The organism is Stenotrophomonas acidaminiphila (assembly GCA_002951995.1).
Lineage (GTDB): Bacteria > Pseudomonadota > Gammaproteobacteria > Xanthomonadales > Xanthomonadaceae > Stenotrophomonas > Stenotrophomonas acidaminiphila_A.
Window position 1 is genome coordinate 3,238,631 of record CP019797.1, and the last position, 57,671, is coordinate 3,296,301.

A 57,671-nucleotide genomic window follows, 5' to 3' on the forward strand; every position below is an offset into this window, starting at 1 on the left:
GTCGTCGAGCCGGCAGCCATGCGCGCGGGCGCGCTCCAGGTACAGCGCGCCCAGCGCCGCCACCAGCGCGCGGTGGCGGTCGCCGCGGCCATCGCAGGCGCGGGCGATGGCGGTCATCGCGTCGATCTGCGCGTGCAGGTCGGCGGCCAGCCGCGCGGCGTCCTGCACGCGGCCATAGTGGGTCAGGTACACCGCCTGCGGGGCCCGCGCCATCAGCCGCTCGATCGAGGCGTGCAGCGCATCGGGCTCGAACTGCACCGGCGAGGTGGTGGGGATGATGAACGCGCCGCGGGCGCTGTCCAGTTCGCGGTAGGACAGACCGAACGTGTCGCCGGTGAACCAGCTGCGGCTGGCCGCATCCCACACGCACAGGTGGTGGCGGGCATGGCCGGGGGTGTCGATGCACAGCAGTTCACGTCCTTCCAGCGACAGGCGATGGCCGTCTTCGGCCACCACCACGCGCTCGGCCGCCACCGGCACGATCTGCCCGTAGCTGCGCGCCATCTCCGCCTCGCCGTAGACCGCGGTGGCGCCGGCCACCAGCCGCGCCGGGTCGATCATGTGCGGCGCGCCGCGCGGGTGCACCAGCAGGCGTGCGTTGGGCAGCTGCCGCATCAGCGCACCGGCACCGCCGGCGTGGTCCAGGTGGACGTGGGTCAGGATCACCCAGTCGATGGCGTCCACGCCGAGCCCGGCGTCGGCGATGGCCGCCAGCAGGCGCGGCAGCGCATGGCTGGTACCGCAGTCGATGAAGGCGCCGCGGCCGTTGTTCACCAGCAGATAGGCGGCATCGAAGTGGTCGCGCTGGAAGGCGGTGTCGATGAGGTGGATGGCGTGCGCGGCATGCATGTGTCGGCTCCCGTGAGGCACGCCGATGCTGGCACCGGCATGGCGGGCACCGCAATACGGCTTTCGTCGCGCGGGCGCCGGCGGCCACGGCTGTCGTCGCGCCCGTGGCCACCCCAGGTCAGGCGTGGCGCAGCACCCGCGGCCGCAGCAGCAGCGCCAGCACCATCACCGCAAGGAAGCCGCCATAGGCATAGAGCACCGCCAGGATCTGCCGCCACAGGCTGTCGGCATCCATCTCGGCCGCGCCGATGCGGTAGCCCCAGTGCATCAGGCCGATGCTGACCAGCAGTGCCAGCACCAGCATGGCGGTGTCGTACACGGTGCGCGCGCGGTGCCGCGGTTGCCGCGGGAACCACCAGTACAGCGCGGCCATCACCGCGAACCAGGGCAGGAACAGCAACAACGACAACCAGGCCATCGTCAGCTCCATGTGCGGCGCACGCCGGACGGGCGCGCGCCATGGCGGGTGGTGGGCGGCGCGGGCGCCGTGTCCGTGTCAGTCCGCTTCGCGCAGATGGCGCAATGCCGCCAGTACCGGCTCGACGCCGGCCTCCAGGCGGAACAGCTCGCTCTGCAGCGCATCGCCCTGCTCGGCCTGCTTGAGCACGGCGATCAGCTGGCCGGCGTCGCGCGGCGAATCGAAGCCTTCGCTCTGCACCAGCAGCTGGCCCTCGCCGTCGAGCAGCTTGAAGTAGAACCGGCCGTCCTTCTCCCGGTACTGCTTGAACAGCGGCAGCGCGGCCTTGGCCGCGGCCACGGCCACGGCCTTCGGCGCGTCGCCGGCGCTGGACAGGTCGCGCAGCCCCACCGCGTGGCGCAGTTCCTTCAGCAGCGGGATGGCGAACTGCTCGCGCAGCTGCTGGCCGCGGCGGCGCAGGATCGCCTCGATCTTCTCCGGCTCGGCCATCAGCGCGTTGTAGCGCTCGCGCAGCGGCGACAGTTCGCCGTCGATGCGCTCGAACAGCTGCTGCTTGGCATCGCCCCAGCCGATGCCGGCGGCGAAGGCCTGCGCGAACGCGGCGGTCTGTTCCGGGGTGGCGAAGGCCTGGTACATCTGGAACAGCGCCGAGCCCTCGGTGTCCTTGGGTTCGCCGGGCGCGCGCGAATCGGTGACGATCGAGAACACCAGCTTCCGCAGCTCCTCGCGCGGGACGAACAGCGGGATGGTGTTGTGGTAGCTCTTGCTCATCTTGCGGCCGTCCAGGCCCGCCAGGGTCGCCACCTGCTCGTCGATGATCACTTCCGGCAGGGTGAAATACTCCTTGCCGTAGATGTGGTTGAAGCGCTGGGCGAAATCGCGCGCCATCTCGATGTGCTGGATCTGGTCGCGGCCGACCGGCACCTTGTCGGCATTGAAGATCAGGATGTCGGCGGCCATCAGCACCGGGTACATGAACAGCCCGGCGGTGATGCCGGCATCGTCGTCCAGCTGCTCCTCGCGGTTCTTGTCCACGGCCGCCTTGTAGGCGTGGGCGCGGTTGAGGATACCCTTGCCGGCGACCACGGTCAGGAACCACATCAGCTCGGTGGTTTCCGGGATGTCGCTCTGCCGGTAGAACCACACCGAGTCCGGGTCCAGGCCGCAGGCCAGCCAGCTGGCGGCGATCTCCAGGGTCGAGCGCTGGGTGCGCTCGGGCTCCTGCGACTTGATCAGGCTGTGCAGGTCGGCCAGGAAGAAGAAGCTTTCGATCCCCGGCGCGCGGCTGGCGGCGATGGCCGGGCGGATGGCGCCGACGTAGTTGCCCAGGTGGGGAGTGCCGGAGGGGGTGATGCCGGTAAGGACGCGGGTAGTCATGAACGCAGACGTGACGGACGGATTAACCGGCCCAGTGTAACCGCCGCGCGCCAACCCCGCCGCCCGCACCCATCCGTTCATGGCCGCGTCCCCGCCAACGGAGCCCGCCATGTACCGCTTCCCCGTCTGCCTGCTTGCCATCCTCGCCCTGTGCGGCTTCCGCCCGGCGCCACCGCTGCCTCCGCCGATGCCGGTGGCGCTGTCGCTGGTCGACCGCGACAGCGGCGATGAAGCCACGCCGTACCTGCATCGCGGCCAGCAGTGGGTCGCCGGCACCCCGGGGCACCGCTATGCGGTGCGCCTGCGCAACCTCAGCGGCGAGCGCGTGCTGGTGGTGCTGTCGGTGGACGGGGTCAACGCCATCAGCGGCCAGACCGCGGCGCCGGACCAGGCCGGCTACGTGCTCGAGCCCTGGCAGGACAGCGAAATCACCGGCTGGCGCAAGTCGTCGGCGGAGGTGGCGCAGTTCGTGTTCACCGACCGCGGCGACAGCTACGCCAGCCGCACCGGCCGACCGGCCGATGTCGGTGTGGTCGGCATTGCGGTGTTCGCCGAAGCGCGGCCGCTGCCCATCGCCGCGGCGCCGGCGCCGGCGCCACGGCCTGCGCCGCTGCGCGCGCAGGATGCGCGGGCCGGGCGCGCGATGGACGCACCGGCATCGGCGGCCGCTGCCGCCGGCCGCGAACGCCAGCAACTGGGCACCGGCCATGGCGGGCGCGAGGCATCGGCCAGCCACGCCACCGTCTTCGAGCGCGCCAGCCAAGCGCCCATCCAGGTCACCCAGGTCCGCTACGACACGCGGGCGCGCCTGGCACGGATGGGCATCGTGCCGGGCCAGCGCCGGGATCCCATGCCGCGCGCGTTCCCCGGTGGCTTCGTGCCCGACCCGCCGCCGCGCTGGCGCTGATCGCACAGACGCAGGACGGGCCGCGTGATGCGGCCCGTCCGGATGCTGCGGGGGAGGTGGCGCGCTGGTTCAGCGCCAGTCCGGATGATCCCGGTGCAGCGTGTCCTGGAAGTCGCGCACTTCCTTCTCGGCGCGGTCCTTGGCCCAGCCGTAGCGCTCCTGCAGGCGCCCTGCGAGGTACTCGGCGTTGCCCTCGGCCACCTTGAAATCGTCGTCGGTCAGATCGCCCCACTTGGCCTGCGCCTTGCCCTTGAGCTGGCTCCACTTGCCGGAAATGATGTCTTTGTTCATGCGTGTCTCCTTGCTTTTCTTCGGGGAATGGCGGCAACTCCGCCGCACGGACAGCATGCAGGCGCGAATGTTGGCAGGGCATCGACGATTTGTGTGCAAGCGCTGATGTTCTTGAACGGCGCTTCAGCTTGCGCCGGATCCGGCAACGAAAAAGGCCGGCAGGATGCCGGCCTTCTCCACGTACACCAATCGCCGTGGGTCAGCGCTTGGCTGCGTCCTCCACCTTCTCGCCGGCCTTCTGCACGTCCTTGCCGGCACCGGCAACGGTATTGCAGCCGGACAGCACCGCGATCGAGAACAGCGACAGCATCATCAGGGCAACCATGCGCTTCATGTCTATCTCCTGGGTGGCTCTTGGATGGCGCGGCCCGCAGGGACCGCGGCGGGGATCAACACTTGCCGTCGCTGCAGTCGTGGGCCTTGTCCTCGACCTTCTCACCGGCCTTCTGCATGTCCTTGCCGGCGCCGGCGACGGTGTTGCAGGCGCTGAGCGTTCCCGCCGAAAACATGGCCAGCAGGGCCAGCATCAGTACTCGCTTCATCAGGTTTCTCCTCTGCTCGACTGGCGGCCGCCGGGTGGCGACGCCGCGTGTGGAGAGGAATCTGGCGGCATTCACGTGCAGCGGGCGTGAACGCCGCCGGTGCGGGTTCAGCGACGTCGTGCCGCCCTCAATCGCGCATCAGGGTCGATTTCCCGAACAGGCTCTCGACCAGGTCGACCGCGAGCTTGGCGGTACGGTTGCGGCGGTCCAGCAACGGGTTGAGCTCGACGATGTCCAGCGAGCCCATCAATCCGGTGTCGGCGATCATCTCCATCACCAGCTGCGCCTCGCGGTAGTTGACCCCGCCCGGCACCGTGGTGCCGACGCCCGGGGCGATGCTCGGGTCGAGGAAATCCACGTCGAAGCTGACGTGCAGGTGGGTATTGGCGTCGACGCCCTCGAGCGCGGCCTCCATCGCCCGCTTCATGCCGCTCTCGTCGATGTAGCGCATATCGTATACGTCCACCTGGTGCTGTTTGATCAGGCGCTTCTCGTCCTGGTCCACCGAGCGGATGCCGATCTGCCGCACCTGCTGCGGCGAGATCGCCGGTGCGTCGCCGCCGAGCCTGGTCAGCGCCTCCGGGCCGAGCCCGCACAGGCACGCCACCGGCATGCCGTGGATGTTGCCCGACGGGGTGACTTCGGAGGTGTTGAAATCCGAATGCGCGTCCAGCCACAGCACGCGCAGCTGCTTGCCCTGCTCGCGGCACCAGCGCGCCACCGCGGTGATCGAACCGATGCCCAGGCAGTGGTCGCCGCCGAGCATGATCGGCAGGCGCCCGTCGCGCAGTTCGACCAGGGTCGCCTCCATCAGCGCGTGGTTCCACGCCACCACCTCGTCCAGGTGACGGTACCCGCCCACCGGTTCGGTCCATGGGTTGCGCGGCCCCTGCAGGTTGCCGACGTCACGCACGGCCACGCCCCGCGCGGCCAGCGCCTCGGGCAGCCCGGCGATGCGCAGTGCCTCCGGTCCCAGGCGCGCGCCGCGGTGGCCGGCACCGACGTCGGTGGGCACACCGATCAGCGAAACGGGACGATGAGTGGCCATGGTTCCTCCGGTTGCAAATGAAAGCAGTTTACCGGGCGCATGTGACCGTCGCCTGCGGCAACGCAGCAGCCTGCACGCGGGGGCCGGCGCGCCCGCCGTGCGGGCCGGGGTGAACCGGCGCCCTCCGTGGCCATGTGCGCCAGGGGCCCGGCGCGGCGCGGTTGACGCACGTCAAGGACAAGCCGCCGGTGCCTGCCTAGGCTGCCGCAATGGACACTCCGTCTCCCCTGTTCGACCCCGAACTGCTGCGGCGCTACGACGCACCGGGACCACGTTACACCTCCTATCCGACCGCCCCGCAGTTCACCCCGGGGTTCCAGGAAATCGACCTGCTGGAGATGGCGGCGACCAGCAACGGCGACCCGATCCCGCGCCCGCTGTCGCTGTACCTGCACATCCCGTTCTGCGCCAGCCCCTGCTTCTACTGCGGCTGCAACCGCATCATCACCCGCGACACCGCGCGCGGCGCTGCCTACCTGACCCGGCTGTACCGCGAGATGGCGATGATGTCCGCGCTGTTCGACCGCGACCGCGACGTCGAGCAGGTCCACTTCGGCGGCGGCACCCCCAACTTCCTCGCCCCGGCGCAGATCGCCGAGGCCATGGACGTGCTGCGCCGGCATTTCTCCTTCGCCCCGGCCGCGCGCCTGGACTGCTCGATCGAACTGGACCCGCGCTTCATCAGCCCCGGACAGATCGGCGAACTGGCCGCGGCCGGCTTCAACCGCGCCAGCCTCGGGGTGCAGGACTTCGACCCCGAGGTGCAGCGCGCGGTCAACCGCATCCAGAGCGTGGAACAGACCCTGGCGGTCATCGACGCCTGCCGCCGGCATGGGCTGCGCTCGGTCAACGTGGACCTGATCTACGGCTTACCGCGGCAGACCCTGGAAGGCTTCTCGCGCACCCTGGACATCACCCTGCAGGCGCGCCCGGAGCGGCTGGCGATCTACGGTTATGCGCACCTGCCGTCGATGTTCCGCCCGCAGCAACGCATCGACGCCAGCGCGCTGCCCGCGCCCGAGGCCAGGCTCGCGCTGCTGCAGTGCGCGATCGACAGGCTCGGCCAGGCCGGCTACGTCTACATCGGCATGGACCACTTCGCCCTGCCCGAGGACGGCCTGGCCGTGGCCCAGCGCAATGGCAGCCTGCACCGCAACTTCATGGGCTACACCACCCATGCCGAAAGCGACCTGATCGGCCTGGGGGTAAGCGCCATCAGCCACATCGGCCCCAGCTTCAGCCAGAACCCGCGCGACCTCGGCAGCTGGGAACAGGCCATCGACCGCGGCCACCTGCCGGTCTGGCGCGGCCTGCGCCTGGAAGAAGACGACCTGATCCGCGCCGATGTGATCCAGCAGCTGATGTGCCACGGCACCCTGGACTTCGGCGACATCGAGCGGCGGCATGTGATCGAGTTCCCGAACTATTTCGCAACGGCGCTGCAGCGGCTGCAGGCGCTGCAGCAGGACGGGCTGGTGGAGCTGTCCGCCAACGGCCTGGCGGCGACCTCGCGGGGGCGCCTGCTGTTGCGTATCATCGCCATGTGCTTCGACCGCCACCTGCCCACCGCCGCCGCAGCGACGCCGTGCTTCTCGCGTACGGTGTAACCCCGACGGGAGTGCCCGAATGAGTTCGCCGCTGGTCTTTCCGCGTACCGACGCGCGCATCGTCGCCGACGACGGCGACGCCCTGACGTTCTGTTCCACCTGCGCGTTCTCGCAGGCGTGCCTGTCCGAGGGCATGGACAAGGGCGCGCTGGCCGACCTGCACGTGCTGGTCGAGCATGTCGGCCCGCTGCGCGCCGGCGAGCACGTATTCCGCGAGGGCGACCCGTTCGGCGCGATCGCCGCGGTCCGCGCCGGCACGGTCAAGACCTACCAGACCGACCGCAACGGCCACGAGCAGGTGCTGGGCTTCCACCTGCCGGGCGAGGTGATCGGCCTGAACGCGATCCACGGCGACCGCTATCCCTGCAATGCGGTGGCGCTGGACACGGTGATGCTGTGCCGTTTCTCGTTCCCGCGCATCGCGCTGCTGGCCACGCGCCTGCCCAACCTGCAGCAACACCTGTTCAAACTGATGAGCCGCGACATCGGCGTGGCCTCGCTGTTCGCGCGCGACAACAGCGCCGATGAGCGCATGGCGGCATTCCTGATCGGCCTGTCGCGACGCCTGGCCGCGCGCGGCTTCTCGCCGCGCCGGTTCCAGCTGACGATGGCCCGCACCGATATCGCCAACTACCTGCGCCAGGCGCCGGAAACGGTAAGCCGGGTGCTGCGCCGGTTCGAGCAGGACGGGCTGCTGCACATCAAGCAGCGCGACGTGGAGATCCTCGACCTGCCGCGGCTGGAGGCGATGGCGCTGGCGGTCCTGCGCGACTGAGCCTGCCTGGCGTTACGCTTACCGCGCATCCCGAAGCCCCCCCCAGGAGCCCGCCCCGTGCGGGCTCCTGTCATTGCAGCCGTTGCCGTTGATTCTGCCTTTGCCTTTGCCTTTGCCTTTGCCTTTGCCTTTGCCTCTGCCTTTGCCTCTGCGTTTGCCTCTGCCTTGGCTTCTGCCTTGGCTTCTGACTTCCGGATCCCCTTCCGCAGCGACGGAGCCGACGGACAAGACCCCGCAGGGGCGACGTGCATGGGTTCGGGGAAACAGGCGAAGCACTGCTTCGCCCCGCCGGACGGGCGGGCGCCGCACGGCGCCAGCCCCGGACTCGGCAGCGAAGCGGGCGAGCACGTCGTTTTTCGACGAGACAGGGGCGAACCGGAAACAGGCGAAGCACTGCTTCGCCCCGGTGAGCGGGCTGGCGCCGTGAGGCGACTGCCCCGGCCCCAGCTGCATCGCAGCTGGGTCTCGTCGAAAAATCCCGCTGGCGGAGTGGACCCGGCGCGCGTAGCGCGTCGGGCGCGTAGGCAGGGCGTGTTGACCAGCCATCCGGCTGTTGAAAAGCGCCTCTTTGGGCCACGTTTCTTTGCACGAGCAAAGAAGAGCTCTTCAACAGCCGAATGGCAGGTCAAGGTGGCTCGCTCCTGCGGAGCAGGAGTGAAAGCTCTGCTTTCAGGCTCCCGCTTTGGCTCTGCGCCTTGGCTGTTGTCGTGTAGTTCTGGAAAGCTGAAGCAACAGCAAGAGCAGAATCAAGAGCTTTCGCTCCCCTTCGGGGCGCGAGTTACTTCTCTTTGCTCGTGCAAAGAGAAGTAACCAAGAGAAACACGGGCCGGGACGCGATCCGTCGGGCTGCGCCCGCCGGTTCCCTGTGCTCCTCACGGATCAGGGGGACGGCGCACAACTCGCTTCGCTCAGACACGTGCGCCTCTTCGCCCCCGGCCCCGCTGCGGTGCTCGGCTCGCTCTACGGCCGTGAAAAGTCAAAAGCCAAGAGCAGAGCAAGATCACGGCAACTGCAACGGCAACGGCAACGGCAACGGCAACGGCATGAAGCTCTCGCCAGGGTGTCCGGACCGCAATCACCGCCATGCTTGACCTGCGTCATGGAGCCCCTTGGCGGCCACGCCGATGATGCGCCGGTATCCTCAGGAGAGCCGCATCATGAATTCGACACGCAAGCTATGGGTGGGGCTGGCGGCCCTGCTCATCGCCTCGTTCGCCGTCCTGCTATGGGTCGGCAGCGAGGTCCATCGCCAGGCCCCGCCCTTGCCCGAGAAGGTCGTGACCGAGGACGGCCAGGTCATCTTCACCCGCAAGGACATCGAGACCGGCCGCCAGGTCTGGCAGTCGATCGGCGGCCAGCAGCTGGGCTCGATCTGGGGTCATGGCGGCTACGTCGCGCCGGACTGGGGCGCGGACTGGCTGCATCGCGAAGCCGAAGCGGTAATGGACCTGTGGGCCCGGCGCGAGGCCGGCGCGGAGAGCTACAAGCAACTCGACGCAGCCACCCAGGCCGCCTACGCCAAGCGCGTGCAGACCCTGCTGCGGCCCAATACCTACGACGCCGTGGACGGCGCGATCATCGTCGACAACGACCGCGCCGCGGCGATCGCCACGGTCGCCGCGCATTACCAGAGCCTGTTCTCGGCCGACCCGGCCACTGCCGGACTGCGCGAGGCCTACGCCATGCGCAACGATACCGTGCCCGATGCCGGACACCGCCGCCAGCTCACCGCGTTCTACTGGTGGGCGGCCTGGGCCTCGGTGACCGAGCGCCCCGGCTCGGACATCACCTACACGGCCAACTGGCCGGCCGACAGCCTGGTCGGCAACACCGCGCCGCCGAGCACCTTCATCTGGACGGTGTTCAGCGTGCTGTTCCTGATCGCCGGCGTCGCCCTGCTCGGCTGGCATTACGCGGTCAACCACGGCGACGAAATGGCCCCGGTGCTGCCGAAGACCGATCCGCTGGCCGCGATCAAGGTGACCCCGTCGATGCGCGCCACCGCCAAGTACTTCTGGGTGGTGATCGCACTGTTCCTCACCCAGATCCTGCTCGGTGCCATCACCGCGCATTACCAGGTGGAAGGCCAACAGGCCTACGGCTTCGCCATCGCCGACGTGCTGCCGTACTCGCTCACCCGCACCTGGCACACGCAGCTGGCGGTGCTGTGGATCGCCACCGCCTGGCTGGGCATGGGCCTGTATATCGCGCCGGCGATCTCCGGCCATGAGCCGAAGTTCCAGCGGCTGGGGGTCAACTTCCTCTGGATCTGCCTGATCGTGATCGTGGTCGGCGCGTTCGCCGGGCAATGGTTCGCGGTGATGCAGAAGCTGGGGCTGGAGCGCAACTTCTGGTTCGGCCACCAGGGCTGGGAATACGTGGACCTGGGCCGCTTCTGGCAATGGTTCCTGTTCATCGGCCTGGTGCTGTGGCTGACCCTGGTGGGCCGGGCGCTGTGGCCGGCGATCAGGAACGGCGGCGAGTCCAAGTCGATCGTCAGCCTGCTGTTCCTGTCGGTGGTCGCCATCGGCCTGTTCTACGCCGCCGGCCTGATGTGGGGCGAGCATACCCACCTGTCGATGGTCGAGTACTGGCGCTGGTGGGTGGTGCACCTGTGGGTGGAAGGCTTCTTCGAAGTGTTCGCGGTGGCGGTCATCGCCTTCCTGTTCACCCGCCTGGGCATGCTGCAGGTGAAGTCGGCCACCGTGGCCGTGCTGTTCGCCACCATCGTGTTCATGGCCGGCGGCGTGCTCGGCACCCTGCACCACCTGTACTTCACCGGCACCCCGACCGCGGTCATCGCGCTGGGCGCCAGCTTCAGCGCGCTGGAAGTGGTGCCGCTGGCCTACGTGGGCTTCGAGGCGTACCACAACTACCGCATGGGCAAGGCCACGCCGTGGATGGCGAAGTACAAGTGGCCGATCCTGTTCTTCATCGCGGTCTCGTTCTGGAACCTGGTCGGCGCCGGCCTGTTCGGCTTCCTGATCAACCCGCCGCTGTCGCTGTACTACATGCAGGGCCTGAACCTGACCCCGACCCACGGCCACACCGCGCTGTTCGGCGTGTACGGCATGCTCGGCATCGGCCTGATGCTGTTCTGCCTGCGCGGGCTCAAGCCGGACGTGGTGTGGAACGAAAAGCTGCTCAAGGCCAGTTTCTGGGCGCTGAACCTGGGCCTGGCCGGCATGGCCGCGTTCACCCTGCTGCCGCTGGGCATCCTGCAGCTCAGCGCCGCGCTCAAGCACGGCTACTGGTATGCGCGCTCGGCCGAGTTCATGCAGCAGCCGATCGTGGACATGCTGGTGTGGATGCGGGTGCCGGCCGACACGTTGTTCAGCGTCGGCGCGCTGGCGCTGGCGTGGTTCGTGTTCCGCCTGTGGGTGGCGCCGAAGAAGGCAGCGCTGCCGGTGGGCGAGGCCGATCAGGCCTGATCGGATACATCGCACGATGCAACGGGAAGGGCCGCGCAAGCGGCTCTTCTTCTTTGGGCACTTCAGCCGGACGCCTGTTGTTGTTGGCGTTGCCGTGATTTTGTTTTTGCCTTTGCATTTGACTTCCGGGTCCCCTTCCGCAGCGACGGAGCCGACGGACAAGACACCGCAGGGGCGACGTGCATGGGTTCGGCGGAAATAGGCGAAGCACTGCTTCGCCCCGGTGAGCGGGCTGGCGCCGTGAGGCGACTGCCCCGGCCCCAGCTGCATCGCAGCTGGGTCTCGTCGAAAAATCCCGGCGGCGGAGTGGACCCGGAGTGCCGCTGGTACGGAAAGCGCTGAGGCAGAGGCGTGTTGACCAGCCATTCGGCTGTTGAAAAGCGCCTCCTTCTGGCCACGTTTCTTTGCACGAGCAAAGAAGGTGGCTCGCGCCCCGAAGGGGAGCGAAAGCCCCTGATTCCGCTTCCGCCATTGCTTGGGCTCCCCAAGGCCGGCCAGAGCGTCGACCAAGAGAACCGTGCCCGGCCGATAGCCGGGAAATCCAAAGGCAAAGCATGAAAGCAGGTGCTTGAAAGCAGAGCTTTCACTCCTGCTTCGCAGGAGCGAGTTACTTCTCTTTGCTCGTGCAAAGAGAAGTAACCAAGAGAAAGCACGGGCCGGGACGCGATCCGTCGGGCTGCGCCCGCCGGTCCCCTGCGCTCCTCGCGGGCCGAGGGGACGGCGCACAACTCGCTTCGCTCAGACACGTGCGCCTCTTCGCCCCTCGTCCCGCTGCGGTGCTCGGCTCGCTCTACGGCCGGGGAAGTCAAATGCCAAGGGCAACGGCAAGATCAACAGCGACAGCGACAGCAACCGCAAGGGCAAGAGCAAGAGCTGCGAGCCGCCGGCCCGCGACCGGCCCCAGACCTGACCCACGTCAAGGCACCGCCCACCGCCCGGTAGCAAGCTGCACCCCATGAAAACCGAAGCCACGCCGCCGCCCCGCCTCTCGCCCGCGTGGCTTGCCCACGCCCCGCACCGGCTGATGTTCTTCGTCGGTGCGGGCAACGTGCTGCTGGCGATGCTGTGGTGGGCGCTGTGGCTGGCAGCGGCGCGCTGGGGCGGCTGGACGATGCCGGCGCTGGCGATCCCCGCCGGCTGGCTGCATGCCTTCGTGATGCAGTACCTGGTGCTGCCCAGCTTCATCTTCGGCTTCCTGCTGACCGTGTTCCCGCGCTGGATGGGCCTGCCCGAGCTGGAACGCTGGCGCTATGTGCCGGTGGGCCTGGGCCTGATGGGCGGGCAGCTGGCCATCCTGCTCGGCGCCGCGGGATGGCAGGCCGGGCTGACCGTGGGCCTGTGGATGGCGCTGGCCGGCTGGACCTCGGCGCTGTTCACCCTGGGCCGCCTGCTGGCCGACGAGAAGGGCCGCACCTGGCATGCGCGCTCATGCTTCGCCGGGCTGCTGCTGGGCTGGCTGGGGTTGGCGATGTTCATCGCCTTCGTGCTCGGCGCCTCGCCCGCCTGGGCCTTCGCCAGCATCAAGATCGGCGGCATGGGCCTGCTGCTGCCGGTGTACGTGACCGTGGCGCACCGCATGTTCCCGTTCTTCGCCAGCAACATCGTGCCGGGCTACCAGCCGTGGCGACCGCTGCCGTGGCTGGGCGCGGTCTGGGTGCTGCTGCTGGTGCACCTTGGACTGGAACTGGTGCACGGCTATGCCTGGCTGTGGTTGGCCGATGCACCGCTGCTGCTGTTGACCGGCTGGGCGGTTTGGCGCTGGTGGCCGCGGCGGCGCATGCCCGGCCTGCTGGCGGTGCTGTTCGTCGGCAGCGCATGGCTGCCGGTGACGTTCGCGCTGTACCTGGTGCAGAGCGTGACGTACCTGGCCAGCGGCGACTTCATCCTTGGCCGCGCGCCGATGCACGCGCTGTTCATCGGCTTCTTCGGCAGCCTGCTGGTGGCGATGGTGACGCGGGTGACCCAGGGCCACTCCGGGCGGCCGCTGATGATGCCGAAGGTGGCGTGGTTCGCGTTCGGGTTGCTGCAGGCGGTGGCGGTGATGCGCATCGTCGCCGACATCGCGCCCGACGCGCTGGCGTGGCAGGCCGCGGCCGCGTTGGGCTGGCTGCTGGCGCTGGCGCCATGGGTCACGCGCATCGGCCGGATCTACCTGGCGCCGCGTGCGGACGGGCGCCCCGGATGAGCGCGATGCTGGCGTTCTACCCGGACATCAAGCTTGTCCATATCAGCGCGGCGATGACCAGCGGCACGCTGTTCGCGCTGCGTGCGTTGGCGCTGATGGCGGGCATGCGCTGGCCGCGGCTGGCCGCGGTGCGCTACCTGAGCTACAGCATCGACACCGTGCTGCTGACCGTGGCGATGATGCTGCTGACCCTGCTGCCGGCAGCGCTGTTCGCCAACGGCTGGCTGTGGGCCAAGCTCGTCTTCCTGGTGGCCTATGTCGGGCTGGGCATGGCCGCATTCCGGCGCGGACGCGAGGCGCGCGCGCGCGTGGTCCTGGTGGCAGCCGCGGCGCTGTGCTTCCTGCAGGTCTACGGCATCGCGCGGACGCATCATCCGCTGGGCTGGCTGCTGTGGCTGGGCGGTTGAGCGCGGTGGCGACGACCTGCCTGGACCTGCGCGGCCTGCCGGCCCCGCAGCCGATGGAGCGGATCCTCGCCTGCCTGCACACGCTGCCGGCGGGACAACGGCTGCTGGCGCTGACCCCACTGTATCCGGCGCCGATGCTGCCGATGCTGGAACACATGGGCTTCGCCTGGGACGTGCACGGCCTCGCCGACGGCGCACGCCTGGTGGTCTGCCACGCCGCCGAGCGACACCTCCTGGATATCCCGCCGTCACCATGAGCGGCCTGGCGTTCGCCCAGGCGCCACCGCCCTCGCATCCGCTGCGCTTTCTGGCCACGTCCCTGCTCTGGGGTGCAGTGGCCGGTGCGTGGCTGCTGCTCGCGGGCGACAACCTGCTGCTGTCCCCGCATGCGCCGGCCACCCTCGCGCTGACGCATGTATTCACCCTGGGGCTGCTGGGCAACGCGATGCTCGGCAGCCTGGTGCAGTTCCTGCCGGTGGCCGCAGGCAGCCCGCTGCCGCTGGTGCGCGGCGTCGCACCGCTGCACGCCACGTTCAACCTGGGCGTGATGTTGCTGCTGCCGGCGATGGCCGCGCATTCGGCCGCATGCGGCGTGCTCGCGGTGCCCCTGCTGCTGGGCACGCTGGCACTGGCCGCTGGCGCGGTACTGGTCGCGGTGGCGCGCGGCAGCGGCGCGCGCACCGTACGCACCGGCATCGGCCTGGCCGCGGCATCGCTGCTGGCGACGCTCGCCCTGGGCGCCGCATTGCTGTCGATGCGACTGGGATGGCTGGTGCCGGCCCGGCCGCTGACCGCCGCACACGCCGGCTTCGGCCTGCTGGGCTGGGTGCTGGGGCTGCTGGCCGCGGTGGGCGGCGTGGTCATGCCGATGCTGCAGGGCGTGCGTTGCATCGCGCCGGTATGGCGGTGGGGCTGGCTGGTCCTGCTGGCCGGGCTGATGCTGGCCGCGGCGGCCGATGGCCTCGGCGCCACGCTGCCGGCGGCCGGGTCGCGCACCCTGGCGACCTTGCCGTTGCTGCTGTTCGCCAGCACGGTGATCGCGCTGCAACGGCGCGCGCCGCATCGCCGCGGCAGCATGTTGCGGCGCTTCTGGGTACTGGGCAGCGTGGCGCTCGGCGGCGGCGCACTGGCGCTGTGGCTGCCGGGCCGCGAGCTGCTGGCCGGGGCGCTGCTGGTGGCGGTGGGCTTTCCCGCGCTGGTGTTGGGCATGGCGATGGAGATCACCGGCTTCCTCGCCTGGATCGCGCTGCGCCGACGCCTGCCGCGTGGTGTCCGCGTACCCGGCGTCGGCCGCCTGTTCGCCGAGCGGCACAAGCGACGGGTGTGGTGGCTGCACGCGGCCGCGTCGCTGTCGCTGGCCCTGGCCTGCGTGCTGCCGGGGCTGACGCGCCTGGCCGGCACATTGCTGTTGCTGGCCTGGCTGGGCGCCGCGTGGGCGCTATGGGGTTGCTGGCGCGCTGCATCGACCTGGCACCCCTGAGCGCGGCGCTCCACGATGCTGCGCGGACCTGCGCCCGCACGGGCTTTTGACATGGGTCAAGCCATGCGCAATTGCACTGCAATCAAGGCGTTCCAGCGTGTCCGGATTGATCCGGATCAACGCTGGCGGGCAGTCCGCGCCGGGAACATGAACCCATCGGCCAGAGGCCATTCAAGGGGTAACATCATGAAGCGCCTGCACCACCCGTTCGTCGCCTGTGCACTCGCCGGCGCCATCGCCGCCGCCTTCGCCGGCAATGTTTTCGCCGCCAGGAAAGACGTCGCCGAAGCACCGCTGGAAACGATCCAGGCCGTGCTGACCGCACCGCCGTTCGCGCCGCCACCGATCACCCGCAAGACGCCGGCCCATGTCGTCGTCGACCTGGAAATGGTCGAGAAGGAGATGCGCATGGCCGATGGCGTGAGCTACAACTTCTGGACCTTCGGCGGCACCGTGCCGGGCAGCTTCATCCGCGTGCGCAAGGGCGACACGGTGGAGTTCAAGCTGAAGAACCACCACAGCTCGCACTTCTCGCACAACATCGACCTGCATGCGGTCACCGGCCAGGGCGGCGGCGCCGAGGCCACGTTCACGCTGCCGGGCAAGGAAACCCAGTTCACGTTCAAGACGCTCAACCCGGGCCTGTACATCTACCACTGCGCGATGGCGCCGGTGGGCATGCACATCGCCAACGGCATGTATGGCCTGATCCTGGTCGAGCCGGAGGAAGGGCTGGAGCCGGTGGACAAGGAGTTCTACGTGGTGCAGGGCGACTTCTACACCGAGGGCGCGCACGGCGACCCCGGCCTGCAGGCCTTCAGCCTGGAGAAGGCCATCGACGAACACCCGACCTACGTGGTGTTCAACGGTTCGGTCGATTCGCTGCAGGGCGACAAGGCGCTGACCGCCAAGGCCGGCGAGAAGATCCGCATCTTCGTCGGCAACGGCGGCCCGAACCTGGTGTCGAGCTTCCACGTCATCGGCGAGATCTTCGACAAGGTCTACACCGAGGGCGGCTCGAAGTACCAGGAGAACGTGCAGACCACGCTGGTCCCGGCCGGTGGTTCGGCCATTGTCGAGTTCAAGGCCGACGTGCCCGGCAACTTCGTGCTGGTCGACCACAGTATCTTCCGTACCTTCCACAAGGGCTCGCTGGGCATCCTCAAGGTCGAGGGCGAGAAGAACCCGGAGATCTACACCGGCCAGCAGCACGACATCGACTACACCGAAGGCGTGCCGCAGGGCAGCCAGTACAAGTAAGCAGGGCCCCGCACATGGAACGGACGCTCCTCCTGGTGTTGCTCCTGGCATCGGCCACGGCCGCTGCCGTGGAGGCCGATGACGGCTACCGCAACGTCCCCGGCGGGCCGTTCCGTTCCTCGGTGCGGTTCGAGGAGACCTCCGCCACGCGCGACGTGGCGGCGTTCTCGATGATGGCGCGCCCGGTCAGCAACGCGCAGTTCGCCGCATTCCTGGCGCGCAACCCGCAGTGGCGGCGCGACCAGGTTCCAACGGTGTTCTCCAGCCCCGGCTACCTCGGCCACTGGGCGCGGCCGGATGCACCCGGCGATGCGCTCGATCCGCAGGCGCCGGTCACCCATGTGAACTGGTACGCGGCCGACGCCTATTGCCGTGCCGACCAGGCGCGCCTGCCGACGTTCCTCGAGTGGGAGTACGCGGCCGCCGCCGACGCCACCCGCGCCGATGCGCGCGATGACCGCCGCTGGCGCCTGCGCCAGGTCAACGACGGCACACCGCATGCGCCCGATGCCGCCGCCGGCGCACCGGCCAACGTGCACGGCATCCACGCCCTGCACGGCGCGCACTGGGAGTGGAGCGAGGATTTCGCCTCGCTGCTGGCCGCTGGCGACCGCCGTGGCCAGGCCGACGGCGACGCCCTGCGCTACTGCGGCGCCAGCGCCATGGCCTTCAACGACCCGGGCGACTACGGCGTGGTCAAGCGCTTCGTCCTGCTGTCCGCGCTTCAGCCCGGGGCCACCCTGGGCAATCTCGGTTTCCGCTGCGCAAGGAGCCAGCCATGAACAGACCCATCGCATTCCTGCTGCTCGGCCTGGCGCTGGGCGTTTCGCCCGCGCTCAATGCCGCCAACGCGCCGGTCGCGCCGGCCGCCAGCCTGCCCGGGCAGTCGCTGTACCACCTGCAGGTCACGCTCACCGACCAGCACGGCAAGGCCGTCCCCTGGGCATCGCTGCGCGGCCGCCCGCAGCTGGTGTCCATGTTCTACGGCAACTGCCACCTGATGTGCCCGCTCATCATCGAGAGCGCCAAGGCCGTGCACAAGCAGCTGCCGGCGGACCAGCGCACGCGCCTGGACGTGGACATGCTCACCCTCGATCCGGTGCGCGACACGCCCGCCGCGCTGGCCGGGATCGCGCAGCGCCACCGCGCGCCCGACGACTGGCGCTTCCTGCAACCGGCCGAGGGCGATGTGCGTGCGCTCGCCAACCTGCTGGACGTGCGCTACCGCTTCCGCGACGACGGCAGCATCAACCACACCAGCGTGCTGGTGCTGCTCGACGCGGAAGGCCGCGTACGCGCGCGCAGCGAGGTGCAGGGCGTGGCCGCGGACCCGGAGCTGGTCGCTGCCATCGGCGCCGTGCTCGACGGCCGCTGACAGCCGTGCATGCGGTCACGCCGTCGTAGCGCCCGGTAGCGGCGTAGCGGGCAGACGCATCGATCCGGCCGGGACAGGTACCGGCGCATCCCGGGTACACATGCGGAACGGGATCCGCTGGCCGCGCATCGGCGGCAGGGAAAGCGGCACGCCCGGCGCCGCAGGGGCGCCGGCGTGGCCATGGCCGGCAACGATGCGTCGAGCGGCGCCACGCGGCCACCGCTCCACCAGGCCATGGCCTCAGGCGGGCGGCGCCCCCGACGCGGCATCGGCCTGGCGGCCACCGCCAGGCAGCATGCGCCGCAGGGTGTTGTCCTTCTGCACGTAGTGGTGCGCCAGCGCGGCCAGCGCATGGATGCCGATCAGCCAGTAGCCGAACGTGCCGATGGTCTCGTGCAGCTCCTCAAGCGTGTCGGCCAGCGTGGCGTCCGCCGCCACCAGCGGCGGCAGCACCAGGCCGAAGAACGGCACCGGCTTGCCGGCGGCGCTCAGCACCAGCCAGCCCAGCAACGGCTGCGCGATCATGAACACGTAGAGCAGCACGTGGACCGAGCTGGCCGCCCACCGCTGCCAGGCCGGCGGTGCCGGGACGATCGGGGGCGTGGTGGTCAGCAGTCGCGTGAGCAGCCGCACCCACACCAGCGCGAGGATCGACAGGCCGATCGAGAAATGCAGGCTCTTCATCAGGTCGCGGGCGGCGGTGCCCCTCTCGAACATCCCGCGCAGTTCGATGGAGGCATACGCCAGCACGAACAGCAGCAGCATCAGCCAATGCAGCCCGATCGACCAGCGGTTGTAGGTGTCGTGTTTCATGGATTCCGGCTCCTGTGTCTGTTGCGGTTCTGCCAAGGCCTTCGACCCGGGACGCCCCGCGCGCGCCAGACCGGCGCCACCGACGGTTGTTCCCGTGGGTCATGCGTCACGATGCCGGCCATCCCCGCCGGACACCGCGGTTGGGTCGTCCGGCCCTCCCGCCGTCGACCCCGCGATGGGCGCGCACCCCGCGCGGCCCACCAGGTACGCGGACACGATACGCCCATCGCGTTCGCCACGCTGGCGGCGGCAGGTGCCGTCCACCCGCCGATGCGCGCGACCGGCCACGTCCACACGCGCCGTGCCAATGCGCAGGCAGGGGGAACCAGTGGGTGCCGGCATGGTCGCCGCACCATCACCCGCAATCGCAGGCGCATCGCCAGCCGCGCGGGCAGCAACGAGCCGCGCTGGATGCGGCGCCTGCCAGGCGCCGGTCGATGCCGGGTCGTGCGCGCGGGCCTGGCGCCGTGGCCTTACTTCTTCGTGGACTGGGCGATATGGCGGTCCCAGTAAGCGGCCAGCTGCATCGCCTTGCGCGCACTGAGTTCGCTGCCGATCCGGCGCATCGCCTCGTCCTGGCCCGGCATCCCCAGCGCAGTCCGCTCGCGGGCGATCTCCAGCAGGGCACGTTGACGAACGGTCAGATTTCCAAACGGGTCGAAGTAGGAATCCAGCCGTGTCTCATCCTGGATTCCCGTCCAGGTGAAGGTTTCAGCGCCCGCCTGGTCCGCGACCCGTTGGTAAGCATCAATCGCTTCTCGCGGGCTCATCCGCCCGGTCAGGCGGGCGAAGCGCGCCTCCAGCAACCGCGTCTCGTGTGTCTGCCCGTGCTCCGCCAGCGACTTCAGCGCGGCGGCCACATACGCCTGGGCCATGTTCCCGGTATCCGCCTGCACCCCCAGCAGGTTGAACGTCGCGATCGCCGCATGGTGCCCAGGCCGACCGGCGGCCGCCAGTTCGCTCCGGGTCGGATGTCCCAGCGTTGATGGCTGGACGATCTCGATACCTGCATCCGCGGACAGGATGTTCTCTATGTCGCGCTTGTGGAACTCACCCACGATGAGCACCACGGTCGATCCGGGGCGTGCCCTGGCCGCGCTTGCCAGGCGCCTGGCCTGCAGGAACGTCCGGTACAGGAACATCCGCCGGGGCAGGTCGTGCCCGGCCTTCGCAGCCGGCGTCGCGGCCCAGTCGGCGATCCGCTGCGTGTTGGCCGGGTTTTCGGCATGAAACAGCGTGCGTTGCAGCTGCACCGGCTGTGGGAACGAGAGGAACTGCTGATAGCCGGAAACGGGCCGTATTTCGGGGACCGATGACAGATCCAGGTCGAACCCCAGCCGGGCGTCCTCGGCCGATGGCTGCCAGTCAACCGGACACAGCGCCACACCATGCTCCCTGGCGAACGGAACCGCGACATCCTGCACCTCATAGGTGAATTCGTAATAGCTGTTGCGGGCGAACTCGTCGGGAGAGCGCTCGATGCAGATCGCGTCAGGATCGGCACGCGCGAGGAACGCGGCCAGGTGCGCCGGACTGTCCGCCGGCGCCACGAGCTGGGCGGCATGGTCGACCCCGAGGACGATGACCTTCGTTTTCGCTTCACTGGCCGCGGCAGCCGCGACGAACGCCGTGCACAGCAACGCTGCCGATATCCATCGTGAGTGATCCATGGCGTGTCCATCCGTTGTTCGGGCATTGGAATTCTAGAAAACAGCGGGTGCACTCAACCGTGCCATTGGTTGTAGTCAACCCGGCTTTGCCCGACGCCACGAACGTCGCGGCAGGGCCGTGCCCGGCGCCCTTGGGAAGCCGCCATGGCGCGGGCATCGGCGAGCGCGGCGACCACCGCGGCAGGCCGCCTGGAGATCGCAGGATGGCTTTGATCCACGCCGCCGCACGCCAGGCGCGGCGATATGACGGGCACCCGCCGTACGCGTCACCCCGTGGCTTCCTCCAACGCATCGGCCATCTGCTGCGAGGGCCGGTACTCGGCCAGCCACTGCCTGAAGGCGGCGCTGGTCATCGGACGGGCAAAGAGATAGCCCTGGAAGTGGGTGCAGCCGAGACCGACCAGCAGGTCACGCTGCTCGACGGTCTCTACCCCTTCGGCCAGCGCATCCATGCCCATCACGTGCGATATCTCGACAATCTTGCCCAGCAAGCGGCGCGCACTCTCCTGCTTGACGGCTTCGTCAACGAAGCGCCTGTCGATCTTGAGTTTCCGTACCGGCAGCGCGCGCAGCGTGGACAGGGAAGAGTAGCCCGTGCCGAAATCATCCAGCGCCCACGTGACTCCCATCCTTTCGAACGCGATCATCCGGCTGGCCAGCAGCGCTGGATCCGCCGACAATGCGGACTCGGTCAGCTCCAGCTCCAGCAACCCGGGGTTGATCCCGGAAGCGCGGATGAGCGCGGATGCCGCGGCCAGGAATTCCTCGTCCAGCAGCTGCACGGGGCTGACGTTCACCGCCAGCTTCAGTCCGCGGGTGGCCGGGGCGCGCGACCATTCATTCAAGGTCTCGCAGCCCTGGCGAAGGACTTCCAATCCAAGATCACAGATCAGGGCGCTGTCCTCGGCCACCGGAATGAAGGCATCAGGCGAGAGCAGGGTGCCGGAGGGATGACGCCAACGCACCAGTGCTTCCGCACCGGTAATGGCACCGTTGCTGAGCAGCTGTGGCTGATAGTGGACTTCGAACTCACCCTTGCGGACGGCACGCGCAAGTTCGCGTTCCAGGCGCAGGCGCCGGCCTATGTCGTTGCGGTAGATGGCGAAGATGAGCACCAGCAGCGCCATCGAGAACGCCGTGTTCAGACGCGCGCCCCAGGCGCGCACTTCCAGCGGGGGCGACACGCCTGGTGCAAGCGGATCCAGTGCCCCGATCGCGAACGCCGAGAACATGGCCAGGCATGCCAGCGGGAAGAAGAGCGAGCCATACCTTTGCCGTGCCTCGAACGTGGACGCCGCACCGGCCGCAAGCGGCAGCAGGAACAGGTGGGCCGAACGCGGCACCCAGGCGACCGGCGCATCGATCAGGGCGATCACGCACACCACCAGGAATATGCCATTGGCCACTATCAGCAGCGACGTCGCATCACTGCGCGGCACGCGATGCAGGGCGAATATTCCAACCGCGATCAAGCCCACGAACACCAGTGACAGGTCGCCGCGGCCGAAGTAGAGATAGCAGAACGTCCATGCCAGCCCCAGGCAGATGCAGGTCCCGCCGGCAATGGACAGGATGGTCCGTGTCCTGTCCTGCTGCATGGATCGACGTGAACCGACACGGGACGGAGGCATCTGCAGCACGACCAAATCCTTCTGGAATCGCCTTTCATTTTACGTCCCCCGCCTGTTAGGCACCCTGCCCCTTTTTCCGCTCGATGCCTGTCCCGGGACAGCCCGGGGCAGGCCAGGACACACGGGAATGCAGCCGGCAAAGACGCCCCGGACGACGATGCCGTCGCCATGCGGCCCTGCCCGCTGTCGACCCGGCGATGGCGCGCGCCACGCGCGTGGCCCGCCGTGCCTTCAGACCAGCGCGAGGGAGCAAACTGTCATCCCACGCTCTCTCCCTTCGGGCAGCGAAAGCGGACGCGGGAATACGGCGGTCTCCGCCGCTTGAGGAAGGCGCCGCGGCCCCTGCTTCACCCTGGGGCTCGACCGCACTGCCGCGGCGGATTGTCGAGTACGGGAGAGCGAGCGCTCACGGCCGAAGCGCGCAGACATGACTTTCGGCATATTTATTGATAAACAATAAGCGACATATCGTTTATCAACACAACACACGGTGCCCACCATGAATCGCATGCCAGCCACAGCCTTGGCCGTTACCCGGCCCATCATCCAGGGGCTTACCGTCCTCAACCTGCTCTATGCCATCTCCATCCTCTGCCTGTTCTGTGCGAGCTTCTTCATCGAAGGCTGGCCCTGGAAGCCGCTCGGCTTCGACCTCGCCACCATGGACCCCCGGGTGCCACTCGGCATGCGAACGATCATGCTCGTCGGCATCGCCGGCGCTGCGATCGTACATACGATCCTGCGACGCCTGCTTGCGATTATCGACAGCGTACGCGGTGGCGAAGCCTTCATACTGCCCAACGCACAGCGGCTGAGTGCCATCGCCTGGAGTGTGCTGGTCATCGAGTTGCTTCGCCTGTCCGTACTTGCCATCACCAAGTTTGCCGCGATACCCGGGAAAATGGATGGCCTGTCGCCGACGCCCTGGCTCGCGGTACTGCTCCTGTTCGTACTGTCGGGCGTGTTCTCGCATGGAGCACGGATGCGTGCGGACCTGGAAGGAACCATCTGACATGGCCATAGTCGTGCACCTCGACGAACTCCTGCACGCCCGTCGAATGACCCTCACCGAGCTTGCCGCTCGCGTCGACATCACGCTGGCGAACCTGTCGATCCTGAAGACCGGAAAGGCCAAGGCCATCCGATTCTCCACCCTGGAGGCGATCTGCACGGCACTGGACTGCCAACCTGGCGATCTTCTCGTCCACGACCCTTCAATCACCACTGACGACTGATACAGCGCGGCTCCGGCCGGCAGCTTCTTTCGCTCCCATCTCCAACGGGCAACACCGCATGTTTCGCACTCTGATTGCCGCGCTCGCGGCGACGTTGGCCCTTGTCGTGCCCGCGGCTGCCGGCAGCAATGTCGGGGCACCGCCCACCTTCCTGTCGCAAGCGAACTGCTTTGCGTCCACGCCGGACCATGAAAGCTGGCTGGAATCAATTCGCGGGCATGTACAGGACAAGCCCATACCCACGGCACTGCTGCAATCGCTGGTCCCGGCGAGGGCATTCGCCTACGCGCGCTCCGCATTCGACTGTCGCATTGTTTCGTACTCAAGCGATGGGCACGTCGTTCTGGCCTATGTCATCCGTCCACGGATGATCGGCACATCCGGAAAGCTTCCGCTGCTGGTCTACAACCGCGGCGGCAACGGCGGCTACGGAAAGCTGGATCCTCTCCAGGTGTTCATGAAACTACTGCCTCTTGCGAAATCGGGCTTCATGGTCGTAGCCAGCCAGTATCGGGATGCTGACGAGTTTGGTGGAAGTGACGTTGGTGATGTCATGCGCCTGATCGACCTCTCACTGGAGATGCCTGAGGTTGATGCCCAGCGCATCTTCCTTCTCGGCCAAAGCCGCGGTGCGATGATGAGCTACCTCGTCGCGCGCCAACGGGACGACATCACCGCCATGGCCACCATAGGTGGAGTCTCGGATCTGGTCGCCGGACTCGCCTGGCGTCCGGAGATGGAGCGCGTGTACCGCGCCCGCATTCCCGGTTACGGAGAAGATCAACAGGCAGCGCTGGTGGCCCGCTCTGCGTTTCACTGGGTGGAGCAACTGCCCGCCGACATGCCGGTGCTGCTGCTGCATGGCGAGGCCGATGACCGTGTCAGCGTCAATGACCCCATCGCAATGGCCGCGCGGCTGCAGCAACTCCAGCGCCCACACAAGCTCGTCGTCTACCCGGGGGACGACCATGGGCTGCAAGGGAACTGGCGTAGTGCCCGCGATGAGATCCTTGAATGGTTCAGACGCGCGGGAGACCAAGGGCATGCGCCACGCTGATACAGCCGGCGTGGTTGATCACTGTGGACGCGCTCGCACATGCGATCCTTCAATGGCGTGTGCTCCAGGATGGGCCGCAGCGGGATGCTGAACGCCGTAGCGTCGCGTTGGGCGACGGATATCGCACCAGGACGCAACCTGCCGACGATGGACGTCCCGCGACATCATCAGTTGGCCAGCTACATCCCGACATCAACCGACACCATGCCAGGCCCTGGTGCTTCCCAGAGAATGTGGCGGCAGTGGCGCTGGTCACGTGCGACGACGGGGGTTGGCCACCTGCCCCGGCTCTGTGATGCAGCACTCCGGTACCGTATCCCACAGCCCGATGCAGCCATGAACTCTCCGTTGCATCTCTTGGACTGCAACAGGCCGATGCGCGGATGCATGGACGCACTTTAGGAAACGTCTGATGTGTGCCTGAGCCACTGCGCTCTAGGCTGCAACGATGTTGAAGGGTGATTGCCAGAGCCAGGGACGCGCCGAAGTGTTGACGCTTGCGGCGAAGTGCGTTCGCCTGCTGACCATTCTCGTCATCCTCCTGTTCATCCTGGCATGCGCCGCCTATCTGCTCACAAGAGTGACAGCCGGGCTCTCATCGCGGCTGCAGAATGCGAGCGCCGCCGCCTACAAAGCCAAGAGCTACTTCGAACAGCGCGAAGCCCTGCTTCGGCGGGTGGGCGATTCGGTATCGGCAACCCATCCGGACGGAGAGGCGGCGGACGACGAACGCAGGCGGCAGCTGCCATTCGATGGTGACGGCGGCCAGTCCGGCCTGCAACCTGTGCTGCCCATCCGCGTGGAGCATGCTCTGCAGGCACTGCAGACGCGCCTGCTGCTGGTGGACGCGATGGGGGCACATTGGCTGGTCGGGGCGGATGGGGATGTCGACCTTGCGCAACTGCCATCGCTGGGTGTGCTGCAGGCGCGTAGCGGCAGCCTGTTGGGGGTAGACCCGGTCTACTGGCTGCGCGTGGGCGACGATCGCATTGCGCTGGCGCAACCGATACAGGCTGGCCCCCATCCTGGACAATGGCTGTTGCTGCTGATCGATGCCAAGGCGGCATTGGGTGTGATCGATAACGGGCACAGCGGCGTCTACACGCTTCTCGACGGCAGCGGAGTGCCCGTACGTTCGAGTCAGCCACCCAAGCTTGACAGCGCCGACTGGAGGGCACTGCCGGACCATTGGGATGACGGCTTCCACACGGTGTGGAGCAACGGGCTGCCGCGCGGCATGGCACTGGCCGAAGAGGTCGGCAATGACGGCTGGCGGCTGGTTTACCACCTCCCGCCAGGGCAGTTTTTTGGCGAGTTGGCGGTGCCGCTGCTGATATGTGCGCTGCTTCTGCTTCCGACCGGCGTCGCGCTGCGCCTGCTGCGCCGGCACGTCGGCCAACAACTCGTCCAGCCGGCATTGCAGCAGCACCAACGGCTGCTCGAGAAGCTTGACTTCAGTTCGACGGTGATCGACATGGCACCGGTCGGCATCTGCGTGCTGCGCCGCAGTGACCGCCAGGTGCTGCTGTCCAACCAGCGCCTGCGTGAGTGGCTTGGCGAGGAGGGTGATGGCAGCGACTGGCAGGCACCGTGGCGCGGCCGTGCCGGCGAACGGGGTCCGAGCCTGGAGTTCACCACGGGTGATGGCCGGCAGCTGCAGGTACTGCATGCAGTCCGTCACCACCAAGGCGATGACGTGCTGCTGTGCGCATTCCACGACATTTCAATGCATCGCCAGGTACAGGCGGCGCTGTCGTCCGCGCGACGGGCCGCCGACGATGCCAACCAGGCGAAAAGCGCGTTTCTGGCCACCATGAGCCATGAGATCCGCACACCACTGTATGCCGTACTGGGAACCCTTGAACTGCTTGGCCACACTGCGCTCGATGCGCGGCAGTCGCAGTACCTGCGCACCATCGAGAGCTCCTCGTCCGTACTGTTGCAGCTGATAAGCGATGTGCTGGATGTGACAAAGATCGAATCGGGTCAGCTCAGCCTCGAGCCGACGTCCTTCTCGCCACGCGAGCTGACGGAGAGCGTGCTGCGTGGCTTCGCCGCCTCTGCTACCTGCAAGGGGCTGCAGATCCTGGTGTTCACGGATCCGCGCTTGCCCACGCGGGTTCTGGGCGATGCCGATCGGATCCGCCAGGTACTGGGCAACCTAATCAGCAACGCGATCAAGTTCACCGATCATGGGCGCGTAGTGCTGCGCGTGCGCCAGGCCCAGCGTGAAGCCGAGGCCAGCATCCTGGTCTGGCAGGTGACGGACACCGGCGTGGGTATCCCTGCCGAGGAGCAGGCGCGGTTGTTCGAACCGTTCCGCCAGGTGCGCGGTGCGGCGAGTGCAAAGGGTACCGGCCTCGGCTTGTCCATCAGCGATCATCTGGTCCGGTTGATGGCTGGCGAGTTGCAGGTGGTCAGTGAACCCGGGCTGGGAAGCAGCTTCAGCGTGCGCCTGCCGCTGCCGGTGCTGCCGGTACCCGACGATGGTCCGAGCCTGCAACCGGAGCCGCCGGTCATGGTACGTGGCCGTGACCGCGATCTGGTCGACAGTACATGCGGCTGGCTGCAGCGCTGGGGTGCCCACGCACAGCCGCTGCGGGGCGATCCAGCCCTGCTGGACCACGACGGCGCAATCCTGCTGGACGTCGAAGGATCCCCGTCGCTGGCGTGGTCGGGCCCCCGGGTGATTGCATCGACCGACGGCGGCGACCAGCCAATGGTGGCGCCCGATGGCAGCCTGGTGGTGTCCCTGCTTTGCATGAGCGCGATAGGCAACGCACTGGCGAGCCTTCAGCAACGCCGTAGCGCCCCGCCTGAGAGCAGCGGTGCCGTGCCGCTGATGCCACTGCACCTGCGCGTCCTGGCGGTGGAGGACAACCCGATCAACCGGGTGATCCTGGCGGAGCAGCTGCAGGCCCTCGGCTGCGAGGTCGAGCTGGCCCAGGATGGTGTGGAAGCACTGCAGCTGTGTCGCGAGCGCACCTTTGACCTGGTGGTGACCGACATCAACATGCCACGCCTGGATGGGTATGGGCTCGTCCGGCAGCTGCGCGATGAGGGCAATCCGGTACCCGTCATCGGCGCCTCAGCCAATGCCACTGCCGAAGAGCGCGAGCGTTACCTGGCCAGCGGCATGCAGGGCTACCTGAGCAAGCCCATCGACATCGCCCGCCTGCGCAAGGCAATCACCGCTCTGCGCCGAGGAGACCTCGCATGACCCAACGTGTCCTGATCCTGGAAGACCAGCCATTCCAGCGGGGCTACCTCGCACACCTTTTCGGCAGCCGCGGCGGTGTGCAGGTCGACGCCTGCGAAGACGTCGAGGCGGCGATCGCTTTGTGCGCCGGCCATTCCTACGATCTGGTGGTGAGCGACCTGCTGATGCCCGGCCAGGACGGCATCCAGTTCATTCAGGCACTGGCCGCCCAACCGCGACCACCCCGTCTAGCCGTAGCCAGCGCGGCCTCCCGCCGCATGATGGCCTCGGCGCGCCTGATGGCCGAGTCGCTCGGGCTGGAGGTTCTGGGCGTTCTGTCCAAACCGGTCGTGGCAGCCGATGTCGAGGCCCTGCTTGAAGCCCTGGCGCAGGCGCAGCCGTCGGTGCATCCGGAGCCGGCGCACACTGCAGGGCTGCCAGAGCCCGACGTCCAGCAGCTGCGCCAGGCGATGGCCGAAGGTAGCCTTACGGCCTGGTTCCAACCCAAGAAATCGCTGCAGTCAGCACGTGTAGTGGCCGCCGAAGCACTGGTGCGCTGGCGCCATCCACAGCTGGGCACGTTGGCCGCGGGTAGCTTCCTTCCTGCCATATGCCGCCACGGACTGGAGGGTGAGCTGTTGCGGATGATGCTCACCGCAAGCATCCAGGCGCAGACACGATGGCGCAAGCAGGGGTTCCGGGTTCCGGTTTCCATCAACCTGCCTCCGCATCTGCTTGAGCAGTCCGACCTGCCCGATGAGCTTCTGGCGATCACTCTGGCATTGGGAGGTACGCCCGGCGATCTGTGTTTCGAATTGATGGAGAAGCACCACGCGGCACGTCAGTGACTACTACGCGGGTGCGTGCCGCTTGCGCATGAAGGGCTTCGGCCTGGCACAGGATGACTTCGGACAAGGCCTGAGTTCGGTCCACAGCCTGGTCAATATGCCCTTCACGGAGGTCAAGATCGACCGCTCGCTGGTTACTGGCTGTGCCTGTGATCCCGCCCTGCACCTTACGCTTGCGACCATTATCGCGCTCGCCAATCAGCTGAACCTGACCATCGTGGCCGAGGGCGTGGAAAGCGATGCCGACCTTGGGGTGCTACGCCAGCTCGGCTGCGGCCAGGTGCAGGGATTCCTTATCTCCCGGGCCCTGCCCTGGGACGAGTTCATCCGCCTGCTGGAAGATGATTCACCTGGTGGGGGCGAAGCCATGCAGTCAGCACTGGGTTGAGGTCGGTGTCATGCGGGATTCACAGATTCATCAGGCGGCATTGACGATCCTGTCTGCGTACCAGCGCCCGCCAAGCGCCGTCGACCGCCAATGACCGTCCACAGCTCCGAGACCTGCCATGCCGGCCGAGGCCGCTCCCATCCGCCGACTTGCGCGCCGCTCGCTGCGCGTCCATGCCCTGCTGATCGCGGTAGTGGTACTGGCCACGCTGCAGGCGGGGCTGCTGCTGTCGGTCGGCTCAAGGTTGTTCGGTGAAGAGCGCGGCAAGATTGAATTTCACTTCCGCCGCCTTGATGGCACGCTGCGCGAACAGGAGCGCTTCCTTTACCAGTGGCGCCTGCACGACGTAGGCGCCCAGGATCAACCGGTGGCGGCCGGCGCCCCGGGACGGCAGGGCAGCCCGCTGTTCGCCAACTTCGTGCTGATCGGACAGGACAGGAGTATCACCCCTTCCCAGGCAGAACTTGGGGACCGCTTCCTGCGCTTTTACGGCACGTTCTGGTCAGCCTCGCACTTCCCGCCGCCACAATGCCTGCTGGTCGATGGAAATGGCGAGCGGGGCCTGCTGGCACCGATGCAGATGACCGGCGCAGACGTCAGCCCGAACAACCCGACCCACCTGCGTCCGGCCATCAGTGACATCCACCGGGCGCTGGAGATCCAACCCGAGCTGCAGCAGGGTGGCGTCGCGTGGATGCCCGTGCCGTTGCGCGATGGCGAGACCCGGCTTCTGGCCGTCACCCACGCGCCGCAGGATGGTCGCCTGTGGGGCGAGGACGAAAGCGAATCGCTGGCCGCGCTGGCATGCCTGCTCGATCCTTCCCGTGTCGATGACTACCAACAAGTCCTGGGTGTCCCGGTTTTCGAGCGGCTATCGCTGTTCGATGCAAAGGGCCGGCGCCTTCTGGGCGATGCCGCAGATGCCAGCGATACCGGCACGTCGTGGCAGCCCACCACGGAGGGGCTGCGCTTCCGAATGCGTAGCGACCGTGGATGGCTGGCTGTCTACCACGTCAGCTGGCAGCAGATCTTTGAGAACCCACAAGGACCGCTGCTGGGGGCGACACTTGTTGCACTGCTGCTGGCACTAGGCGGCACGCTGGTTCTGGGCGCATATCGTCGCTCGGTCATCGAGCCCCTACGCAGCAACCACGCGCGTCTGCTTGAGAGTGAAGCATTCAGCCGTACCATCCTGGACAACGCTCCCATCGGGCTTTGTCTGCTGCGGTGTTCTGATGGCAATGTAATGCTGGAGAACACCCTCGCCCGCCGCTGGCTTGGTGAAGATCATGACGCGGGAGGGTGGCGCGGCCCTTGGCGCGGAAGCGTACTGGCATCCGGTGGTACCGCCTTGGGTGATGGACTGGCCTACACGACACCGGAAGGCCGCCACCTGCTGGTGACCGCGACGCTGGCCAGGTATCGCAGCGAGCCCGTGGTTCTATGTCTGTTCATCGACCTCAGCAGCCAGCACGAGGCTGAGCAGGTGCTGCAGCAGGCGCGCCGGGCTGCTGACCAGGCCAACCGGGCCAAGAGCCAGTTCCTGGCAACGATGAGCCATGAGATCCGCACACCGCTCTACGGCGTGCTAGGCACGCTTGAACTGCTGGGCCTGACGCCACTGGACGCGAGGCAGCAGGATTACCTGGCGACAATCCAACGCTCTTCTTCGACCCTGATGCAGCTGATCAGCGACATCCTCGATGTGAGCAAGGCCGAGGCAGGACAGCTGTATCTGGAACCCAGCCCGTTCGATCCTGTGCGACTGACCGAGGATGCGCTGGATTCCTATGCCGCCGTAGCCGCCAGCAAGGGGTTGCAGTTCTACGCCTGCATCGACGCCGACGTACCGGATGCGGTATGCGGCGATGCCGCCCGAATCCGGCAGATTCTCAACAACCTGCTAAGCAATGCGCTGAAGTTCACTGACAGTGGACGCGTAGTGGTACGCCTGTCCGCACGCCCGGAGGAGGAGCGCTGCTGGCTGCAATGGCAGGTGGCCGATACGGGCATCGGCATTGCGAGCGAACACCAGGACCATCTGTTCGAACCCTTCTTCCAGGCCAACCCAGGTACCGACGCCATGCGTGGCACGGGCCTTGGCCTGGCCATCTGCGCCCATCTCGTGGCACTGATGGGTGGCCACCTGCGCGTGGTGAGCGAGAGCGGCCTGGGCAGCAGCTTCAGCGTCGACCTGCCGCTGCCGCCGGCTCAGCCGGACCCGCAGCAATCGCCACCGCCGCGACTGCCCGCACACCTGCAGGTGCAGGTACGCGGCGCCGTGCGCGAGATCGTCCAATCACTTTGTGAACGCCTACAGCGACGCGGTGCGCATGCCAGCATGTACAGGGAGGACATCGGCACAGGCACCGCGGTGCTGCTCGATCTCGTACTGGACGGACCACTGCCGGCATGGGACGGGTCCACTCCGCGCGTGGCTACCTGCCGCGAGGGTGGCACGCAACCGCAGCTGATCAACGGTACGTGGCAAGTGGGCCTGCATCGACTCGATGCCATCGTGATGGCCCTGGCCGCAGCCAGTGGGCAGTCTTCGACGGCCGAAGCCGGCGGGCGCCTGCCGCCGCCCCGGCGCTTCGGGCTTCAGGTACTCGTTGCCGAGGACAATCCGATCAACCAGGCGATCCTGCGTGACCAGCTGGAACAGCTTGGCTGCCAAGCCGTGGTTGCATGTGATGGCAACGAGGCGCTGGGTTACTGGCAGCAGGGCACGTTCGCGCTGGTGTTGACCGATCTCAACATGCCCGGACTCGATGGCTATGGCCTGGCCCGTGCACTGCGGGCGCGCGGCGCCAGCGTGCCGATCCATGGCGCTACCGCCAATGCCGATCCGGCCGAACGCCAGCGCTGCGAAGAGGCTGGCATGCAGGGTGTCCTGGTCAAGCCGATCACCTTGGAGACGCTGCAGCGCCTGCTGACCCGGATCACGAATGGACAGTCATCGACTCCGACCGGCGATTTGGCGCCCGCGCATGTCATTGCGGACGATCCCCGGCCTCCGCTTCGGGTAAGCCCGAAGATGCAGGCGCTGTTCGTGCAGACCATGCAGTCCGACCTGGGCAGCCTGCGTGACGCCATCAGCGCGGCAGATTCCGGTCGCGTGGCGCAGGTGCTGCACCGCATCCGTGGTGCCCTCGTCATCGTCGGGGTACCCGATCTGGTCGAGAACGGCCTGTGGATCGAGCAGCGAATCGCACGCGGTGACGAACTGGAAGTACTGACCGGCGCATTGGAGACATTCGAAAGAAGCCTGCTACGAATGCTGGATCCTCTGCTCGACGATACGACGCCATTCACTCCTGACGAAGCGAACCAACCATGGCTACACGGATCCTGATCGCCGACGACCACCCGATCGTGCTTGCCGGCATCCGCGACGTACTGGCCGGAGAACTGGATCTGGAGATCGTCGGTGAGGCCTCTGATCCGGCAACGTTGATCGAGCTGATGACGCGGATGCGGCCACAGGCAGTGATCACTGACTACAGCATGCCCGGTGGTGACCATTTCGGCGATGGCATCAAATTGATCTCGTTCCTGCATCGCAGCTTTCCGGAGACCCGTCTGCTGGTACTGACCATGGTGTCCAATCCATCGCTGGTGGCCGCCATGTATGCTGCGGGCGCGGGCGGGGTGGTGCTCAAGAGCCACGGCCTGGGCAAGCTGGTGCAGGCGCTGCGCGTTGTGCTGGCCGACCGCGCCTATCGCCCCCCGGAGCTGCTGCCGGTGGCGGCTAAGCAACCCTCTGATGCCGACGCGGTACGCGCACGCCTGTCGCCCGCGAACTGGAGGTGATCCGGTTGTTCATCGGCGGCATGAGCGTGGGCGACATCGCACGCAGACTGCAACGCAGCGCGAAGACAGTCAGTACACAGAAGATCAGCGCCATGCGCAAACTGGGTGTGGAAAGTGACCAGGCACTGATTGAGTACTGCCTGCAGGCCTCGTTGTTTGCCTGAGCTCCCCACCGGCCGAGCTCTCCCCCGGAAAGGCATCCAAGGATGCTTTAGGAAACGCCTGATTCCATCGGCCATCGCCGATATCTAGGCTGGTCCCATCCCCCTACTGCGCCCGCCGCCGTTATTGCGCCGTTGGAGGGACGGAAGCCCGACGGCCCCTGCGTGCTGTCATCTGCCAGGGTTTCCGCAGCAACGCAGCCCTGCCACGCCAGTTCGCGCAGCCATGCTGCGCCAAGCAACAGGAACCCCATGAGCATGTACGCCTCCCGCATACGGTGCCACCGCGCGTGCTTCGCGCCTGCCCCTCTCATTCCCAGCCTGCTGGCCACTTCACTGTGGGCGGCATTGCCGGCCCATGCCGCCGATCTTACCGGGCCCGTGCAGGTGGGCGACGGCAACAGCTTCCAACTCGGTGAGGAGGACGTCCTGAACCATGCCGGGGGCGACTTCGCACTGACCGTCGACGGCGCGGGCAGTCATGCACTCATCGACGGCAGCCGGATCAACGTGACCGGCAATGGCAGTGCCGTATCCGCCATCAACGGTGGCCACGTGGAGCTGCGCGGCGCGACGCTGTCGATAGCCCCGGCCACCGGAACCGGCTTCTACTCGATGTACGCCAATGGCGCTGGCAGTTTGGTAGAGGCGCGCGATGTCGATATTGATACTACCCGCAATGGTAGTGGATACGGCAGCATCCAGGCATCCAACGGCGGCACGGTCCGTTACACCGGGGGCCGCCTGGCGATGGCCGGTGGCGGGAAGCTGGCCGCTGCGTACGGTCCAGGTAGCGAGGTGCATCTTGCGGACCTCCTGATAAGCGCTGGCAGTGGTGCCAGCTTGCGCGCCGATAGTGCTGGGATTCTTACGATCCGCGACAGTCGGATCGCCGTGGCTCCCGGCGGCATCCTCGCGGGCATCGCCGTCGATGGGTCTGGCAGCCGCGCCGAGCTGTACGGCACCTGCCTGGAAGGTGGCTGGTTCGACATCGACAATGGCGGCAGTTTGCTTCTAGAGAACGTTGAAGCACATTCGGTTGGTGGAACCATGCGTCTGCTGGGCAACAACCTCAGCAAAACCTACTCCGTCGCTGTGATCAACGGCGGCAGCTTTCATACCGTCGGCGGCTATGGCGTAAACATCAACAGATGGGGAATGCTGACCGCTCACGATGCCAGGTTCGAGGTGCGCGAAGGAAACTCCGGGTTCTGGCTTGCCAGCGACGAGTCGCGGCTGCAACTGAGCAATAGCACCATTGATACATGGACGGACATCTACGGCTACGGCGTGGAGATCAGTGGTGGCCTTGCTGCGTTGCAAGGCAGCCGGATCACCACGCATGGCGACTCGACCTATGGCGTACTCGTGACAGGCTCCACTGGCAGTAGCGCCAGCCGCATCGAAGCCATCAACAGCGTGATCGACATCCGCGGAAATGGCGGCGGCGGTGTGTTTATCGGTGGCTCCGCCGCAAGCGCACTGCTCGACAACGTCACGATCCTGGGTGACGGGGAGAACGCTTCCGGCATCGTGCACATGAACACGGCGCTGCTTGCCCAGGCAGACCGCCTGGATGTCCGCATGACCGGCAGCAACAGCGTCGGCTACCGCTCCTACCTGACCGCGTTTGGAGCGTATTGGAACCGTGCCATCATCAACGACAGCCACATCGAGACTGCCAGCGGTGCCGCGCTCTGGCTGCAGGGCAGCAACCACGCGCTGACCGTCAATGGCAGCAATGTCATTGCAGGCGACGGTAGCGGCCGGCTCCTGCGGGTCAGTGATACCGCATTTTCCGATGGCCGCAGCGTGCCGACCAGCCGCATTGAGTTCGTTGCTGACGCCAGCACGCTGCGTGGTGACGTTGTGGTTGACAGCGCGACGGCCGACGTACACATGATGCTGCGCAACGGCACCACTTTCAGTGGCGCACTGCGCGATGGCTCGGGCTACCAGGTCGCACGGCTGACGATGGATGGCAGCAGTCAGTGGAACGTACGTGCAGACTCCAGCGTCGGCACGCTCGAACATGCCGGCACCATCGCCTTCGATACGGGGGCGGCGGGGGACTTCAAGACCGTCACTGTCAATGGCGATTACATGGGTAATGGTGGCGAGTGGATCTTCAACCGCGCGCTGGGTGATGACATGTCACTGGGCGACCAGCTGGTGATCAACGGCAACAGCAGCGGCACCGCCAGCGTGAGCGTGCGCAATGCCGGCGGCGCCGGTGCCCTGACCCAGGAGGGTATCCGCCTGATCACCGTCGGCGGCCTGTCGGATGCGCAGTTTGTTCTGCGGGGCCGCGCCGTGGCCGGTGCGTACGACTACTTCCTGTTCAAGGGCAGCGTGTCGACCCCGGATGACGGCAATTGGTACCTGCGCTCAGAGTATGTACCTCCAGTGGATCCCGTCGACCCTGTAGATCCCGTCGACCCTGTAGATCCGGTGGACCCTGTAGATCCTGTAGATCCCGTGGATCCCGTGGACCCTGTAGATCCTGTAGATCCTGTAGATCCCGTGGATCCGGTGGACCCTGTAGATCCGGTGGATCCGGTGGACCCTGTAGATCCCGTGGACCCTGTAGATCCGGTGGATCCGGTGGACCCTGTAGATCCCGTGGACCCTGTAGATCCTGTAGATCCCGTGGATCCGGTGGACCCTGTAGATCCCGTGGACCCGGTGGATCCAGTAGATCCCGTGGACCCTGTAGATCCTGTAGATCCTGTGGACCCGGAGAATCCCGTAGACCCCTTGGACCCGGTGGATCCCTTGGATCCGCCGCGCCCCAAAGTGGAGCGCCCCGAGCCGGCGGCCTACCTGGCCAACCGTGCCGCTGCGCTGGGGATGTTCCGGCACAGCCTGCACGACCGTGCCGGTGACCCCACCACCGGATTCGATGGCAGCAGGGACGCCGTTGCCTGGGTGCATCTTCGCAACGCGCAGCCCGACAGCCATGACTCCAGACGACAGGTGCAGGTCGACAGCCACACCAGCAGCATGCTCCTGGGCGTGGGACGTCGATTCGAGGCAGGCGGTACCGGCGAATTGCAGGCCGGCGCGATGGTCGGCCATGGCCGTGCGCGCAATGACAGTCGCTCGAAGGTGACCGGCTACACCGCACGTGGCGTAGTCACCGGCACGAGCATTGGCGTGTACGCGACCTGGCTGCAGGATGCGCGCATGGAAGGCGGCGCCTACGTGGATGGCTGGCTGCAGTACGGCCGCTTCCGCAACAGCGTGCAGGGCGAGGGCCTGCAAAAGGAACGCTATGGTGCCCGCAACTGGAGTGCCTCGACCGAGGCCGGCTACGTGTTGCCGCTGCGGCGCAGGCCGCAGCGTGGCATCTACCTTGAGCCACAACTGCAACTGGTGCACAGCCGCCATGACAGCGACCGGTTGATCGAGGCCAACGGCACGGTGGTCGAAGACCGCGGTGATGGCGAGACCAGCATCCGCCTCGGCCTGCGCCTGTACAGCCGCGGCTTGAGCGCGGCGCAGGGCCAGGTACACCCTTATGTGGCAGTGAGCTGGTGGTCCGGTGGCAATGGCGCAGGCCTGGCGATGGACGGCGAGCGGTTGCAGCGACAGCTACCGCATGACATCTACGAAGCCAAGGCGGGCGTGCAGATGGGACTGTCCGCCGGCTGGCGCGGTTGGGGTGAACTGAGCCGACAGAGCGGTGGCATGGGATTCCGCGACGTCGAAGTACAGATGGGCGTCCAGTACAGATGGTGATTGCAACCTGTGCCAGAAGCCCGGCGGGATCTGCGTGAGTCCAGCACCGACCTGCGCCCATCACAATGCATCTTGCAGCGGCCAACCCACCCCATATGTTGAAACCGCCCAGGCATACGCAGAGAAGCAAGGACGATCGACGGAGGATGCAGCAGCAGATCGATTGAAGGGGAAACAGCCAGTCAGGCTCTGTCCAAGACGCATGACTGGCACGCCCCAGGCACCAAGAGAGCCCGGGGAGCCTTGGCGCTCGCCGCTTCACTAGACATGGGCCTTGGAACGAATTTTCCCGGAAACCCCGCATCCTTGCGGTATCAAATCGCGGAAAACAATTCAATTCAACGAGTTGTTGGTGCCGCTTATCCGAATCGAACGGATGACCTACTGTTTACAAGACAGTTGCTCTACCGACTGAGCTAAAGCGGCAAGGGTCCACGCGGCGCACCCGCGGTGCGCCCGGGCGGCATTCTAACGCAGGCGCGCGCACTCCAGCGCCTGCCGCTGCGCCGCGCCGCTGCGCTTGTGCAGATCCGCCGCGCTGGCGGTGTCGGCATGGGCCACGTCCAGCCACCAGCTGGCGGCGGCCTCGACCCCGTTGCCGACGATCCGCGCCGGGAAGCCCGCCGCCACCAGGGTGGCGAGACGACGTTCGGCGCCTTCACGGTTGCGGTACTGGCCCAGCGCCACCGCGTTGGCGTCTTCGCCCTGGGCGATGATGAAGTAGTCGCTGAAGCCGGCTTCGACGATGCGCCGGGCCATGGCCTGCGCCTCCTCGCGGCTGGCGGCCGGGGCGGTGAGCACGCGGTAGCTGGCCGCTTTGGGCTGCACTTCGCGCAGCTGCGAGCGGGACAGGTCCGCGCGCAGCGCGGCCTGCGCCGCCTGCGCCTGTTCCCGGCTCGGGAAGGGTCCGAAACTCGCGCACTGCTGCTGCGGCGGCGGCGCGGACACGGCAGCGGTTGGCGTAGCGGTGGCGGTAGCCGCAGCCCTGGCCGCATCCGGCGCCGTGGCCGGGGTGGGCGCCGGCGTTGCAGCAGCAGCCGTTGCGGCAGCACCGGTCGGCGCCGGTACGGCCGGCGCGGCGGCGTCCACGGCGTCCATGGGTACCAGTTCCAGCGTCGCAACGCCGGTTTCGCGGACGTCGGGCGCTGTGGCCGGTGCCGGCCGCGGCGTCATCCACCACAGCGCCACGCCGAGGTTGAGGATGGCCAGTGCGACGATCAGGAAGCGAATCAGCATGACGCGATCCTAGCGCTCCGGCGTCGCCTGGTGCACGGCCCAGCGAGCCAGCCCGTCCAGCACCAGGGCGGGCCGGTACTCGGCGTCGGGCAGCAACGGCAACAGCGGGAGGGCGCCGCCGCCATGCACCAACAGGGACGGCGCGGTCCCGAGCAGGTCGGCGCCATGCCGCAGGCTGCGCTCGACCAGTGCCACCGCGGCGCCGTCGCACCCCGACGCCAGCGCGTCGGCGGTGTCATTGGCGAACTCCGCGTAGTCGCCGCCGCTGGCCGGCAGCTGTGCCGCGCGCGCATGCAGGGCCTCGCGCATGACCGTGGGCGAGGCGCCGATGCGGCCACCCAGATGGCGACCGTCGGCATCCATCAGGTCGATCGTCAGCGCCGTGCCCACGCCCACCACCAGCACCGGCCGCTGCGCGGCGGCCGCGGCGAGCAGGGCGAGGAAACGATCCACGCCGAGCTTTTCCGGGCGCGCATAGGCGATGGTGACGCCCGCGCATGCCGGCAGCGTCCGCGCCACCTGCACGTGTGCGAAGCGGGCCCGCAGCAGCTCCATGACCGTCGCGGTCAGTGCCGGCGCCGCGACGCTTGCCACCCAGGCGGTGTGGCCGCGCGGCAGGGCCTCCAGCGCGGCCGCGGTCATCGCCTCGGCGCCATGCGCCCATGCCTGCACGCTGCCGGCGACGGCACCGTCGAGCGGCGCGAACTTGAAGCGGGAATTGCCCAGGTCGAACAACCAGTCGCTCATTGCGCCCTCACGCTGACTTCGCCGGCATGGAAATGGCGTTCGCCGCCGTCGATGGCCAGGCGCAGCGCGCCGTCCTCGGCCAGGCCATGGGCGATGCCCTCGTGCAGGGTGCCGGCTTCCTCCACGCGCACCGCGCGCCCGGCCAGCACGTCCATCGCCGCGTAGCGTGGCAGGAATGGCGCCAGCCCCTGCCGCTCGAACAGGTCGAGCGCCGGCAGCAGCTGCGACAGCACCGCCGCGACCACCTGGTTGCGCGACACCGGCGCGCCGGCCAGGGTGTCCAGATCGGCCCAGGGCTGGGTGATGTCGGCGGCGCTGGCGCCGGGCATGCGCACGTTCAGGCCAAGCCCGATCACCGCGCGCGCCGGGCCGGCGAACTCGCCGCCGCCCTCCACCAGCAGGCCGCCCAGCTTGCGACCGTCGACCAGTACGTCGTTGGGCCATTTCAGGCCGGCCGCGGCGAAGCCCAGCGCATGCAGCGCTTCACCCACCGCCACGCCCGCGGCCAGGCTGAGCCCGCCCATGCGCGACAGGCCGCCGGCGAACGCCCGCGACACCGACAGGTAGATGTTGGCAGCCAGCGGCGATGCCCAGTGCCGACCGCGGCGGCCGCGGCCACCGGTCTGGCGCTCGGCCAGCAGCACCTCGACCCCGCGCAAAGGCGCGCTGCGCCGCAGCAATTCGCTGTTGGTCGACCCCACCGTCCAGGCGATATCCAGCGCCGCGACCGACCCCGCCACCGCGGGGGCCAGGTGTTCCAGGATGCGAGCACGGTCCAGCAGTTCCAGCGGCTGCGCCAGCCGGTAGCCGTCGCCGGCACGGCCGTCGATGGCCACGCCGGCCGCCCGCAGCCCTTGGATACGCTTCCAGACGGCGGCGCGGGTCTGGCCCAGTTCACGCGCCAGGGCGTCGCCGGAAAAGGCGCCCTGGCCCAGCTTGGCCAGCAGTTCTCGGTCGTCCACGACGGATCTTCTGATCGCAACAGATCGGCCGATTATGCGTGAAGGCACCCGGACCGCCCATGGGGGCTTCCAATCCGGCCGGAAAAGCAGGCTAGAATCGGGAGCTCAACCGCCCCCGGATGTCGACGATGCGCCGTACCGCCCATTGCCTGATCCTGCTGCTGGCCCCCGTGGCCGCGCATGCCGCGGAGGCGATCGACACCCCGGCCCGCAACGGCTGCACCTATGCCCCGGGCGAAGTGGAACGCGTGGCGGCACCGGCGGCGTCGGTGAGCCTGGCCAACGCCGCCCCCCGTCGCAGCCCAAGCACGCCGTGCCGGCGCCGCAGCAGGCCGGCGGCGGCAGCGACGAGGAGATCATCCCGCGGCTGCGCGCGCCGAAGTGGCACCGGTTGCTGCCGGGTATGTTCCGCTGATCCAGTCGTTCCTGCGCCGCTGGCGGCGCCCGCCGCCTTCCATTGACGAAACCCTCTGGCGCAGCACGTGCCAGGCATGCCCGTGGCTGCATGCGCTGGATGCCGGGCGCCAGGAGCGGCTGCGTGGCCTTGCGGCGCATTTCCTGCACCGCAAGGCGATCACCCCGGTGGCCGGGCTGACGCTGGACGACAGCCAACGCCTGCTGCTGGCCGCGCTGTGCTGCCTGCCGCTGCTGGAGTTCGGCGAGCAGGGCCTGCAGGGGTGGTCGGAACTGGTGGTGTATCCGGATGCGTTCCGGGTACGCCGCAACCACGTGGACGCGGCCGGCGTGCTGCACGAGTGGGACGATGAACTGATCGGCGAAGCCTGGGACAGTGGCCCGCTGCTGCTGTCCTGGGCCGACGTGCAGGCCGACATCGCCGACCCGCAGGCGGGCTTCTGCGTGGCGGTGCACGAAATGGCGCACAAGATCGACGTGCTCGATGGCGCGCTCGACGGCACGCCGCCGCTGCCGCGCGACTGGCAGCGGCAATGGGCACGCGATTTCCAGCGCCGCTACGATGCCTTCTGTGCGCAGGTGGACGCCGGCCACGACACCGCGATCGATCCGTATGCGGCGGAAGCGCCGGAAGAGTTCTTCGCCGTGGCCACCGAGTACCACTTCTCCGCCCCGCACCTGCTGGAGCGGGACATGCCGGACGTGGCCGCGCACCTGCGCCGCTTCTACGGACCCTCGCCGTTCGCTGCCCAGCCGCCGGAACGTCCGTAGGTGCGGGGCCCACCCCGCACGCGCTGTCGTCGGTAAAGCCCCGATCGCGTCCTGAAGCGCTCACCCTCGGGCCGTCAACCGCGCCGGGTCACAGGCCCGGCGGCAGGGTCACTTCGAAACGCGCGCCACCCAGTTCCGGCGACCGCTTGACCTGCAGCTCGCCGCGGTAATCCTTGATCAGGTCCTGCACGATCGACAGGCCGATGCCATGGCCCTGCACGCGCTCGTCGCCGCGCACGCCGCGCTGCAGGACCTTGGCGATGTTCTCCTCGGCGATGCCAGGGCCGTCGTCGTCCACCGCCAGTTCCAGGCCCGCGCGCCGGCCGGGCGCGGCGGGAATGGCGCGCACCGTCAACAGCACCCGGCGCCGCGCCCACTTGAAGGCATTCTCCAGCAGGTTGCCCAGCAGCTCCTGCAGGTCGCCGGGCTCGCCGTAGAAATTCACGCCTGGCTGGATCTCGAACTCGCACAGCACGCCCTTGCTGGCGTAGACCTTCTCCAGCCCACGCACGATCTCCTCGGCATTGGCCTCGATCGGCACCGGTGCGGAGAACAGCTTGTGGCCCGACGACGCGGCGCGGGCCAGCTGGTAGGACACCAGGTTGTTCATGCGTTGCAGCTGCACGTCCAGCTCCTCGCGCAGCGCGCCGTCGCCGGCACCGCTGTCCAGCTGCGTGCGCAGCACCGCGATCGGCGTCTTCAGGCTGTGCGCGAGATCGGCCAGGGTGTTGCGCTGCCGCTCCAGATTCTCGCGTTCGCTCTCGATGAAGGCGTTGATGCTGTCGGTCAGCGGTTCCAGCTCGCGCGGGTGCATCTCGCTCATGCGCTCGCGCTCGCCGCGCTGCACCCGGGTGAGTTCGTTGATCACGCGCTTGAGCGGGCGCAGGCTCCACTGCAGCACCAGCGTCTGCAGCAGCAGCAGGATCAGGCCGGTCACGCCCAGCCAGAACCAGACCGCGCTGCGGAACACGCGCAGCTGCTTGCCCAGCGCGCGTGAATCCTCGAGCACGTAGATGGTGTAGGGGAACTCGCTTTCGGGGCTGCCGTCGCCGCCCCAGACCAGGCCCATGCCGTAGCGGTAGACCTCACCGGGCGTACCGTCGATCTGGGTGATCGGCAGCGGGCCTTCGAAGATCTCCTCGCGCGGGGCGAGCATGCGTCCGCTGACGTCCGGCAGGATCGGGCCTTCGGCGGACATGGAGTTGCCGGAGTGGCCGGGCATCACCACCTGCAGGTACAGGCCGCTGCCGGGCACGTCGAAGCGCGGGTCCGGCGGTTGTTCGCGGATGTAGAGCGAGCGGTCGCGGGTGAAGTCGATGCCGGCCGCGTAGGCGGTGGCGTAGTTCTTCAGGCGCTCGGAAAGATTGGCGCGCGCGGTGCCGGCGAAGGCGGCGTCCAGCGCATAGCCGGCCAGCGCAAGGAAGGCCACCAGGCCCACCGAGGCGGCCAGCAGCTGGCGCGCCTGCAACGAACGCGGCCGCCAGCGCCGGAAAAACCACAGACGGCCGTAGATCATGCCCGTACCGCGCGTGGCGGATCAGCCCTCGTTGCGTGGAATCGCGAAGCGGTAACCGCGCCCGCGCACCGTCTCGATCGGCTTCAGTTCGCCGTCCGGATCCAGCTTCTTGCGCAGGCGGCCGATGAACACTTCCAGCACGTTGGAATCGCGGTCGAAGTCCTGCTGGTAGATGTGTTCGGTGAGATCGGCCTTCGAGACCAGCTCACCGGCATGCATCATCAGGTACTCGAGGACCTTGTATTCGTAGCTGGTCAGGTCGACATTGCTGCCGGCCACGCTGACCGTCTGCGCGGCCAGGTCCAGCGCGACCGGGCCGCACTCCAGGGTCGGCTTGGACCAGCCGGCGGCGCGGCGCAGCAGCGCGTTGACACGCGCCAGCAGCTCTTCGACGTGGAACGGCTTGACCAGGTAGTCGTCGGCGCCCTGCTTCAGGCCCTCGACCTTGTCCTGCCAGCTGGAACGGGCGGTCAGGATCAGCACGGGGAACTTCTTGCCCTCGTCGCGCAGCGCCTTGATCAGCTCCATGCCCGACATCTTGGGCAGGCCCAGATCGATGATGCCGACATCGAACGGCACCTCGCGTCCCATGTACAGCCCTTCCTCTCCGTCCTGCGCGGCATCGACGGCAAAGCCTTCGCGCTTGAGCCGGGCTGCCAGGGTCTCGCGCAGCGGGGCTTCGTCTTCGACCAGAAGGATACGCATGAACTCTCCCTAGTTGCTTGGCCGGCGGTTCACCGGCATGGGTAAGCGGATTGCGGGACAACTATCGCCGTTCAGGGGTTATCGCCGCGTGGTGGCTGTTCGGCCTGGCGCGGCCCCCGGGGGGCGCGGGGCGACGGCGGCGCGTCATCCATGTAACGCACGCGGCCGCGGTCGTCCATGTACTTCACCCGGTTGATGTCGCGGCCATCGTAGGGCACGCGCTCGGCGCCGAGGATGCGGCCGCCGGTCTCGCGCTGGACGCGCCGCACCGCATCGGAAAGCGAACCGGCATTGTCGCGCATGCGGGCGCGCGGCATCTCCCGCTCGCCCCCCTGCATCTGCTGCGGCCGGCCGTCCTGCGCCCAGGCCTGCGCCATCGGCGTGCCGGCCGTGAAGACGGCCGCGGCGGCGAGGGCAAGAATGTGACGCGGAACCGGAAGCATGACGTGATCCTATCGGACTGCGGCGGATCGTTCAAAATCCGTGAAAACAAAGGCCCACGGGTTTTTTCACGAGACTTACGAGATCGAGGCAAATTCTTGATTTTTAGGGGTGAATCCGGTCTGAACCCTCCCCCTCTGCAACCGCTATGTTCAGCTATATGAGCAAAATGAATACGCGCCGATGCTCTAGGCCGCACGCGCCGCCTGGTCGCGGGTGACCTGCACCGCCTGCTCGACCAGTGACCAGTCGGCGCCGGGGCGATGCGCGCCCTCGCTGAGCACCTTGCGGAAGCCGCGGCCACCGGGCTGGCCGTGGTACAGGCCAAGCAGGTGGCGGGTGATGTGCTTGAGCGCCAGCCCTGCCTGCAGCCGGGACTCGACATAGGGGCGCATCTGCTGCAGCAGGTCCTCGCGGCTGCGCGGGCCGCGCCGGTCTGCGCCGCTTCCAGCAGGTGCAGGACATACGGGTCGTGGTAGGCGGCCCGGCCCAGCATCACCCCGTCCACGTGCGCCAGTTGCGCCTGCGCCGCCTCGACCGTGGCCAGGCCACCGTTGAGCACCACCGGCAGGCCCGGACGCTCGGCCTTCAGCCGGTAGGCCCAGTCGTAACGCAGCGGCGGCACCTCGCGGTTCTCCCTGGGCGACAGGCCCTGCAGCCACGCATTTCGCGCGTGCACGACCACCATTGCCGCCCCGGCCTGCACCTGGCGGTCGACGAACGCGGCGAACGCGGCGTAGTCGTTGTCCTGGTCCACGCCCAGCCGGCACTTGACCGTGACCGGGATGTCCACCGCCGCGACCATCGCCGCCACGCACTCGCCCACCAGCTCCGGCTCGCGCATCAGGCAGGCGCCAAAGCGCCCGGCCTGCACCCGGTCGGACGGACAGCCGCAGTTGAGGTTGACCTCGTCATAGCCCCAGTCCGCGGCGATGCGCGCGGCCTGCGCCAGCAACGCCGGGTCACTGCCGCCCAGCTGCAGTGCCAGCGGGTGCTCGCTGGGGTCGAAACCCAGCAGCCGCTGGCGGTCGCCATGGATGACCGCATTGGCGTGGACCATCTCGGTATACAGCCGCGCGCCGGGCGCGAGGATGCGGTGGAACACCCGGCAATGGGTGTCGGTCCAGTCCATCATCGGCGCGACCGACAGCCTCAAACCCTCCAGAACGTAGGGCTGATGGGGCTTGATGGCCTGTGTGGCGGTCATTTCGGTCTGCTGCATTGTCCTGGCATTTCGGCGGGTTTCCGGGCATTGGCAGCGCTACATCCGGTGCTACCAAGTCACATCGGTAGCACCATGGGATCGATTCTCGACCGGTGCCGGGCCAATGGCGCGACATCTTACACGGCGGCCATCCCGCTCAAGGCTGATGGCAAGCGGGTGCACCGGCAGTCCGAGACGTTTGCCGCCATGGCGCTGGCGAAAGAATGGATGACCCGCCGTGAAGCGGAGCTGGCCGGCGAGCGGGCGCGGCGAAACGGCAGGGGCGCACATGACGGTGGCGCAGAGGATCACCAGGCACACCAACGAGATGGCCGACGACAATCCCTGGAGCCGCTCAAAGAGCGCCGACCTGGCCCGCATCGGTGAGGGCGCGCTGGCGAACAAGCGGGTGGACCGCCTCACACATGCCGGCTTCATCGCCTATACCCAAGGGCGGCGCAAGGAAGGCGCCGGGCCAGCGACAGCCGCAAACGACCTCATCTGGCTCCGTCAGGTGTTCCACGCTGCCAGGGTTGCCCTGCGCGTGCCAGTCCCGCTGCAAGAGCTGGACGCTGCGGCCGAGGACCTCCGGCAGCAGCGGATCATTGGAAAGCCCAGGCAACGAGATCGCCGTCCGTCCGCCGCGGAACTGCAAATGCTGGATGAGAAGTTCAGCCACCGAGACGTGCGTGCGGAGATCCCGATGCGGGACATCATCTGGTTCACAATTCACAGCGCGCGCAGGCAGGAGGAAATCACCCACCTCCGCTGGGATGACCTGAATGTGGCGACAGCCGCTTGCCTCCTGCGCGACGCGAAGCATCCCACTCGGAAGCTCGGGAATCACAAGACGTTCAAGCTGACACCGGCCGCCCTAGAGATCATCCAGCGCCAACCGCGCGTGCAACATGATGACGGCAGCGAAGATCCTCTGATCTTCCCCTATAACCCTGAAAGAAGCTCCATGATCGACGCGCCGTGCCAACGGATCTCAATGTTGTCACAGATGCCTGGTGTGCCGCATGACAAAAATGCAGCACAGCCAGGGCTTTCGTATCAGTCCAGCCATGGTGAAGGCGCTGCGCCGGCTTGCTCACGGGCAGAAGGGCCTGGACGAGGAGACCTACCGGGCGCACGTCCGGGCGGTCGGGTGCGAAAGCACCTTGGACCTCAGCCGGCCACAGCACGCGGCGCTGCTGCAGCGCCTGGTCGCCCTCCCCGACAGCCCGAAGGTGCGCGGCAATGCTCGGCGCGCCTGAGCAGCTCGACATCTTCGGCTATCGCGCTCGGCGCCTTGCCGAAATCAATCGCGTCGCCGCCGATGCAGCGCGCGTCGCCTACAACTTCCCATCCTCCATCAGGGAGGAGCGGGTTCAGCACTACCTCGCCGAAGCGGCGCGCTACGACGCCCTGGCGAACCAAGCATCAGGATCGATCGAGCCATGACGACCACTACCGTTTTCCTGCTGCTGGCAGAGTTCGGCACAGGGCACATCCCGCTGGAGAAGTGCTGCCATCACTTCGGCATGAAGCCGGAAGAAGCGAGCCGGCGTGCTGCTCGCCAAGCGCTTCCCGTTCCTGTGTTCCGCTTGGGCAGCCAGAAGTCCCCATGGCTCGTTGCTGCTGATGCACTCGCCACATACATCGACGAACAGCGCGATGAGGCTATGAAGCAGTGGCGGAAGCTGCAGCGCGCGTCCTGATGCGACCCTCTTCCACAGGGCTCCATGATTGCTTCGCGCATCGATATCGTACGCATAAAAAAACAGTCCCTTACGGGACTGTCTTTTGAGAAAGGAAACTCCGCCAGCCCTTAAAAACCAGTCGTGTCTCTCATGTCTCGTCTCCTTGTAGTTGACAACAATCTATCAATCTCAAGCAGCTTCTTCAAGCCCCCTCCTCTGCGGCCCCTGAACGGGCCTAGCCCCATTGCCATTCAGACCCAAACCCTCCACTTGCGGCGCTTCGTTTATCGCAAGCCGGATAGCCCAACGCTGAGCAACGCGTGAAAATTCACAATAGGCAGTTGGGACTGAATCTTTGTACCGCTCAATGAATGGAGAAAAAACAGCGAAATTCCTTACAACCCTCGTTGCCTGCAACGTAAAAGCGTAATCTTCATGCACCAGCTTTGCGTTGATTGCGCCGCAGAATATCTCGAAGCAATCTAAGTAAGGGCGAATTATATTCCACTCATCGCCGGAACTAATCAGATGATCGCGTACATTAGCGGGCATCGCGACCCCCGACCTTCAAAGCAGCCTTGAAAACCGTGAGTTGCATCTTCCGCCAAGGCATACATCTTGATGCGAAGAGCCTCTGATGGCACATCCGAAAAGTGCTGGTGATAGAACGCATAGCACTTCCACTCATGATCAGCCTGGAGCTGAGCAAACGTGTCATCTTGCTGTGCTCGATGGGCCTCCAGCTGCCGCTCCTGAGCATGCAACTGCCTCCGAATAAGTAATACGGAAAGGAGGCCAGCCCCCCACACGAACAATTCGGCACCCTTGAACAAAGCCGCCTGCCGGTGGTACGGCCCTATAGCACCCCAGACGTACAGCCCAAACGCAAGTAGCACCGATATAAAAATCAAGCTTGCTGCATGCGCATACAGCCAGTTGCCAACTTTTTCCATGACCCCCCTCATATTCAGGATCATATCGTTAGGTTGAGTACTGTGTCCATCTGGGCTTCAGCGCCCCAAGAAGCCATAATCATCTCCGCATCATCTCCAACTTACCGGCAGACGGCCCGAGTGCCTCAAAAGTGCCTCGCGCGCAACGGAAATTGGCGCAAACCATTGATATCATTGTCATTGTCCGAATAATCCGTCCAGTCCATCATCGGCGCGACCGACAGCTTCAAACCCTCCAGAACGTAGGGCTTATGGGGCTTGGAGGCCTCGACGCGGGGCGTTTCGGTATGCGGCATGGTCCTGGTGCTTCTACGGGTCTGCGGGGCACTGCCCGTGCGGCGGCGTGGTGCATGTGGCGCGACGGGAGCGATCGCCGCCAGGCACCGGGCCAAAGGCGCGACTCTTACACGGGGCCCCCGCCGGCCTTCCGGCCACCTGTGCCGGAAGGCGGGAACGCGCTGTCGCCGGGCATCCAGCGATGATGGCGGACCGGGAGTGAAGCGCAGCTGGCCGTGGCACGACGCAAGGACGGAGCCGTCACCCGGCTTTCGCGATGGGGGTGACCGGAGCGAGGGAATGGCTACCGCGGCCGGCAGAGCGTGCCCGCGGCAAGATGTCATCCGCCGGTCGGTCCATAGAGCTGCCCGCGCATCACGCGGGCACGCAGCCCAGCATCGGCAGGCCGAGCGCCCTGCACCGGGCCGCGGGGTAGCGATGGATGGACGACACCGGCCCCGGCCGCGCGTGGCTACGACCGGCCAGCAACGCGGGCGGCACCTGGATGCCGCCCGCGCTGGTTTCAGAACGCCTTCTCGACGTTCACCGACACGCCGTTGTCCTTGCCGTCGCTGCCATACATGCCGCGATATTCCAGCCGCGTGCTCCAGCCGTTGTCGGTGCGGAACACGCTGCCCAGGTTGATCACCAGGCGATTGCGGTCGAACCCGGTGAAATCCGCCCGGTAAACCGGCCCGAAGCCGTCCGCGTACTGCAGCAGGGCGAAGCTGTCGGCGCTGAAATCGTGCTGGTACTCCACCCGCAGCTGCGGCTGCAGCACGCCCCACGTGGTCGGCCTGCGGAACTCCACCCTCAGGCCGAGCGTGCCGGTGTTGCTGTCGAAGTCCATGTCCTCATAGCGCAGCGCCTGGACCGCATCGCCCTGCTCGGCATAGCCATCCAGCGCGGTACGGGCCAGGTCCAGTCGTCCATACGGGGAGAACAGCAGCGCATCGCCACCGAATTCGCCACTGAAGGTCAGCGACCCGAACCACTGGCTGCCATCGCGCTGGCCATGCAGGTTGGCACCGCCGATGGCGGTACGCGCCATCCGGTAATCCAGCTGCTGGAAGCCGACCATGCCATCAAGGTAGTACACCTGGCCCGGGTGGTAGCTGGCGTACAGGAATGCCACCTTGGCCTTGGCATCCAGCCGCGCCCCGTCGTTGCCGACGTCGGTACGGTCGCGACCGTAACCCACGCCGGCACCCGCGGCCAGCGACGGCCAGAACCGGTAGTCGACGCCCGCACTGACGCCGTCGGTCTCGAAATCCAGCGCGTCGCGTCCACCACGCGCATCCACGTTGCCCGAACGCACGCTGCCGCCGATCCAGGTTCCCAGCGCGCGCCCGCCCATGCCTCCGCGTTCGCGCGCATTCGCCGTTGCCGGCATCGCCGTACCCGGATCGTATGTGCCGGAGGGTCCGCCAACCGGCATCGCCGCGCAGCCGCGCTCGTCCGGGTTCTGCAGGTCGGGGACGCAGGCACGGGTGAAGGACATGCTCAACTGATTGGCAAAGCCCGGGCCGTCCGTTTGCCGGTGCAGGCTTTCCATGCGACGCAGGACGTTCATCGTCTGCGCCTCGGCGAACCGGCGGCTGGTGGCCTGCTGGGCGTCGATCAGCCCGCGGATCTGCGGATCCTGGCTGGGATCGGGGCGCGCGTTGATGTTGACCGTGTAGGCGCGGGTGCCACTGAAGCCCAGCGCATCGGTCACCTGCACGGTGAATGCGTAGGCGCCGGCCACGTTCGGCGTGCCGCTGAGGACGCCGTTGGCAGCCAGGCTCACGCCCGTGGGCAGCGCGCCCGTAGCGATCGCATAGGTGTAGGGCGCGGTGCCACCGGCACCGGCCATGGACTGCTGGTACGGCACGAACAACAGGCCATTGGGCAGCGTTGCCGGATCGACGACGATCGTCGGTGCCGACAGCGCGAGCGTGTAGGCATGGGTAACGGTGCCGGCGCTGCCGGTGGTGCTGTCGGTGGCGGTGATGCTGAAGCCGAAACTGCCGGCGACCGTCGGCGTGCCGCTCAGCGTACCGGTGCTGGCGTTGAGCGCCAGGCCCGCCGGCAACGCACCGGCGCTCACCGCATAGGTGTACGGCGCGATGCCGTTGCTGGCGGCGAAGGTCTGGCTGTAGCCGCTGCCCGCGGTGCCACCCGGCAATGCGCCGGCCGCCGGCGTCAGCGCCAGGTTGGGCGTGGCGACGGTCAGTGTGTAGGCGCTGGTGACCGTGGCCGCGGTGCCACCGGTGCTGTCGGTGACGGTGACGCCCAGGCTGAACGTGCCCGCCTGCGTCGGCGTACCGGCGAAGGTGCGGGTCGCCGCATTGAAGGTGATGCCGGCCGGCAGCGTGCCGGTCAACGTGGTGGTGTACGGCGCGATGCCGCCGTTGACGGTGAGCACCTGCGCGTACGCCGTGCCGGCGACGGCACCCGGCAGCGTCGCCGGGGTAAGGGTCAGCGTTGGCACCGCCACGACCACCGTGTAGGCCTGCGTGCCGCTCTGGCCGAACGCGTCGGTCGCGGTGACGGTGAAGCTGTAGGTGCCCGACGTCGTGGTGGTGCCGGACAGCACCCCGCCGGCGGACAGTGTCGTACCTGCGGGCACGCTGCCGGCGGTGATGGCGAACGTGTAGGGCGCGACACCACCGGTCGCGCTCAGCGCGTGGCTGTAGGCCAGGCCGGCGGTGGTATCGGGCAGCGTCGCCGGGGCAAGGGTGATGGTCGGGGCCGGCACGTCGATCGTGTAGCTGTTGGAGACCGTGAACGGCGCGCCGACACCGGTGAGCAGGGTGTCGGTGGCGGTCACGGTGATCGGGTAGCTGCCCGGGGCCGTGGGCGTCCCCGACAAGGTGCCGCCACTGAAGGCCAGGCCCGCCGGCAGGGTGCCAGTGACCACCAAGCTGGCGCTGCCCGAACCGCCGACGGTGGCAAAGACCTGCGAGAACGGTGCGCCGTAGGTAGCGACCAGCGTGCCGGATGCCGGGGTCAGCGCCAGCACGGGTGCCGCGATGGTCACCGAATACGCCCGGTTGCCGATCTGCCCGAAGTGGTCGGTCGCGGTGACGGTGAAGTTGTAGGTGCCGACCTGGTTGCTGGTGCCCGACAGCACACCACCGCCCGACAGCGTGATGCCCGCAGGCAGGCTGCCCGCGGTCACGGCGAAGCCATAGGGCGCGGCGCCGCCGCTCGCGGTGAGCGTCTGCGCGTAGGCGGTGCCGGCAACCGGGTTGGCCAGCGTAGCCGGGCCGACCAGGATGGTCGGCGTCGGCACATTGAAGGTGTAGCTTTGCTGCACGGTGAACGGCGCGCCGGTTCCGGTGGTGCCGGCATCGGTCGCGGTGATCTGCACCACGTAGTTGCCCGGCTGGGTGGGCGCGCCCGATACGGTGCCGGCACTCAGCGTCAGCCCCGGCGGCAGGCTGCCACTGGTCACCGCATAGGTGTACGGACCGGCACCGCCGCTGGCGCTGAAGGCCTGGCTGTAGGCAGCGCCGTAGGCCGGATTGAACGTGGTCGAAGCCGGGGTGAGCGTGAGCGTGGGCGCGGCCACGGTCAGCGCGAACGCCTGGCCGACGGAGTATGGGCCGTTGCCGGTGCTGCTGTCGGTGGCGGACACGTTGAGGTTGAACGAACCGACCTGCGTCGGCGTGCCGGAGATCGTCACCGTGTTGGCGGTGGTGCCGGTCACGGTGAGGCCTGCCGGCAGGCTGGTCACCTGGAAGCCGCTCCACGGCGTCGCGCCGCCGCTGAAGGTGAACGTCTGGGTGTACGCCACACCCACCGTGGCGGCAAAGCCACCGCTCGGGGTGATCGTGACCACCGCGTCCTGCACAGTCACGCTCACCGTCGCCGGCGCCGAGGTGCCGCCGCCGTTGGTCGCGCTGTAGGTGAAACTGTCGGGGCCGGCGTAGCCCGGATTCGGCTGGTAGGTGAGCGTGTTGCCGCTGGTGATCACCGTGCCATGCTGCGAGGGCGTGACCTCGGAGACGGTGACCGCGGCGCCGCCGGTGATGTTGAGCGGGACGTTGGTCGCCGCCGCATTGTAGGCGACGGTCAGCGACACCGGGTTGGCGACCGGCGGGGCGTCGATCACGGTGAGCGCATATGCCTGCGTCGCCGTGTACGGGCCGGTGCCGGCACTGCTGTCGGTCGCGGTGACGCTGAAGTTGAACGTGCCATGCTCGCTCGGCGTGCCGGTGATGGCGCCGGTCGAGGCGTTGAGGCTCAGGCCGCCCGGCAGCGCGCCGGCGGTGACCGCGTAGCTGTATGGCGCGGTGCCACCCGTGGCGGCGGTGATCGTGGCCGAGTAGGAGGCGCCCAGGTTGCCGTCTGCCAGCGTGGTGGCTGGCAATGTGATGGTCGGCGGCGCGATGGTCAGGGTGTAGGCCTGGCTGCCGGAGAACGGACCCGGGAACGGGCTGCTGTCGGTGGCGGTCACGGTGAAGTTGAACGTGCCGCCGGCGGTCGGCGTGCCGCTGAGCCCGCCCACCGAGGACAGGGTCAGGCCGGCCGGCAAGGCACCGGCAGTGATCGCGAAGCTGTACGGACCGACGCCGCCGCTGGCGCTCAGCGTCTGGCTGTAGAACGACGCCACCGTGCCGTTCGGCACCGTGGCCGGGCTGACCGTCACCGGCACGTCGTCGTTGGTGATGGTGCCGACGCCCTGGTTGTCGCTGATCGTCGCGTTGGTCGCGCCGCTGAGGTTGACGAAGAAGGTCTCGTTCGCCTCGGGGATGGTCTCGCCGATCACCGGCACGGTGATGGTGCGGGTGGTCTGGCCCGGGGTGAAGGTCAGCGTGCCCGCCGTATTGGTGTAGTCGGCCGGCTGGGTCGCGGTGCCGTCGGCGGTCGCGTAGTTGACGGTGACGGTCTGGCCGCTGGCGGCGTCCAGGGTCACGGTGAACACGGCGTTGGTGGTGCCGCTGTTGCCTTCGGCCACGGTCACGTCGTTGATCGACAGGCCCGGCAGCGGATCGTCGTTGCTGATCGTACCCACGCCCTGGCCGTCGACCACCACCGCGTTGACCACGTTGGTGACGTTGACGAAGAAGGTCTCGGTCGCCTCGTTGAGCGTGTCGCCGTTGACCTGCACGGTGAAGGTGTAGGTGCTGCTGCCGGCCGGGATGGTCTGGCCGGACAGGCTGTTGGTGACATAGTCCACGCCCGCCGTCGCCGTGCCGTTGGCGGTGGCGATGTCGAAGGTGACGCCGCCCGGGCCGGCCGCGGCGCTCAGGCTGACCGTGAAGGTGAAGTTGGTGGTGCCGGCGTTGCCTTCGCTGAGGGTGACGTCGTTGATCGCCAGGTTCGGCAGGTCGTCGTTGAGGATGGTGCCGGTGGCGCTGTTGGGCGCGCCCACGGTGTAGCCGGCGCCGGCGGCAAGGGTAAGGATGACCGTCTCGTTGACTTCGATGGTGGCGTCGGCGGTCGGGTTGACGGTGATCGTGCCGGTGGTGCTGCCGGCCGGGATGACCAGCGGCGAGGCGATCGTGGCGTAGTCGGTGCCGTTGGTGGCGGTGCCGCCGATGGTGTAGCCGATCGACAGCGCCGAGAACGACGCCTGGTTGAGGGTGACGGTGTAGACCAGATTCGGTGCGCCGTCTTCGGCGACGTTCGCCGGCGAGACGCTGATCGTCGCGGTCGGCACGTCGTCGTTGAGGAGGGTGCCGGTGGCGCTGGCCGGGACGCCCACGGTGTAGCCGGTACCGGCAGCGACGGTCAGGGTGACGGTCTCGTCGGCTTCGACGGTGCCGTCGACGGTCGGGTCGATGGTGATGGTGGCGGTGGTCGCGCCGGCCGGGATGGTGACCGTGGCGACGCTGCCGGTGTAGTCGGTGCCCGCGGTGGCGGTGCCGGAGGTGGTGATGTTCACCACGGTCGGCGAGCTCAGGTTGAGGCTGCGGGTGACCGTGTAGGTGAGGTTGGTCGCGCCGTCTTCGCTGACGCTGGCCGGCGACACCGCGATGCTGACGCTCGGCGGCGGGCTGACGGTGAGGGTGTAGTTCTCGACCTCGAAGTAGCTGCCCGGGCCAGTGCTGGAATCGGTAACGCGGATGGTGACAGGATAGTTGCCGGTGGCGGCGCTCGTGGTGCCGCTGACGACGCCCGCGCTGGAAACGGAGATGCCGGCCGGCAGGGAGCCGGTTTCGAGCTGGTAGGTATAGGGGGCGACGCCGCCGCTGGCGGACAGGGTCTGCGAGAACGCCACGCCCTGGATGGCGGTGCCGCTGGGCGTGGCCAGGCTCAGGGTCGGATTCTGGACCGTGCCGGTGTAGCCCTTGTCGACGAACTGGGCGGTGGGCGACGTCGAATCCGTCGCGCGCACGCTGAAACTGTAGGCGCCGCGCTGGGTCGGCGTGCCGCTCAGGACCCCGGCGGTGCTCAGGCTCAGGCCCGCTGGCAGGGTACCGCTCTGCAGGGCGTAGGTGTAGGGTGCGAGACCGCCGGTGGAGCTCAGCGTCTGCGAGAACGGCGTGCCGGCGGTCACCGTCGGCAGCGCGCTGGGGGAGACGACGATCGGCGAGGCGGCCGGGGTGATGGTGATGCTCACCTGGACGTCGCCGGCACCGGTCAGCGAGCCATCGGCGAACTCGAAGACATCGGTCGAACCAACACCCGAGCCATTGTTGCTGTAGTCCAGAAACCACTGGCCACCGGTATGCCGGAGCGTAGCGGTGCCGTAGTCCTCGAAATCGGAGGAGCCGTAACTGCCGCCATCGATGGGGCCGTCGCCGCCGAAGCCGCTGGAGTACTCGCAATCGGAGACGTTGATCGTGACCGATCCGCCGCTGGCAACCGTCGCCGTCTGGGCCGGGCATTCAACGGACGTATGCTGGGCGCTGGCCAGCGCGGGCCACAGCAGCGCCAGGCTGCACAACAGCAGGGGAAAACCGGACAGGAACGGGCGGTCTCCGCGGCGACGCATCAGAAGCCTCGAAAGCATGTGCATTTGAGTTTTCCCCGGTATTCCCTTTATCCAACGACAAATGGTCGCGTAGACCATTCCTCGCGCATGTCGTCCCTTTCACCCCAGCACGGCCCCTGCCCCAGGCCGTCCGGCGAGCCCAGCATACAACCAGGGCCTGCCGATATTGAACAGAGTTGCGCAAGAGGAATAAATACCCCGGGGAGGGGGGTAACCATACGCCCCCGTCGGGACTTGTGGGGCGCCCAGCAGCGGTTCAGAGTGCATCGGCGCCGCGCATCGCGTGCGACGCCCACCACCTGAGGGGAAGGATCACGATGAGCGAGTTCTTCATCGGCCAGATCATGATGGCCGGGTTCAACTTCGCGCCCAAGTACTGGGCGCTGTGTAATGGACAGCTGCTTCCGATCAATCAGAACCAGGCCCTGTTCTCGCTGCTGGGAACGCAGTATGGGGGCAATGGCACCACCATATTCGCACTGCCCGACCTGCGCAGCCGCACGCCGATCGGCTACGCGTCGTCGGTCGACCCCAGTTGGCAACCTCCGCCGGTGCAGATCGGCGAGGCGTCAGGCGCGGAGAATGTCACCCTGCTGAGCACCAACCTGCCGACGCACACGCACACGATGAACGCATCGTCAGCGAACGGTGACAACCGCAACGCAAGCGGACGGCTTTTCGCGACCAGCACCAGCAGTGGCTCGCCCCCAACCTGTATGCCGGCAGCACCGGGCAGACGGTGCAGCAGAACCCGCAGACGGTTGCTCCAGCCGGCGGCAACCAGCCGCATTCGAACATTCAGCCCTACACAACGATCAATTTCTGCATCGCGCTGAGCGGCATTTTCCCGTCTCGCGACTGATCTCGAGTTCTCCCCGGACAGCACGATCGCGCGCCGCATCGCCGCGCACATGTCCATCCAACTTCGGAGCAAGAACCCAATGACTACCCCTTACGTCGGCGAGATCCGCATGTTCGGTTTCGGCAGCCGAGGCGCCCCCGTTGGCTGGCAGGCCTGCGACGGCAGCCTGCTGTCGATCGCGGAGTACGAGGTCCTGTTCGCCCTGATCGGCACCATCTATGGCGGCGACGGCCAGGTTACCTTCGCGGTGCCCGACCTGCGTGGTCGACTGCCGATCCACCAGGGACAGGGGCCCGGCATGAGCAACTACGTCATCGGCCAGCGGGCCGGTACCGAGACGGTGACCGTTCTGTCCGCCCAGATGCCCGCGCACACCCACTGGCTGGTGGCAACGACCGGCACGGCCAATGCCCCGACGCCGGGCAGCGGCGTGCTGCCCGGTGCAATCAGCGGCGAGACCTTCTATGCGTCGGACATCACTGGCGCAACGGTACTGCCGATGTCCGCGCAATCGACGGGCGTGGCGGGAGGCAGTCAGCCGCATGAGAACTGCATGCCCACGCTGGCGGTGCAGTACTGCATTGCCACCCAAGGCATATTCCCTTCGCAGGGTTGACCGCCTTCGCGCGTCGACACCATTCCCGGCTTCAGGCAGACGCCGCCGCGACCACCCCGCGGCAGCTCATCGGAGGAACCACCACATGACCGAACCCTTCATCGGCGAAATCCAGCTGTTTGGATTCAACTTCAACCCGCGCAACTGGGCGTACTGCAATGGCGCCACCCTGCCGATCTCGCAGAACACCGCGCTGTTCTCGCTGCTGGGCACCACCTATGGCGGCAACGGCCAGACCACTTTCCAGTTGCCCAACTTCGCCGGCCGTGCCGGCTGCCAGCAGGGCAACGGTCCCGGCCTGACGCCACGCTCACTGGGTGAGACCTTCGGCGTCAACATGGTGACGCTGACCAACAACGAGATCCCGCAACACGTCCACGGCATCAACGGTTACCTGCCCACGGATGCGAGCAAGAAAAGCGGCGCTCCGGTTGCGAACGGCGGCCTGTCGCAACCCGCGGCAACGATCAACAAGCCGTTCAACTCCGGCAATCCCAACACCACCTTCGCTCCCAACATGATCAGCCCGAGCGCGGGTGGCGGCCAGCCACACCAGAACCAGCAACCGTACCTCGGGGTGAACTTCTGCATCGCGCTGCAAGGCAACTACCCTCCCTTCCCCTGACATGACGCTGGTGCCCCCGCCCGGCTGGCGCCGTTCCCACCGGAACGGCCCGGCCACATGCAGATTCCCGAAGCACTGGCCGCCCGGGGGTTTTCGCTGCGTGCGCTGCACGACGGCGATCTGCCCTGGCTGCGCGACCTGTACGCCAGCACCCGCGCCGAGGAAATGGCACCGGTGCCATGGCCGGATGCCACCAAGCGGGCGTTCCTCGACCAGCAGTTCGACCTGCAGCACCGCCATTACCTCGCCCACTACGGCGATGCCGATTTCCTGGCGCTGGAACGCGACGGGCATGGCCCGGTCGGTCGCTGTTACCTGCTGCGCGCGGCACCGGACCACGTGCTCGTGGATATCAGCCTGTTCCCGGCGCAGCGCGGCACCGGGCTGGGCGGCGCAATGATCAGACACAGCCAGCGCGAGGCCGCCGCGCTGGGGCGTGGCATGCGGCTGCATGTGCTGCAGGCCAATCCGGGCGCGCGCAGGCTCTACGAACGGCTGGGCTTCGTGGTGGAGGGCGAGGCGGGAACGTACCAGGCGATGCACTGGTCACCGGTGCCTGGCTGACGCGGCCACGCGTGCCGATACAGGGCGGACGTCGGGGCGACGCCCGCCCGGCGCACTGCCGTCAGTTGAAGACGGCCTGGTAGAGAAAGCCGGCGCGCTCCTGGGCGATCGGCACCAGGAAGATTCCCACTTCACCCACCCGCGGATGGCGCATGGGATAGATCTGCTGGGGAAACAGCACCGGCGAAGTATTGCGGAACAGCAGCGAGAACGGTGCGCGCGCGGCGTTCGGCTGCGTGGCTTGCAGCGGCCGCGCCTCGACCAGCATGAACTCCACGTCCATGCCGCTCATCGCGGCTGAAAACGGTTCGTTCACGCAGCCAGCGAAGTGTTCCAGCGTCAGCAGCTCCATCGGTGTGCGCTTCCCGGTTCATGGCGCTGCGCGGTCCGGCAGCCGCGGACATCGTCGCCGCTGCGCCTGCGGCGCACAAGATCCCATGGGCCAGCGGCCCATCGGCACGGTACGAGGCAATGCAGCGCTGCCGCATTGCGGCAGGCTTCCAGCACTGGCGGCCCACGGAGGCCCGCCACCTGCCCTGCTGCTCAGCCCTCGGCCAGCCCGGGCAGCTCCACCGACACCACGCCTTCGACGCGGCCCAGCTGCTCCGCCCTGGCCAGCATCTGCGCGCGCGGCAGCGGTAGGTCGCAATCGATGTCG

The 57,671-nt window shown here is 67.5% G+C and carries 45 protein-coding genes, 1 tRNA gene and 5 pseudogenes (2 of these 51 running past the window's edge); 28 read left to right on the forward strand and 23 right to left on the reverse strand.

Annotated features, from left to right (window positions below; translation table 11 throughout):
- From B1L07_14510 to B1L07_14520, 3 genes are all read right to left on the reverse strand, one after another.
- Window positions 1–849: the 5' portion of an MBL fold metallo-hydrolase gene (locus B1L07_14510; protein ID AUZ56102.1), read on the reverse strand. 84 nt of this gene lie to the left of the window's left edge; only the first 849 of its 933 coding nucleotides appear in the window; the start codon lies at window positions 847–849; its stop codon lies off the left edge, out of view.
- Window positions 850–967: 118 nt separating this feature from the next.
- On the reverse strand, window positions 968–1,267 hold the full coding sequence (locus tag B1L07_14515) for a hypothetical protein (protein AUZ56620.1): 300 nt from the start codon (window positions 1,265–1,267) through the stop codon (window positions 968–970).
- Between the two features lie 78 nt (window positions 1,268–1,345).
- The gene (locus tag B1L07_14520; protein ID AUZ56103.1) at window positions 1,346–2,644 is read right to left on the reverse strand and encodes a tryptophan--tRNA ligase; all 1,299 of its coding nucleotides are present in this window, start codon (window positions 2,642–2,644) and stop codon (window positions 1,346–1,348) included.
- 109 nt (window positions 2,645–2,753) lie between these two features.
- On the opposite strand from B1L07_14520, the gene B1L07_14525 reads away from it, so the two are divergent.
- Window positions 2,754–3,551 carry a hypothetical protein gene (locus tag B1L07_14525; GenBank protein ID AUZ56104.1) on the forward strand — a complete coding sequence of 266 codons (798 nt, stop codon included), beginning with the start codon at window positions 2,754–2,756 and terminating at the stop codon, window positions 3,549–3,551.
- A 69-nt stretch (window positions 3,552–3,620) separates the two neighbouring features.
- Here the strand turns inward: B1L07_14525 and B1L07_14530 are convergent, their stop codons facing one another.
- The 4 genes from B1L07_14530 to B1L07_14545 form a co-directional block, all read right to left on the reverse strand.
- On the reverse strand, window positions 3,621–3,842 hold the full coding sequence (locus B1L07_14530; protein AUZ56105.1) for a hypothetical protein: 222 nt from the start codon (window positions 3,840–3,842) through the stop codon (window positions 3,621–3,623).
- A gap of 199 nt (window positions 3,843–4,041) precedes the next feature.
- Window positions 4,042–4,176: an entericidin gene (locus B1L07_14535; GenBank protein ID AUZ56106.1), complete on the reverse strand. Its 135-nt coding sequence runs from the start codon at window positions 4,174–4,176 to the stop codon at window positions 4,042–4,044.
- Window positions 4,177–4,231: 55 nt separating this feature from the next.
- A complete protein-coding gene (locus B1L07_14540; protein ID AUZ56107.1) occupies window positions 4,232–4,384 on the reverse strand; it encodes an entericidin in 153 nt (50 codons plus the stop codon).
- A 127-nt stretch (window positions 4,385–4,511) separates the two neighbouring features.
- The gene (locus B1L07_14545) at window positions 4,512–5,432 is read right to left on the reverse strand and encodes an arginase (protein ID AUZ56108.1); all 921 of its coding nucleotides are present in this window, start codon (window positions 5,430–5,432) and stop codon (window positions 4,512–4,514) included.
- Between the two features lie 209 nt (window positions 5,433–5,641).
- Between B1L07_14545 and B1L07_14550 the strand changes: the two genes are divergently transcribed.
- Together B1L07_14550 and B1L07_14555 are read left to right on the forward strand one after the other, a co-directional pair.
- On the forward strand, window positions 5,642–7,039 hold the full coding sequence (locus B1L07_14550; GenBank protein AUZ56109.1) for an oxygen-independent coproporphyrinogen III oxidase: 1,398 nt from the start codon (window positions 5,642–5,644) through the stop codon (window positions 7,037–7,039).
- Between the two features lie 19 nt (window positions 7,040–7,058).
- Window positions 7,059–7,814 (forward strand): transcriptional regulator, encoded by a 756-nt coding sequence (locus B1L07_14555; GenBank protein ID AUZ56110.1) that lies wholly within the window; start codon window positions 7,059–7,061, stop codon window positions 7,812–7,814.
- An 18-nt stretch (window positions 7,815–7,832) separates the two neighbouring features.
- On the opposite strand, the gene B1L07_14560 is transcribed toward B1L07_14555, so the two are convergent.
- Window positions 7,833–8,042: a hypothetical protein gene (locus B1L07_14560; protein ID AUZ56111.1), complete on the reverse strand. Its 210-nt coding sequence runs from the start codon at window positions 8,040–8,042 to the stop codon at window positions 7,833–7,835.
- A gap of 929 nt (window positions 8,043–8,971) precedes the next feature.
- Here B1L07_14560 and B1L07_14565 point away from each other — a divergent pair.
- From B1L07_14565 to B1L07_14600, 8 genes are all read left to right on the forward strand, one after another.
- The gene (locus B1L07_14565) at window positions 8,972–11,245 is read left to right on the forward strand and encodes a nitric oxide reductase large subunit (GenBank protein AUZ56621.1); all 2,274 of its coding nucleotides are present in this window, start codon (window positions 8,972–8,974) and stop codon (window positions 11,243–11,245) included.
- Between the two features lie 955 nt (window positions 11,246–12,200).
- Window positions 12,201–13,430, forward strand: a complete 1,230-nt coding sequence (locus B1L07_14570; protein ID AUZ56112.1) for a short-chain dehydrogenase — start codon at window positions 12,201–12,203, stop codon at window positions 13,428–13,430.
- 5 nt (window positions 13,431–13,435) lie between these two features.
- Window positions 13,436–13,837 carry a hypothetical protein gene (locus B1L07_14575; GenBank protein ID AUZ56622.1) on the forward strand — a complete coding sequence of 134 codons (402 nt, stop codon included), beginning with the start codon at window positions 13,436–13,438 and terminating at the stop codon, window positions 13,835–13,837.
- Window positions 13,813–14,094, forward strand: a complete 282-nt coding sequence (locus tag B1L07_14580) for a hypothetical protein (GenBank protein AUZ56623.1) — start codon at window positions 13,813–13,815, stop codon at window positions 14,092–14,094. The genes B1L07_14575 and B1L07_14580 overlap by 25 nt, the downstream gene beginning before the upstream one ends.
- Window positions 14,091–15,317 carry a hypothetical protein gene (locus B1L07_14585; GenBank protein ID AUZ56113.1) on the forward strand — a complete coding sequence of 409 codons (1,227 nt, stop codon included), beginning with the start codon at window positions 14,091–14,093 and terminating at the stop codon, window positions 15,315–15,317. Before B1L07_14580 ends, B1L07_14585 begins: the two co-directional genes overlap by 4 nt.
- A 186-nt stretch (window positions 15,318–15,503) precedes the next feature.
- Window positions 15,504–16,577, forward strand: a complete 1,074-nt coding sequence (locus B1L07_14590) for a nitrite reductase, copper-containing (GenBank protein ID AUZ56114.1) — start codon at window positions 15,504–15,506, stop codon at window positions 16,575–16,577.
- 14 nt (window positions 16,578–16,591) lie between these two features.
- On the forward strand, window positions 16,592–17,359 hold the full coding sequence (locus tag B1L07_14595) for a hypothetical protein (GenBank protein AUZ56115.1): 768 nt from the start codon (window positions 16,592–16,594) through the stop codon (window positions 17,357–17,359).
- On the forward strand, window positions 17,356–17,952 hold the full coding sequence (locus B1L07_14600) for an SCO family protein (protein AUZ56116.1): 597 nt from the start codon (window positions 17,356–17,358) through the stop codon (window positions 17,950–17,952). Before B1L07_14595 ends, B1L07_14600 begins: the two co-directional genes overlap by 4 nt.
- 240 nt (window positions 17,953–18,192) lie before the next feature.
- Here the strand turns inward: B1L07_14600 and B1L07_14605 are convergent, their stop codons facing one another.
- The 3 genes from B1L07_14605 to B1L07_14615 form a co-directional block, all read right to left on the reverse strand.
- Window positions 18,193–18,765, reverse strand: a complete 573-nt coding sequence (locus tag B1L07_14605) for a cytochrome B (protein AUZ56117.1) — start codon at window positions 18,763–18,765, stop codon at window positions 18,193–18,195.
- A 473-nt stretch (window positions 18,766–19,238) separates the two neighbouring features.
- On the reverse strand, window positions 19,239–20,435 hold the full coding sequence (locus B1L07_14610) for a hypothetical protein (protein AUZ56118.1): 1,197 nt from the start codon (window positions 20,433–20,435) through the stop codon (window positions 19,239–19,241).
- Window positions 20,436–20,701: 266 nt separating this feature from the next.
- A complete protein-coding gene (locus tag B1L07_14615) occupies window positions 20,702–22,033 on the reverse strand; it encodes a diguanylate phosphodiesterase (GenBank protein AUZ56119.1) in 1,332 nt (443 codons plus the stop codon).
- 541 nt (window positions 22,034–22,574) lie between these two features.
- Here B1L07_14615 and B1L07_14620 point away from each other — a divergent pair.
- From B1L07_14620 to B1L07_14655, 8 genes and pseudogenes are all read left to right on the forward strand, one after another.
- The gene (locus tag B1L07_14620) at window positions 22,575–23,078 is read left to right on the forward strand and encodes a hypothetical protein (GenBank protein ID AUZ56120.1); all 504 of its coding nucleotides are present in this window, start codon (window positions 22,575–22,577) and stop codon (window positions 23,076–23,078) included.
- A 1-nt stretch (window position 23,079) separates the two neighbouring features.
- Window positions 23,080–23,301, forward strand: coding sequence for a transcriptional regulator (locus B1L07_14625; protein AUZ56121.1), 222 nt, complete (start codon window positions 23,080–23,082; stop codon window positions 23,299–23,301).
- 58 nt (window positions 23,302–23,359) lie between these two features.
- A complete protein-coding gene (locus tag B1L07_14630) occupies window positions 23,360–24,358 on the forward strand; it encodes a hypothetical protein (GenBank protein AUZ56122.1) in 999 nt (332 codons plus the stop codon).
- 448 nt (window positions 24,359–24,806) lie between these two features.
- Window positions 24,807–27,578 carry a hybrid sensor histidine kinase/response regulator gene (locus tag B1L07_14635; GenBank protein AUZ56123.1) on the forward strand — a complete coding sequence of 924 codons (2,772 nt, stop codon included), beginning with the start codon at window positions 24,807–24,809 and terminating at the stop codon, window positions 27,576–27,578.
- Window positions 27,575–28,793, forward strand: a pseudogene (locus B1L07_14640) (diguanylate phosphodiesterase). Before B1L07_14635 ends, B1L07_14640 begins: the two are co-directional and overlap by 4 nt.
- Before the next feature lie 118 nt (window positions 28,794–28,911).
- Window positions 28,912–32,148 (forward strand): hybrid sensor histidine kinase/response regulator, encoded by a 3,237-nt coding sequence (locus B1L07_14645; protein AUZ56124.1) that lies wholly within the window; start codon window positions 28,912–28,914, stop codon window positions 32,146–32,148.
- Window positions 32,130–32,770: pseudogene (locus B1L07_14650) on the forward strand (DNA-binding response regulator). Before B1L07_14645 ends, B1L07_14650 begins: the two are co-directional and overlap by 19 nt.
- Before the next feature lie 255 nt (window positions 32,771–33,025).
- Window positions 33,026–36,508: an autotransporter outer membrane beta-barrel domain-containing protein gene (locus B1L07_14655; GenBank protein ID AUZ56624.1), complete on the forward strand. Its 3,483-nt coding sequence runs from the start codon at window positions 33,026–33,028 to the stop codon at window positions 36,506–36,508.
- Between the two features lie 350 nt (window positions 36,509–36,858).
- On the opposite strand, the gene B1L07_14660 is transcribed toward B1L07_14655, so the two are convergent.
- From B1L07_14660 to B1L07_14675, 4 genes are all read right to left on the reverse strand, one after another.
- Window positions 36,859–36,934, reverse strand: a tRNA-Thr gene (locus B1L07_14660).
- A gap of 42 nt (window positions 36,935–36,976) precedes the next feature.
- On the reverse strand, window positions 36,977–37,744 hold the full coding sequence (locus B1L07_14665; GenBank protein AUZ56125.1) for a hypothetical protein: 768 nt from the start codon (window positions 37,742–37,744) through the stop codon (window positions 36,977–36,979).
- Between the two features lie 9 nt (window positions 37,745–37,753).
- Window positions 37,754–38,491, reverse strand: coding sequence for a pantothenate kinase (locus B1L07_14670; GenBank protein AUZ56126.1), 738 nt, complete (start codon window positions 38,489–38,491; stop codon window positions 37,754–37,756).
- On the reverse strand, window positions 38,488–39,453 hold the full coding sequence (locus B1L07_14675) for a biotin--[acetyl-CoA-carboxylase] ligase (protein ID AUZ56127.1): 966 nt from the start codon (window positions 39,451–39,453) through the stop codon (window positions 38,488–38,490). Before B1L07_14675 ends, B1L07_14670 begins: the two co-directional genes overlap by 4 nt.
- Before the next feature lie 119 nt (window positions 39,454–39,572).
- On the opposite strand from B1L07_14675, the pseudogene B1L07_14680 reads away from it, so the two are divergent.
- Window positions 39,573–39,868: pseudogene (locus B1L07_14680) on the forward strand (hypothetical protein).
- A complete protein-coding gene (locus B1L07_14685; protein ID AUZ56128.1) occupies window positions 39,835–40,638 on the forward strand; it encodes a hypothetical protein in 804 nt (267 codons plus the stop codon). Before B1L07_14680 ends, B1L07_14685 begins: the two are co-directional and overlap by 34 nt.
- An 88-nt stretch (window positions 40,639–40,726) precedes the next feature.
- Here the strand turns inward: B1L07_14685 and B1L07_14690 are convergent, their stop codons facing one another.
- The 5 genes and pseudogenes from B1L07_14690 to B1L07_14710 form a co-directional block, all read right to left on the reverse strand.
- On the reverse strand, window positions 40,727–42,154 hold the full coding sequence (locus tag B1L07_14690; GenBank protein AUZ56129.1) for a two-component sensor histidine kinase: 1,428 nt from the start codon (window positions 42,152–42,154) through the stop codon (window positions 40,727–40,729).
- A gap of 21 nt (window positions 42,155–42,175) precedes the next feature.
- Window positions 42,176–42,859, reverse strand: a complete 684-nt coding sequence (locus B1L07_14695; protein ID AUZ56130.1) for a DNA-binding response regulator — start codon at window positions 42,857–42,859, stop codon at window positions 42,176–42,178.
- A gap of 71 nt (window positions 42,860–42,930) precedes the next feature.
- Window positions 42,931–43,236, reverse strand: coding sequence for a hypothetical protein (locus B1L07_14700; protein ID AUZ56131.1), 306 nt, complete (start codon window positions 43,234–43,236; stop codon window positions 42,931–42,933).
- Window positions 43,237–43,488: 252 nt separating this feature from the next.
- Window positions 43,489–44,507: pseudogene (locus B1L07_14705) on the reverse strand (tRNA dihydrouridine(20/20a) synthase DusA).
- A 352-nt stretch (window positions 44,508–44,859) separates the two neighbouring features.
- On the reverse strand, window positions 44,860–45,327 hold the full coding sequence (locus tag B1L07_14710; protein ID AUZ56132.1) for a hypothetical protein: 468 nt from the start codon (window positions 45,325–45,327) through the stop codon (window positions 44,860–44,862).
- Window positions 45,328–45,535: 208 nt separating this feature from the next.
- On the opposite strand from B1L07_14710, the gene B1L07_14715 reads away from it, so the two are divergent.
- The 3 genes from B1L07_14715 to B1L07_14725 are packed head-to-tail and all read left to right on the forward strand — an operon-like array spanning window position 45,536 to window position 46,207.
- Entirely contained in the window at window positions 45,536–45,763 is a 228-nt protein-coding gene (locus tag B1L07_14715; GenBank protein ID AUZ56133.1) for a hypothetical protein, read from the forward strand.
- A complete protein-coding gene (locus B1L07_14720) occupies window positions 45,747–45,950 on the forward strand; it encodes a hypothetical protein (protein ID AUZ56134.1) in 204 nt (67 codons plus the stop codon). The genes B1L07_14715 and B1L07_14720 overlap by 17 nt, the downstream gene beginning before the upstream one ends.
- Window positions 45,935–46,207, forward strand: a complete 273-nt coding sequence (locus tag B1L07_14725) for a hypothetical protein (protein ID AUZ56135.1) — start codon at window positions 45,935–45,937, stop codon at window positions 46,205–46,207. The genes B1L07_14720 and B1L07_14725 overlap by 16 nt, the downstream gene beginning before the upstream one ends.
- 1,734 nt (window positions 46,208–47,941) lie before the next feature.
- Here the strand turns inward: B1L07_14725 and B1L07_14730 are convergent.
- Window positions 47,942–54,346 (reverse strand): hypothetical protein, encoded by a 6,405-nt coding sequence (locus tag B1L07_14730; protein ID AUZ56136.1) that lies wholly within the window; start codon window positions 54,344–54,346, stop codon window positions 47,942–47,944.
- A 317-nt stretch (window positions 54,347–54,663) separates the two neighbouring features.
- Here B1L07_14730 and B1L07_14735 point away from each other — a divergent pair.
- From B1L07_14735 to B1L07_14750, 4 genes and pseudogenes are all read left to right on the forward strand, one after another.
- Window positions 54,664–55,208: pseudogene (locus tag B1L07_14735) on the forward strand (microcystin-dependent protein).
- 79 nt (window positions 55,209–55,287) lie between these two features.
- Complete coding sequence (locus B1L07_14740; GenBank protein AUZ56137.1) at window positions 55,288–55,824, forward strand: phage tail protein; 537 nt, start codon at window positions 55,288–55,290, stop codon at window positions 55,822–55,824.
- A gap of 85 nt (window positions 55,825–55,909) precedes the next feature.
- Complete coding sequence (locus tag B1L07_14745) at window positions 55,910–56,449, forward strand: microcystin-dependent protein (protein AUZ56138.1); 540 nt, start codon at window positions 55,910–55,912, stop codon at window positions 56,447–56,449.
- Between the two features lie 57 nt (window positions 56,450–56,506).
- Entirely contained in the window at window positions 56,507–57,013 is a 507-nt protein-coding gene (locus tag B1L07_14750) for a GNAT family N-acetyltransferase (GenBank protein AUZ56139.1), read from the forward strand.
- A gap of 61 nt (window positions 57,014–57,074) precedes the next feature.
- Here the strand turns inward: B1L07_14750 and B1L07_14755 are convergent, their stop codons facing one another.
- Both B1L07_14755 and B1L07_14760 read right to left on the reverse strand, forming a co-directional pair.
- Entirely contained in the window at window positions 57,075–57,365 is a 291-nt protein-coding gene (locus B1L07_14755; protein AUZ56140.1) for a hypothetical protein, read from the reverse strand.
- A gap of 191 nt (window positions 57,366–57,556) precedes the next feature.
- Window positions 57,557–57,671 carry the final stretch of a hypothetical protein gene (locus B1L07_14760; protein ID AUZ56141.1) on the reverse strand. The gene runs 677 nt beyond the window's last position, so the window shows 115 of its 792 coding nt (coding positions 678–792); its start codon lies off the right edge, out of view; it ends in the stop codon at window positions 57,557–57,559.

What these genes read in the sequence shown, in the direction of transcription:
- B1L07_14515 (AUZ56620.1), bottom strand. Translation starts at nt 1,267, where the DNA reads ATGGCCTGGTTGTCGTTGTTGCTGTTCCTGCCCTGGTTCGCGGTGATG.
- B1L07_14520 (AUZ56103.1), bottom strand. Translation starts at nt 2,644, where the DNA reads ATGACTACCCGCGTCCTTACCGGCATCACCCCCTCCGGCACTCCCCAC.
- B1L07_14525 (AUZ56104.1), top strand. Translation starts at nt 2,754, where the DNA reads ATGTACCGCTTCCCCGTCTGCCTGCTTGCCATCCTCGCCCTGTGCGGC.
- B1L07_14530 (AUZ56105.1), bottom strand. Translation starts at nt 3,842, where the DNA reads ATGAACAAAGACATCATTTCCGGCAAGTGGAGCCAGCTCAAGGGCAAG.
- B1L07_14535 (AUZ56106.1), bottom strand. Translation starts at nt 4,176, where the DNA reads ATGAAGCGCATGGTTGCCCTGATGATGCTGTCGCTGTTCTCGATCGCG.
- B1L07_14540 (AUZ56107.1), bottom strand. Translation starts at nt 4,384, where the DNA reads ATGAAGCGAGTACTGATGCTGGCCCTGCTGGCCATGTTTTCGGCGGGA.
- B1L07_14545 (AUZ56108.1), bottom strand. Translation starts at nt 5,432, where the DNA reads ATGGCCACTCATCGTCCCGTTTCGCTGATCGGTGTGCCCACCGACGTC.
- B1L07_14550 (AUZ56109.1), top strand. Translation starts at nt 5,642, where the DNA reads ATGGACACTCCGTCTCCCCTGTTCGACCCCGAACTGCTGCGGCGCTAC.
- B1L07_14555 (AUZ56110.1), top strand. Translation starts at nt 7,059, where the DNA reads ATGAGTTCGCCGCTGGTCTTTCCGCGTACCGACGCGCGCATCGTCGCC.
- B1L07_14565 (AUZ56621.1), top strand. Translation starts at nt 8,972, where the DNA reads ATGAATTCGACACGCAAGCTATGGGTGGGGCTGGCGGCCCTGCTCATC.
- B1L07_14570 (AUZ56112.1), top strand. Translation starts at nt 12,201, where the DNA reads ATGAAAACCGAAGCCACGCCGCCGCCCCGCCTCTCGCCCGCGTGGCTT.
- B1L07_14575 (AUZ56622.1), top strand. Translation starts at nt 13,436, where the DNA reads ATGCTGGCGTTCTACCCGGACATCAAGCTTGTCCATATCAGCGCGGCG.
- B1L07_14585 (AUZ56113.1), top strand. Translation starts at nt 14,091, where the DNA reads ATGAGCGGCCTGGCGTTCGCCCAGGCGCCACCGCCCTCGCATCCGCTG.
- B1L07_14590 (AUZ56114.1), top strand. Translation starts at nt 15,504, where the DNA reads ATGAAGCGCCTGCACCACCCGTTCGTCGCCTGTGCACTCGCCGGCGCC.
- B1L07_14595 (AUZ56115.1), top strand. Translation starts at nt 16,592, where the DNA reads ATGGAACGGACGCTCCTCCTGGTGTTGCTCCTGGCATCGGCCACGGCC.
- B1L07_14600 (AUZ56116.1), top strand. Translation starts at nt 17,356, where the DNA reads ATGAACAGACCCATCGCATTCCTGCTGCTCGGCCTGGCGCTGGGCGTT.
- B1L07_14605 (AUZ56117.1), bottom strand. Translation starts at nt 18,765, where the DNA reads ATGAAACACGACACCTACAACCGCTGGTCGATCGGGCTGCATTGGCTG.
- B1L07_14610 (AUZ56118.1), bottom strand. Translation starts at nt 20,435, where the DNA reads ATGGATCACTCACGATGGATATCGGCAGCGTTGCTGTGCACGGCGTTC.
- B1L07_14615 (AUZ56119.1), bottom strand. Translation starts at nt 22,033, where the DNA reads ATGCAGCAGGACAGGACACGGACCATCCTGTCCATTGCCGGCGGGACC.
- B1L07_14620 (AUZ56120.1), top strand. Translation starts at nt 22,575, where the DNA reads ATGCCAGCCACAGCCTTGGCCGTTACCCGGCCCATCATCCAGGGGCTT.
- B1L07_14625 (AUZ56121.1), top strand. Translation starts at nt 23,080, where the DNA reads ATGGCCATAGTCGTGCACCTCGACGAACTCCTGCACGCCCGTCGAATG.
- B1L07_14630 (AUZ56122.1), top strand. Translation starts at nt 23,360, where the DNA reads ATGTTTCGCACTCTGATTGCCGCGCTCGCGGCGACGTTGGCCCTTGTC.
- B1L07_14635 (AUZ56123.1), top strand. Translation starts at nt 24,807, where the DNA reads ATGTTGAAGGGTGATTGCCAGAGCCAGGGACGCGCCGAAGTGTTGACG.
- B1L07_14645 (AUZ56124.1), top strand. Translation starts at nt 28,912, where the DNA reads ATGCCGGCCGAGGCCGCTCCCATCCGCCGACTTGCGCGCCGCTCGCTG.
- B1L07_14655 (AUZ56624.1), top strand. Translation starts at nt 33,026, where the DNA reads ATGTACGCCTCCCGCATACGGTGCCACCGCGCGTGCTTCGCGCCTGCC.
- B1L07_14665 (AUZ56125.1), bottom strand. Translation starts at nt 37,744, where the DNA reads ATGCTGATTCGCTTCCTGATCGTCGCACTGGCCATCCTCAACCTCGGC.
- B1L07_14670 (AUZ56126.1), bottom strand. Translation starts at nt 38,491, where the DNA reads ATGAGCGACTGGTTGTTCGACCTGGGCAATTCCCGCTTCAAGTTCGCG.
- B1L07_14690 (AUZ56129.1), bottom strand. Translation starts at nt 42,154, where the DNA reads ATGATCTACGGCCGTCTGTGGTTTTTCCGGCGCTGGCGGCCGCGTTCG.
- B1L07_14695 (AUZ56130.1), bottom strand. Translation starts at nt 42,859, where the DNA reads ATGCGTATCCTTCTGGTCGAAGACGAAGCCCCGCTGCGCGAGACCCTG.
- B1L07_14700 (AUZ56131.1), bottom strand. Translation starts at nt 43,236, where the DNA reads ATGGCGCAGGCCTGGGCGCAGGACGGCCGGCCGCAGCAGATGCAGGGG.
- B1L07_14710 (AUZ56132.1), bottom strand. Translation starts at nt 45,327, where the DNA reads ATGCTTCGCGTCGCGCAGGAGGCAAGCGGCTGTCGCCACATTCAGGTC.
- B1L07_14715 (AUZ56133.1), top strand. Translation starts at nt 45,536, where the DNA reads ATGCAGCACAGCCAGGGCTTTCGTATCAGTCCAGCCATGGTGAAGGCG.
- B1L07_14720 (AUZ56134.1), top strand. Translation starts at nt 45,747, where the DNA reads ATGCTCGGCGCGCCTGAGCAGCTCGACATCTTCGGCTATCGCGCTCGG.
- B1L07_14730 (AUZ56136.1), bottom strand. Translation starts at nt 54,346, where the DNA reads ATGCGTCGCCGCGGAGACCGCCCGTTCCTGTCCGGTTTTCCCCTGCTG.
- B1L07_14740 (AUZ56137.1), top strand. Translation starts at nt 55,288, where the DNA reads ATGACTACCCCTTACGTCGGCGAGATCCGCATGTTCGGTTTCGGCAGC.
- B1L07_14745 (AUZ56138.1), top strand. Translation starts at nt 55,910, where the DNA reads ATGACCGAACCCTTCATCGGCGAAATCCAGCTGTTTGGATTCAACTTC.
- B1L07_14750 (AUZ56139.1), top strand. Translation starts at nt 56,507, where the DNA reads ATGCAGATTCCCGAAGCACTGGCCGCCCGGGGGTTTTCGCTGCGTGCG.
- B1L07_14755 (AUZ56140.1), bottom strand. Translation starts at nt 57,365, where the DNA reads ATGGAGCTGCTGACGCTGGAACACTTCGCTGGCTGCGTGAACGAACCG.